General features: G+C 57.5%; 46 protein-coding genes (1 of these 46 cut by a window edge). 17 read left to right on the top strand and 29 right to left on the bottom strand.

All coding sequences use genetic code 11. The features are described 5' to 3' along the window. Positions 1-137: 137 nt before the first annotated feature. From QS713_RS01390 to QS713_RS01430, 9 genes are all read right to left on the bottom strand, one after another. A complete protein-coding gene (locus QS713_RS01390) occupies positions 138-1,271 on the bottom strand; it encodes a zinc-binding dehydrogenase (RefSeq protein ID WP_313271844.1) in 1,134 nt (377 codons plus the stop codon). Positions 1,272-1,436: 165 nt separating this feature from the next. After that, positions 1,437-2,447, bottom strand: coding sequence for a LacI family DNA-binding transcriptional regulator (locus tag QS713_RS01395; RefSeq protein WP_313271846.1), 1,011 nt, complete (start codon positions 2,445-2,447; stop codon positions 1,437-1,439). A 36-nt stretch (positions 2,448-2,483) separates the two neighbouring features. Continuing rightward, the gene (locus tag QS713_RS01400) at positions 2,484-3,509 is read right to left on the bottom strand and encodes a sugar phosphate isomerase/epimerase family protein (protein WP_313271848.1); all 1,026 of its coding nucleotides are present in this window, start codon (positions 3,507-3,509) and stop codon (positions 2,484-2,486) included. 39 nt (positions 3,510-3,548) lie between these two features. After that, positions 3,549-4,730 (bottom strand): Gfo/Idh/MocA family protein, encoded by a 1,182-nt coding sequence (locus QS713_RS01405; protein WP_313271849.1) that lies wholly within the window; start codon positions 4,728-4,730, stop codon positions 3,549-3,551. 378 nt (positions 4,731-5,108) lie between these two features. Beyond that, entirely contained in the window at positions 5,109-5,576 is a 468-nt protein-coding gene (locus tag QS713_RS01410) for a hypothetical protein (protein WP_313271851.1), read from the bottom strand. A gap of 136 nt (positions 5,577-5,712) precedes the next feature. Beyond that, entirely contained in the window at positions 5,713-6,774 is a 1,062-nt protein-coding gene (locus QS713_RS01415) for a LacI family DNA-binding transcriptional regulator (protein WP_313271852.1), read from the bottom strand. Positions 6,775-6,784: 10 nt separating this feature from the next. After that, a complete protein-coding gene (locus tag QS713_RS01420) occupies positions 6,785-7,651 on the bottom strand; it encodes a sugar phosphate isomerase/epimerase family protein (RefSeq protein WP_313273697.1) in 867 nt (288 codons plus the stop codon). A 153-nt stretch (positions 7,652-7,804) separates the two neighbouring features. Continuing rightward, positions 7,805-8,830: a Gfo/Idh/MocA family protein gene (locus tag QS713_RS01425; protein WP_313271854.1), complete on the bottom strand. Its 1,026-nt coding sequence runs from the start codon at positions 8,828-8,830 to the stop codon at positions 7,805-7,807. Between the two features lie 9 nt (positions 8,831-8,839). After that, entirely contained in the window at positions 8,840-9,772 is a 933-nt protein-coding gene (locus QS713_RS01430; protein WP_313271855.1) for a sugar phosphate isomerase/epimerase family protein, read from the bottom strand. A gap of 227 nt (positions 9,773-9,999) precedes the next feature. Between QS713_RS01430 and QS713_RS01435 the strand changes: the two genes are divergently transcribed. After that, positions 10,000-10,803, top strand: coding sequence for a sulfite exporter TauE/SafE family protein (locus QS713_RS01435; protein WP_313271856.1), 804 nt, complete (start codon positions 10,000-10,002; stop codon positions 10,801-10,803). A 91-nt stretch (positions 10,804-10,894) separates the two neighbouring features. On the opposite strand, the gene QS713_RS01440 is transcribed toward QS713_RS01435, so the two are convergent. Then, positions 10,895-12,472 carry an MFS transporter gene (locus QS713_RS01440; RefSeq protein WP_313271857.1) on the bottom strand — a complete coding sequence of 526 codons (1,578 nt, stop codon included), beginning with the start codon at positions 12,470-12,472 and terminating at the stop codon, positions 10,895-10,897. Positions 12,473-13,044: 572 nt separating this feature from the next. Between QS713_RS01440 and QS713_RS01445 the strand changes: the two genes are divergently transcribed. Then, positions 13,045-13,797 (top strand): CDP-alcohol phosphatidyltransferase family protein, encoded by a 753-nt coding sequence (locus QS713_RS01445; protein WP_313271859.1) that lies wholly within the window; start codon positions 13,045-13,047, stop codon positions 13,795-13,797. Here QS713_RS01445 and QS713_RS01450 read toward each other — a convergent pair. Both QS713_RS01450 and QS713_RS01455 read right to left on the bottom strand, forming a co-directional pair. Continuing rightward, positions 13,744-14,649, bottom strand: coding sequence for a hypothetical protein (locus QS713_RS01450; RefSeq protein WP_313271861.1), 906 nt, complete (start codon positions 14,647-14,649; stop codon positions 13,744-13,746). The genes QS713_RS01445 and QS713_RS01450 overlap by 54 nt on opposite strands. A gap of 134 nt (positions 14,650-14,783) precedes the next feature. Further along, positions 14,784-16,280 (bottom strand): CoA-acylating methylmalonate-semialdehyde dehydrogenase, encoded by a 1,497-nt coding sequence (locus QS713_RS01455; protein WP_313271863.1) that lies wholly within the window; start codon positions 16,278-16,280, stop codon positions 14,784-14,786. A gap of 408 nt (positions 16,281-16,688) precedes the next feature. Here QS713_RS01455 and QS713_RS01460 point away from each other — a divergent pair, with 408 nt between their 5' ends. Continuing rightward, on the top strand, positions 16,689-16,910 hold the full coding sequence (locus tag QS713_RS01460; protein ID WP_313271864.1) for a hypothetical protein: 222 nt from the start codon (positions 16,689-16,691) through the stop codon (positions 16,908-16,910). Positions 16,911-17,100: 190 nt separating this feature from the next. Here QS713_RS01460 and iolD read toward each other — a convergent pair whose 3' ends face one another. From iolD to iolC, 4 genes are read right to left on the bottom strand one after another with little or no spacing between them, the layout of a single operon-like run. Continuing rightward, positions 17,101-19,002, bottom strand: coding sequence for a 3D-(3,5/4)-trihydroxycyclohexane-1,2-dione acylhydrolase (decyclizing) (gene iolD, locus QS713_RS01465; protein ID WP_313271866.1), 1,902 nt, complete (start codon positions 19,000-19,002; stop codon positions 17,101-17,103). Between the two features lie 31 nt (positions 19,003-19,033). Then, positions 19,034-19,924 carry a 5-deoxy-glucuronate isomerase gene (gene iolB, locus QS713_RS01470; protein ID WP_313271867.1) on the bottom strand — a complete coding sequence of 297 codons (891 nt, stop codon included), beginning with the start codon at positions 19,922-19,924 and terminating at the stop codon, positions 19,034-19,036. 36 nt (positions 19,925-19,960) lie between these two features. Continuing rightward, positions 19,961-20,824, bottom strand: coding sequence for a Cgl0159 family (beta/alpha)8-fold protein (locus QS713_RS01475; RefSeq protein WP_313271869.1), 864 nt, complete (start codon positions 20,822-20,824; stop codon positions 19,961-19,963). After that, positions 20,824-21,807 (bottom strand): 5-dehydro-2-deoxygluconokinase, encoded by a 984-nt coding sequence (gene iolC / locus QS713_RS01480; RefSeq protein ID WP_313271871.1) that lies wholly within the window; start codon positions 21,805-21,807, stop codon positions 20,824-20,826. Before iolC ends, QS713_RS01475 begins: the two co-directional genes overlap by 1 nt. A 334-nt stretch (positions 21,808-22,141) precedes the next feature. Between iolC and QS713_RS01485 the strand changes: the two genes are divergently transcribed. After that, a complete protein-coding gene (locus QS713_RS01485; RefSeq protein WP_313271872.1) occupies positions 22,142-24,715 on the top strand; it encodes an ExeM/NucH family extracellular endonuclease in 2,574 nt (857 codons plus the stop codon). A gap of 207 nt (positions 24,716-24,922) precedes the next feature. On the opposite strand, the gene QS713_RS01490 is transcribed toward QS713_RS01485, so the two are convergent. Further along, positions 24,923-26,560, bottom strand: a complete 1,638-nt coding sequence (locus QS713_RS01490) for an MFS transporter (protein WP_313271874.1) — start codon at positions 26,558-26,560, stop codon at positions 24,923-24,925. A gap of 9 nt (positions 26,561-26,569) precedes the next feature. Next, positions 26,570-27,766, bottom strand: a complete 1,197-nt coding sequence (locus tag QS713_RS01495; protein WP_313271876.1) for a Gfo/Idh/MocA family protein — start codon at positions 27,764-27,766, stop codon at positions 26,570-26,572. Between the two features lie 332 nt (positions 27,767-28,098). Between QS713_RS01495 and QS713_RS01500 the strand changes: the two genes are divergently transcribed. The 5 genes from QS713_RS01500 to QS713_RS01520 all read left to right on the top strand — a co-directional run bounded on the left by QS713_RS01500 (position 28,099) and on the right by QS713_RS01520 (position 33,255). Next, on the top strand, positions 28,099-28,842 hold the full coding sequence (locus tag QS713_RS01500) for a GntR family transcriptional regulator (protein ID WP_313271878.1): 744 nt from the start codon (positions 28,099-28,101) through the stop codon (positions 28,840-28,842). 141 nt (positions 28,843-28,983) lie between these two features. Next, complete coding sequence (locus tag QS713_RS01505) at positions 28,984-30,066, top strand: transaldolase family protein (RefSeq protein WP_313271879.1); 1,083 nt, start codon at positions 28,984-28,986, stop codon at positions 30,064-30,066. Positions 30,067-30,252: 186 nt separating this feature from the next. Continuing rightward, a complete protein-coding gene (gene iolG, locus QS713_RS01510; RefSeq protein WP_313271881.1) occupies positions 30,253-31,239 on the top strand; it encodes an inositol 2-dehydrogenase in 987 nt (328 codons plus the stop codon). Between the two features lie 65 nt (positions 31,240-31,304). Beyond that, a complete protein-coding gene (locus tag QS713_RS01515) occupies positions 31,305-32,165 on the top strand; it encodes a TIM barrel protein (protein ID WP_102216961.1) in 861 nt (286 codons plus the stop codon). 283 nt (positions 32,166-32,448) lie between these two features. After that, complete coding sequence (locus QS713_RS01520) at positions 32,449-33,255, top strand: hypothetical protein (protein ID WP_313271883.1); 807 nt, start codon at positions 32,449-32,451, stop codon at positions 33,253-33,255. 61 nt (positions 33,256-33,316) lie between these two features. On the opposite strand, the gene phnX is transcribed toward QS713_RS01520, so the two are convergent. The 7 genes from phnX to dnaB form a co-directional block, all read right to left on the bottom strand. Continuing rightward, positions 33,317-34,102, bottom strand: a complete 786-nt coding sequence (phnX, locus tag QS713_RS01525) for a phosphonoacetaldehyde hydrolase (protein ID WP_313271885.1) — start codon at positions 34,100-34,102, stop codon at positions 33,317-33,319. Positions 34,103-34,258: 156 nt separating this feature from the next. Beyond that, complete coding sequence (gene phnW, locus QS713_RS01530; protein ID WP_313271887.1) at positions 34,259-35,422, bottom strand: 2-aminoethylphosphonate--pyruvate transaminase; 1,164 nt, start codon at positions 35,420-35,422, stop codon at positions 34,259-34,261. A gap of 5 nt (positions 35,423-35,427) precedes the next feature. Next, positions 35,428-38,304, bottom strand: a complete 2,877-nt coding sequence (locus QS713_RS01535) for an extracellular solute-binding protein (RefSeq protein ID WP_313271889.1) — start codon at positions 38,302-38,304, stop codon at positions 35,428-35,430. 5 nt (positions 38,305-38,309) lie between these two features. Continuing rightward, positions 38,310-39,278, bottom strand: coding sequence for an ABC transporter ATP-binding protein (locus QS713_RS01540; protein ID WP_313271891.1), 969 nt, complete (start codon positions 39,276-39,278; stop codon positions 38,310-38,312). Between the two features lie 390 nt (positions 39,279-39,668). Continuing rightward, the gene (gene thiD / locus QS713_RS01545) at positions 39,669-40,481 is read right to left on the bottom strand and encodes a bifunctional hydroxymethylpyrimidine kinase/phosphomethylpyrimidine kinase (RefSeq protein ID WP_313271892.1); all 813 of its coding nucleotides are present in this window, start codon (positions 40,479-40,481) and stop codon (positions 39,669-39,671) included. 1 nt (position 40,482) lies between these two features. Beyond that, positions 40,483-40,728 (bottom strand): DUF6767 domain-containing protein, encoded by a 246-nt coding sequence (locus tag QS713_RS01550; RefSeq protein WP_313271893.1) that lies wholly within the window; start codon positions 40,726-40,728, stop codon positions 40,483-40,485. A gap of 28 nt (positions 40,729-40,756) precedes the next feature. Then, positions 40,757-42,094, bottom strand: coding sequence for a replicative DNA helicase (gene dnaB, locus QS713_RS01555; protein ID WP_313271895.1), 1,338 nt, complete (start codon positions 42,092-42,094; stop codon positions 40,757-40,759). A gap of 277 nt (positions 42,095-42,371) precedes the next feature. Between dnaB and QS713_RS01560 the strand changes: the two genes are divergently transcribed. Next, on the top strand, positions 42,372-43,766 hold the full coding sequence (locus QS713_RS01560) for an MATE family efflux transporter (RefSeq protein WP_313271897.1): 1,395 nt from the start codon (positions 42,372-42,374) through the stop codon (positions 43,764-43,766). Here the strand turns inward: QS713_RS01560 and QS713_RS01565 are convergent. Then, positions 43,763-46,369: an alpha-1,6-glucosidase domain-containing protein gene (locus tag QS713_RS01565; protein WP_313271899.1), complete on the bottom strand. Its 2,607-nt coding sequence runs from the start codon at positions 46,367-46,369 to the stop codon at positions 43,763-43,765. The two genes, QS713_RS01560 and QS713_RS01565, sit on opposite strands and share 4 nt — an antisense overlap. 222 nt (positions 46,370-46,591) lie before the next feature. On the opposite strand from QS713_RS01565, the gene rpsF reads away from it, so the two are divergent. Genes rpsF through rplI form a run of 4 tightly spaced genes read left to right on the top strand, consistent with a single transcriptional unit; the run spans position 46,592 to position 48,228 of the window. Next, a complete protein-coding gene (rpsF, locus tag QS713_RS01570) occupies positions 46,592-46,882 on the top strand; it encodes a 30S ribosomal protein S6 (RefSeq protein WP_102216971.1) in 291 nt (96 codons plus the stop codon). Positions 46,883-46,934: 52 nt separating this feature from the next. Further along, the gene (locus QS713_RS01575; protein WP_313271902.1) at positions 46,935-47,483 is read left to right on the top strand and encodes a single-stranded DNA-binding protein; all 549 of its coding nucleotides are present in this window, start codon (positions 46,935-46,937) and stop codon (positions 47,481-47,483) included. A gap of 28 nt (positions 47,484-47,511) precedes the next feature. After that, the gene (gene rpsR / locus QS713_RS01580; protein WP_102216973.1) at positions 47,512-47,751 is read left to right on the top strand and encodes a 30S ribosomal protein S18; all 240 of its coding nucleotides are present in this window, start codon (positions 47,512-47,514) and stop codon (positions 47,749-47,751) included. Positions 47,752-47,772: 21 nt separating this feature from the next. Further along, complete coding sequence (gene rplI, locus QS713_RS01585; protein ID WP_313271904.1) at positions 47,773-48,228, top strand: 50S ribosomal protein L9; 456 nt, start codon at positions 47,773-47,775, stop codon at positions 48,226-48,228. 225 nt (positions 48,229-48,453) lie between these two features. Here rplI and QS713_RS01590 read toward each other — a convergent pair whose 3' ends face one another. The 3 genes from QS713_RS01590 to QS713_RS01600 are packed head-to-tail and all read right to left on the bottom strand — an operon-like array spanning position 48,454 to position 53,883. Beyond that, on the bottom strand, positions 48,454-50,901 hold the full coding sequence (locus tag QS713_RS01590; RefSeq protein WP_313271906.1) for a transglycosylase domain-containing protein: 2,448 nt from the start codon (positions 50,899-50,901) through the stop codon (positions 48,454-48,456). A gap of 3 nt (positions 50,902-50,904) precedes the next feature. Next, complete coding sequence (gnd, locus tag QS713_RS01595) at positions 50,905-52,362, bottom strand: NADP-dependent phosphogluconate dehydrogenase (RefSeq protein WP_313271908.1); 1,458 nt, start codon at positions 52,360-52,362, stop codon at positions 50,905-50,907. A 57-nt stretch (positions 52,363-52,419) separates the two neighbouring features. Next, entirely contained in the window at positions 52,420-53,883 is a 1,464-nt protein-coding gene (locus QS713_RS01600) for a CCA tRNA nucleotidyltransferase (protein ID WP_313271910.1), read from the bottom strand. 99 nt (positions 53,884-53,982) lie between these two features. Here QS713_RS01600 and QS713_RS01605 point away from each other — a divergent pair, with 99 nt between their 5' ends. The 3 genes in view from QS713_RS01605 to murJ are tightly spaced (each overlapping or abutting the next) and all read left to right on the top strand, a layout consistent with a single transcriptional unit that may run on beyond the window. Further along, a complete protein-coding gene (locus QS713_RS01605; protein WP_313271911.1) occupies positions 53,983-54,519 on the top strand; it encodes an NUDIX hydrolase in 537 nt (178 codons plus the stop codon). Next, positions 54,516-56,690 carry a DUF6049 family protein gene (locus QS713_RS01610; protein ID WP_313271913.1) on the top strand — a complete coding sequence of 725 codons (2,175 nt, stop codon included), beginning with the start codon at positions 54,516-54,518 and terminating at the stop codon, positions 56,688-56,690. The genes QS713_RS01605 and QS713_RS01610 overlap by 4 nt, the downstream gene beginning before the upstream one ends. Beyond that, positions 56,690-57,671: the 5' portion of a murein biosynthesis integral membrane protein MurJ gene (gene murJ / locus QS713_RS01615; protein ID WP_313271914.1), read on the top strand. Its footprint extends 698 nt past the window's final position; the window shows 982 of its 1,680 coding nt (coding positions 1-982); it begins with the start codon at positions 56,690-56,692; its stop codon lies off the right edge, out of view. Before QS713_RS01610 ends, murJ begins: the two co-directional genes overlap by 1 nt.

Consider the following 57,671-nt stretch of genomic DNA (forward strand, 5'->3'; position numbering starts at 1 on the left):
AGTAACTCACCTACGCGGGCGAATTAGAGCCCGAGCTGACGGGGGCGAGTTAGAACCCGAGCTGTGGGCGCGCGGTATGTAAGCGCACCTGCTGGCGGCGCATATGTTCAAAGCCCAACCGCCAGTACGTGCCGCTGTTACAACGACATATCCACTACGGCGCGGCCAAGAATCTTGCCTTCACGCAGCTTCTGGTACCCCTCATTCGCCTGTTCTAGCGAGTAGTGAGTGGTGACAATCGACTTGTAATCAATATCTCCCTGCGCCGCCAACTTCACTACCTGCGGCAAATCCTTCCGCGTGCGCGCACCGTAATTACCGACAATGGATTGCGACCGGCGGACCGTACGGTTAATCTCCACATCCGCGGTCTGCACCCCCGCCCCCAAACCAATCGGAACCATCTTTCCGCCATCGCGCAACGAATCTAACGCAGACTTCCAAGTAGCGGGCGCGCCCAGTGCCTCAAACGCAATATCAACGCCCACACCATCGGTAGCAGCGAACACGGCTTCGCGCACATCCTGCTTAGCAGAGTTCACAACGTGAGTGGCACCAAGCTTCTTCGCGGCCTCCAGCTTCTCGTCATCAATATCAATCGCAACGATCTTGTCGGCACCAATCGCCTTACAGATTTGAATAATATTCGACCCCACACCGCCCGTGGCAGCCACCGCAACCGTGTCCCCATAACGCACGTCCCCACCGTTACGCACCGCACCGAACGCGGTCAACGCTGCACACCCAAGGATCGCGCCCGCAACCGGATCCACGTTATCGGCAACCGGTGCCACCGACGTAGATGGAATCACCGCGTACTCGGCTAAACCACCCATCGAATACATCGCGATCTCTTCGCCATCCAGGCTCTGCAGCCGAGTCTTCCCGTCATACAACTTGCCTTTAAGCCGGTTGAGGTCAAAGAAAGTTGAACACAGATCATCCCGGCCCTGCGCACAGAACTCACACTGCCCGCACGGCATCAAGAACGCGCCAGCAACTTTCTGCCCCACTTTAAGGCCCGTGTGTTCATTTCCGGGCCCCAGTTCAACAATCTCGCCCGCCACTTCGTGGCCCAGCACGCACGGCAAAGGAAACTCAATCGAACCAGAGATAACGTGCAGGTCAGAATGGCACATGCCGCACGCTGAGACCTTAATTAGCACTTCTGCGTTCTTGGGGTGCGGAGTTTTGATCTCTTCTACCTCCAAGCCCTTGTCGTAATCGCGAAGCACCGCAGCTTTCATCGTTTCCGGTATTTGTACTGACATAACAACTCCTTTGAAGTTAATGCGTTCAGTTCTTCATTTTGCCACTTGAGGCGAATCCCGCTTTGCCGCAAGTAGATTACAGTCCCAGCATAGCCACAAATAGCAACCATCGCTAGGGCTTTGTACTTACATTTACTAGTTGGGTTTCGGGAGTGACCGCGGTCCTTACTCTCCGCAGCGACGCGGATTTGAGGATTCGCGCGGCATTAACCGCGGTTCCAAAACAATATCACGCTGCGGCGCATCCGGATTATCGAGCCGTTCCATCAGCACCGACACACTCGCTTCCGCTAACCCCTCAAGCTGCTGATCCACAGAAGTGAGCGAAAGTTCCGGCATGTACGCAAGGCGCGTGTTATCAAACCCAGTAACCCCCACGTGGGCGCCCGGCAGCAGACCCCGGTTGTGAATCGCCATCAGCAGTTCCACCGCCAGCAAATCGTTGTGACAAACAATGCCGGTATCTGCCCCGAACTCATCGAGCACTTCGCGGGCCGCGACATCCGCGCGGTCGTCCACAATAATCACCGTGATGTCATCGCGCCGGCCCCGCTGCTCCATCGCTGCGCGGTAACCATAAATGCGCTCATACGTCGTATCGCCCTTAATGTTGCGAAACGGGCCGAGGAACACCACATCGCGATACCCCTGGTCCAACAGGTGCAGCGCGCAGCTGCGGGCACCCTCAAAATCATTCGTATGCACCAAGTCCACGTTCTGCGGCGCCACATTATTCGACACTAAACAAACCGACATCTCATCGGCTGCCCGCTGCAGCACCCCTTGGTCAATCAGCGGGGAAATCAACGCCAAGCCATCGACCCGCAGTTCCACAAACCGGTCAATCGCTTCCTGCTCCCGGTTAGGCTCCGACAAACTCACGTTCACCAACGCGGTTAAACCACGCCGCGCGCACGCACGCGTAAACGCCTCCGCGAACTCACCGTAAAACGAGTTTTCAAAACTGGGCACCAGCAGGCCCAAATTATTCGTCGTTTTAGAAGCCAAAGACTGGGCTGCCGCATTCGGACGGTAGCCCAGCTCTTCGATTGCTTGCAAAACCGCTGTGCGGCGCTGGGGGGAGACCCGTTTGTCCCCACGCACCACCAGCGAAACGAGTTGACGCGAAACCCCCGCGGCTTTCGCCACATCCGCTTGCGTCACCCGTCGAACCATACCCCCTAGTTTAGCGGGTAGCTGGTTACCCGGCCGTCACAGTTTGCGGTTCGCCGCCAAGAGCGTATCCGCCCCGATCTTCAACCCTTCCAGCGGGCCGTAAGCCTTGTCCTCATGCTCAATATTCACATTCATATCCGGGTTGATCGCCACAATTTCACGCAGGAACGCCGCCCACCAGTCCACGTCGTGCTGGGTACCCGCGTGGTTGCGGCCCAACCCGAGCGCTACGAAACGCCACGCCGGATCCTGTGGCCACACCGAACACCACGATGCCGGCCCCGTGGGGTACTTCTGTTCATCCGGCGCGCTTTCGGGAACGTAACCGAACTCGGCGTCGAGCACCCCTTTCACCTGCACTCCCGGTTCAATCGCCGTGTCTTTGGCGTGCACGTGGAAAATGTGTTCGCCCAAATACTTGGTGGCCTGCACAATGTCTAGCCCCTGCCACATCAGATGGGAGGGGTCCATGTTTACACCGACGTTTTTTGCGTCAATATCTTCGGCAAAGTTTAAGAATCCATTGGGGTTGAACACGAGGTTGTGCGGGTGCAGTTCGAGCGCCAGTTTTACACCGGCGTCTTGCGCGCGCTGGTCCATTTCTTTCCAAAACGGGATTGCGACGCTGCGCTGGTATTCTTTGATTTCCATGTACACGTTATCCCAGGGGTTCACCACCCAGTTTGGGTATTTCGCGCTCTCATCGGACCCCGGTAGGCCAGACATGCACACGATTTCTTCTACCCCCATTAGGCCCGCTAGTTTGATTGCTGCCTTGAGGTCGTTCGCATGCTTTTGCCCCGTCCCCTTGTAAGGCGACAGCGGGTTACCGGACGTGTTGAATCCCGCCAGTTTCATCCCTTTTTCTTCGAATACGCCCAGGTATTCTTCGCGGGCAGTCTGGCTAGCGAGCAGGGATTCCACAGGTGCGTGCGGGGAAGGAATAAAACCTCCCACATTCACTTCCGCCCCGTTTAATCCCATTCTCTTGAGGGTATCCAGTGCCTGCCCCAACGTCTGGTTAGATAAGCAAGCGGTGTAAGCTCCAAGCGTTAACGCCATTGTGTTCTCCTCTTTCAAATTATTTGATTTCTACGCTGGTTATATGATTTCTACGCTGGCGCCACCGTCTGCAGCTGAGCGTGCGATTGCCTGCTGGATCCGCATAGACCGGTACCCGTGTGCGAACGACGGCAACTTCGGCAAACCATCATCAATGCCAAGCACCTGTTGGATGAACGCGTGCGCCTGAATGGTGAACTGATCTATTTGCGTAAACCCAACCCCCGCGAATGCCATGGAGGAACCGTCTTTGAAGTACGGGAACTCGGGGTTCACCAGTACGCGCCGCTGACCCCTTAAATGTTCTGGTCCAGATTGGTCATCTACCGTAATCTCCCCTGCGCGCGCCATGTCGAAACCCGCGGTTGCTTGCGTTCCTATTACGTTGAACATGAGGGCGTTGGGGTACCCGAAAGCCACGCGTGAGCATGAGAACGTGCCGCTCACACCGGTTTCAAACTCGGCGGTAAAGGTGGCGACGTCGTCGTTAGTGACCGCACTCATCTTTGCGGGCCCGTCTACTGAAACGCCGCGGCCACCAGCAACCACCCCGTCCATTTGTGGCCGCTCGTTAATTACTGTGGTTAGCCGCGCCCCGGAAACTGAGCGGATTGGCCCCATCACGTATTCCGCAGTGTCGATTAGGTGACTGCCCACATCACCGAGTGCACCCGACCCCATTGGCCCCGTGTACCGCCAGGCAATCGGTGTTTTTGGGTCTGCCCCGTAGTCGCACCAGTACCGGGCGTCGAAGTGATTGATAGTGCCGAAATCCCCGTTTTTAACCATGCGGGCAATCTGTGAGATACCGGGGTTACGCCTGTAGGTGTAACCCAGTCCGGTAACCACGTCTGCTTCCGCTTCTAGCTGCGCCATTGCTTTCGCATCTTCAAGCGTGTCCGTGAGGGGTTTTTCGCACAACACGTGTTTACCAGCCTCTATGAGAGCCTGCGCCATCTGCCGGTGCAGTTTGTTAGCAACCACGATGGAAACGATATCGATACTGGGGTCTTCCACTATGTCTCGCCAGTTATCAGTGGCGTGTTCGAACCCGTAGTCTTTCGCTGCGGACTGTGCGAATGGTTTGTACGCATCGGCAATCGTAGCGAGGCGCACGTGCGGGAAAGGCGCGTGGTAGATCGTAGCTGCTTGCCGCCAAGCATTCGCGTGTGTGCGGCCCGCCATGCCCGCTCCAATCACGGCTACAGAGAGTTGCTGCATCTTTGGTTCCCCCTCAGGTTAATACTCAACATCCTTGTCGTACCCAACGCGCGCAAGCCGGTTCTAAACCCGAAAAAGGCTCTCACTAAAAGCTACTGCGATTCTTTTAACGCGCGTTAAGGTTGCTTCTAGTTAACCACACGCCATTTGTCCTGTCAATAGATTTTTCGTGGAGCATGTGGGTGCTGTGAACAACACGCCTGTGGCCACCTAGCTTTACAGCTGGGTGGCCACAGGTCCTATTTTTGACTACCTCGTCTCTACGTTCTAACTTTTACGCCCTTAAGCGCTGGCTACTCACCACGTCGTCTATTCGCCACGTCGCCTGCTCACTCACGTCACCTACTCACCATGTCGGCTGTTCACCGCGTCGTCTACTCACCACGTCGGCTGTTCACCGCGTCGGCGCAGTAAGTGCCACGCGGACACCCCCGCGCCTACGAGCCCCAGCGTTAACACTGAAGTGATGCTTACGGTTACCCCATGGAAGAATCCAGTAGCGATATCCGGCACCTGCGTGATCATTTTGAATGCCCCCACGTATCCCACCATCACTCCAGCAAGGATTAACACCGCTACAAAAAACAGGAGATTAACGGCCCAACGCGCAGAAAAGGCGGAATTAAAATATCCCACGACTGCGCTGATAACAATCAGCAGCATCGCCACTGCTGCAATCTTGGGAATCACCCACAATGGTGTCCCCTCCACTTCATTCGGATGAGTCCAAAAGTACCAAACCAAAAAACTACCCAAAACTACCTCGACGAGCGGTGCAACCCAGTTCAAGCCCGAAAACACTGGCTCCACCCGCGCACCTCTAAAACGCGAAAACTCTTTGAACATCTTCGTTCCCCCCCCATGTGCGATACAGTTCTGCTAAGCCAATAAAATAAACCGTGCGTGCTAAGTTAATTATGCTGAAATAGCGCCTAAGAAACTAGAGTGCACAACTTCTGTTATTAACCTGTTACGATCTGCTCTACTGCGCTTTTGTGGAAGCACGCACCACTAGTTGGGGTTCCAGTGTGACGTCCCGCCCTGCCTCGTGCGTATCCTCCAACAGTTCAAACACAGCTTCCGCCATCCGCACCGGAGTCTGATCTATCGAGGTTATTCCGCGCTCACCACGATTAGCGTAGAACGTATTGTCGTAAGACAAAACCGCAGCCTCAACCCCCAAACGCAGCCCCAAGGACCGCACTGCTGAAACTGCCTCAACCCCAATCTGGTCGTTATACGCAATAATCCCCGGTCTTTTATTCGCAACAGAACGCTCTGACGGGTGCGCGCCACCGCCTAGCACAGTCGAACTTGCAGTTGCGCGGCCCTCATTCAACGACAAAACCTTCGCCGCATCGAGCACACTACGAACCTCGTCATACGGATTATCCGTAGGACACACGCGGAGTGCGGCGCCACTAGCTTTCGCAGCCTTCACCAGCTCCTCAGACCGGAGCCGCATCGCCCCATCCGTCGCTTCACCCGCCGGACACAACACGACCAGCTCACCAAAGCCCTGCTCCAATAAATGATCGACTGCTAAACGCGCAGCCACACCCTCATCAATATGAACAGCGCTAACCCGAGCACCATAACTACTGGCCCCCACCAAACAAGCCGGCGTATTCCCAACCACATCCGCCAACTGCGCAGCAGAAAGCATGGGCGAAACCGCAATCACCCCACCTACCCGTAAAGAACAAAACGAACGCAACACCTGCTTTTCGCGCTCAACCTGCGAATTCCCAGTGGCAGTAAACGCCACCACACCCCGCCCATCAGCCACCTGCTGAATCGCAGACACCACCGACTCAAAAAACGGGTTACGTAAATTGGGCAGCAAAATCCCCACCATAGAAGATCTGCGGGCCGCCAACATCGCCGCGCCCAAATTACGCGAATAACCCAAGCGGTGCGCAACCTCAAGAATCCGCTGCTTCGTCCCCTGCGCAACATTCGCAGAATCCGACAAAGCCAAAGAGACGAGGCCGCGCGAAACCCCCGCTTCGCGCGCCACGTCCGCCTGCGTAACCTGATTCATACGCCCAAGTCTACGCGGAAAACTCCTTCTCTAACCTCTCGCGCATCCGCACATTCGCCTCATCCGCTTTCTCAATCCAACCAAACATGCAGACCGTGAGGACCCCATCGAACTTCATGTCCCGCAGCGTAGCGAACAACTCGTCCCACGGTACCTCCCCGTCCCCAATTTCGTTGTGCTGATGTACACGCGCATCCACACCCGGCGGGTTAATGATGTAGCGGTTGCCATCGTTAATCTTGTGGTTATAAACATCCGCCACGTGCACCGCTTTTAACTTAGGCCCGGCGTAGCGCAGCATCCGCTCCACATCCCCCGCCCCGTCCGACAGGTGGAACGTGTGCGGGCAGCAATACTCGTAATTCACCCAATCCAAGTTCATGCCCCGCACAATCTCCACCGCCGGGTCGTTCAGTTCCACAAAGTCGTACGGGTGGGCTTCCATGTTCAGTTCAATCCCGTACTTCTCGAACGTCGGCACCAGCTCGAACATCGACTTGTACCACTGGTGCTCACACTGACGCGGCGTATTCGGGTCACCAGAAAACTCCGACGTAATGGTGCGCACATCCAACTGGTCAGCGATCTCTAACAGCCGCTTCCAGTTCCGCACCTGTGCCTGCCGCTCCTGCTCATCCACCGCCGACCAGTTGAACACCGGGTTCAGCGTCCGGATCTTCACTCCCGTGTCCTTAACCGCCTGGTTCAACTCGGCAATATACCTGTCGTCGGCCTTTGGATAGTGGTGCCAAAAGTGAAAATCGCGCCGCGGTGACAGCTCCACATACTCGTATCCCAGCTGCGCTGCCTTATGGATCGTTTCAGGCGCCGACATGTTTAGGTAGTACATGTTTGGATCTAGTGCAATATCAACCATCATGTCCTCTTCGTCCAATAGTTTTGTAGTTCTTTTTGGTGAGGGCGCCACCGTCGGCACCCTCACCAACACCAACCATAATGTTCTTACATATGAGTGTAGCGCATAATTCTAACGCGCGTTAAGCCAGGGACTACCAGCCCGCAATCGGCACTATTTGTACAACTCAGGTTTATCAATCATCTGCACATCCACCAGCGGCCCACCACCGGTTTCCGCCGCCTTAGAAGCGGACTCTAATGCCGCTTCCACCACCACCGTGGCAGCATACCCATCCCACGCGGTGGAACCCGTGTGACGATCCGCTTTGACGGCATTGATCCACTGCCCAACCTCACGGTTAAAAGCAGCGTGAAAACGATCAATATGCGAACTACAGATAGCATTGCGGTTCCCAGCGCGGTCGCGGATAAAAATCTGTTCCTGATCCCCCAGGCGCGCTGTGCCCTTTTCCATCACCAACTCGCATTCAATGGAGTAGCCGAAGTCGATATTCACATTGACTTCATCATCGATGCGCACGCCCGATTCGGTGTACATGACCAACACAATCGGGTCAACCAAGTGCTCATAACGGTTGGAGGTTAACCGCGGCCGATCCACGCGCACCGACGTGATTTCTTCATCCAACAGCCACCGCATCGTGTCGATTTCGTGGATCGCAGTGTCGTCAATCGCGTTGCGCGACGTGTAGTTTTCGGGCACCGACGGGTTCCGGTGTCGGTTGTGAACCAGGGTTGCATACCCGTGCTCCCCGGCTTTAAGCACCTGTTTCATCTGCTGGTACCCGGCGTCAAACCGCCGCATGAACCCAACGGTAACGAGCTTTTTACCCATCTTTTGCTCTGCCGCTAATATCGCTTCACAATCGGCGATCGTGGTGGCGAGCGGCTTTTCGCACAAGACGTATTTGCCAGCCTCAATGCAACGGATTACGTCCGGTTTATGAACCTTCCCGAACGTCGCGATGAGCACCGCGTCCACATCGTCGGACTCAATCAACTCCCTGCCCGAAGTGAACACTCGCGCGCCCAAAGGTTCGGCCACCGTCCGCGCGGCATCCACGTTCAGGTCCGCCACCGCACTGATCCGCCCTCCGGCCAATTCATTTTCTATACGTTCTACGTGTGCGCGGCCCATACCTCCCGCGCCAATCAAACCAATTCTGAGCTCAGCCATGACGCCTCCTTATTTCATTCCCAAACCGCATTCGGCCAAGTAGTTACGCATGTTTATCGCATTGTTCTTGGGGAACGAGGGGTCGCACGGGTAGCAGTCTTGCTCGCAGATACAGTAGATATCGCGGTCCAGTTCCGCGAGCGCCGCTACGAACTCGTGCATTTCTGGAAGGCCTTTGGGCGGGCACACGGACGCGCCTTTGGCAACTGCTTCGCCAAACGGCCAGTCTTTTTCGTGCGCCTCCCGGGTGATGTCTTCGTCGAACGCTTTGATGTGCACGTACGTGATGCGCTCCGGGTAATCTTTGATCAGTTGCACGGGGTCCCCACCGCCGTACACCACGTGCCCGGAATCTAGACAGAAGTTCACATACGTTGGGTCGGTGGCGTCGAAAATTCGGGCGATCTCTTCTGGCGTTTCAATATGCGAGTCCCCATGCGGGTGCAGCACCATCTTCAAGTTGTATTCGTCGAGCAGCATTTGCCCGAGCTTGTTCGCGTTCTCCACATACAGCTTCCACGCGTCGTCAGACAGCACGCGGTCATCGGTCCATTCCCAAGTTTTGTCGTCGCGATACAGGGGTGGGAGGTGCACTATGTATTCTGCTCCTACAGCCGCGTGTGTTTCTGCGATTGCGCGGAACGTTTTTTCGGTTGTGGACCATTGATCTTTCTTGTGTAGCACGCCCCATCCGGTGCCGGCCACTACTTTCATACCGAATTCGTCGCACCATTTTTGTAGTTCTTTCGGATCGGTTGGGAAGTATCCGAATGGCCCGGTTTCGATGATTTCGAACCCGGCTTCAGCCATTTCTTCCCATGCTTGGCGCGGGTCCATTTGTTTTTCGTCTTTGGGGAACCACACGCCCCACTGGTCGGGGCACACGCCAATGGCGAGTTTTGAGAATTTGGGGTCGTCTAGGTTACGTGCTTTCGACGTCATTGCCGAATCCTTCCGTTTTGTTTTGTGTTCTTTTCTTCCTGAGGCGGTGGCCGCTGCACACCCTTCAGATTTGACCTAGCAAATATTGCTCACCAATACGTGGAGGCTCCACCCACTTGTTTTGGCGCGCGCTAATAGCTTATCTTATGCGGTAACGAATTGGAAGAGGTTTCACCATATTGTGTTTACAAATGATCGTCAGTTGTGGTTATAGGTATTATTAGACCATGGCCTCACTCACCGTTTTACAATGGGTTACTCTGATCGCAGCCGCACTTTTTATTGGGCTGTCTAAAACAGCTTTCCCAGGTTCGGCCACCCTGTCGGTGGTGATGTTCGCAGCCGTAATCCCGGCGCGCGCGTCAACCGCCATGATGCTGCTGCTTTTGTTAACTGGTGATCTGATTGCAATTTGGACATACCGGCGGGACGCGGATTGGCATACGCTGCGCAAACTGCTGCCCACCGTGGTGGTTGGGGTGGTGGTCGGCGCCATCTTTTTGAATTTCACTTCTGACCTGGTTATGAAGCGGTCAATCGGCTGGATCGTTCTCGTGTTGACTGCGATAACCCTGTTCAACATGCGGGCTTCGAAACGCGCCGACAAGCCGGGGGTCGGTGATTCAGCGGGGGCCTCAAGGGTAAAAACGGATGCGGAAGTGTCGGATGAACGCACGCAAAACGTGTTTGCCCGCACGTTCTATGGAATGCTCGGCGGGTTCACCACGATGGCGGCGAACGCTGGCGGTCCGGTGATGACGTTGTATTTCTTGTGGTCACGCTTTCCGGTTAAACGCTTTTTAGGTACGACCGCGTGGTTCTTCTTTTTGATTAACGTGGTGAAGTTGCCGTTTTCAATTGGGATTGGCCTGATCACCCCCGCGATTTTACCTGTGGACGCCGCGCTCGCTATTTTTGTGATTATTGGTGCGCTGTTTGGACGCTGGGTAATTCGCTACATTAAACAGTCCGTATTCGACCCCATTGTCATCACCCTGACCGTAATTAGTTCGATCTACCTGGTGCTTTAGGCACTATTATTTGAGGCAGTGAAGGCCCACTGCGGTATTGAAACCGGCTTACGTGGGCCTTCGTTTTCCGCGTGGCACGCGGTGAAGGTTTCTACTTGGAGTAGCGTTTTTCGAACTCGGCCTCCAGTTCCTCGAGCGTGTGGTACTTGGTTTCGGGCAGTATCTTCGTGTAGAAGTACAGGGAAACGCAGTTGATGAGGGCGAAAACGAGGTAGGTTTTTGCCCCTCCGAGGTACGCCATCATGGACGGGAAAATGGCGGTGATGACCGCGTTGGCGAACCAGTTGACGGACACTGCGGTGCCTTGCGAGACGCCCCGTGTGTTGGCGGGGAAGATTTCGGAGACGAGCACCCAGGTGACGGTTCCGGATTGTTTGAAGAACAGGAACGCGGTGATTATGACGAGCACGGCCCAGGGCGCGAACGTGGGAACGGTGCTGGCGATGTTTCCGGCTTCGTCCATGTGTGGTTCGATAACCCAGAAGAAGAGGGCGGCGAGCCCAAATAGGGACAGTACGATCCCGGTTTCTTGGTACATGGCGACGTGCCGGCGGGCGAATCTTGCAACTAGGTAAATGCCGATTGCAGCGCCAATGCAAGAGAAGAAGCCGGTGACCACGTTCAGCATGATCGCGTTTTCGGATGAGAACCCGGCTGCGTGCAGTACTTTCGGCATGTAGTACATTGCGGTGTTGATACCTGTGAGCGGGTCAATTATTGAGATTGCGACGCCGAGGAAGAGTACTTTTCGGGTCCATTGGGTGGCGAATACTTGCCGGAGTGTCATTTGGGGTTGGTTTTCGTATTCGCGGTTGATTTCGATCATTTCGCGTACTTCTAGCCCCAGGTTGTGTTTCTTGGGGTCGCGCACGCGTTTGAGGGAGGCGATGGCTTCGTGGTAGCGGTGTTTTGCGGCGTACCAGCGAGAGGTTTCTGGCATTGTGCGCATGAGGATCCACAGTGCGATCGCGGGGATGGTAGCGAGGATGAGCATGTACCTCCAGGTAGCGCCGTTACCGCCGACGACTACCAGGTCGCTCATGGCTTTTGCGTGGTCCCAGTCTATGGATTCGCCGGTTTCGGTGATTACGTGTGGCCCGTGGTTGATACGGGCGATGATGGCGTTCATGGAGTACGCGAGGAATTGTCCGAACACGATCATGAACTGGTCGATCGCGACGATTGGTCCGCGGACTTCTTTGGGCGCGGTTTCAGCGAGATAGACGGGGACGGTCGCGGATGCACCTCCGACTGCGAACCCGAGGATTATGCGGAAAATGCACAGCATCCAGAAGTTGAGAGACAGTGAGCATCCAAGGGCGCCGAAGAAGAATATGGCGGCAAGCAGCAGGATGTTGTGGCGCCGCCCGTACCGGTCTGAGAGTCGCCCCCCGATTATCGCTCCGAAGCCGGCGCCAACCATGAGCAGGCCACCGACGAGACCTTCCTCCACTGGGTTCAGATGTAGCCCACCTGCGGCGTTTGGCATGTATAGGTACGGGAGGGCTCCGGCGAGCACCCCGGTGTCGTACCCGAAGAGTAGTGATCCTAGAGTAGCTACCGCTGCAATTAGCGGGATTGAACGTTTTTTACCGTTGGGTGGGGTTTTCTTAATGAGGTCATTGAGTTCGCCGTCTGTAAACGAACTCACCTGCTTTTGGTCACTCATGTGTTCTCCTGTGCCTGCTCGGCATCCGTCGTTGGATTCATTATTCTAAGTGGAGCCTTCAGCAAAAGCCGGTTCCGCAACCTCGCACAACCAACCTTCACTTGTCGTTACAAAGATAGACGATGGTTGGCAAAAAAGCAATGTCCACCTTATTCACAATCTTATTTCCACAGCTAGAAGATGGTTTCGGAAAAGACACACCCCTTCAACTTCAGGGCGTATTACCCTTATACCGAAAGCTAGAAAAATAGATTTCGCAGTACGAGAATAAACACCAAATGATGTTACAAATACTTTTGATATGGCTATGTATTGACTCGCCAGTTCAGCTCAACCCATCCATCATCTGGCTAGAATACATAGGCTTCTTAAAGTGTTCTCTAAACCCTTGGGTAAGCAGCCTTCCTCATACTCACACGCCCAATCCACAATCTGATCCACGCCAAGCCACAATACGAACACACCTGGATACGCGCGGCGTACCTGCAGGTTGTTCAAAAAACCACGCAGGCTGTTTAGACTAGGTAAGACGTCTATTTGGGCGTTACCACCAGAGTGTACGGAGTTTTATTTTGAGTGACACCGCCACCAGCCATACGAAAACGTGGCCACTATCCGCATACGTGCGGGCATGGTGCGTACACGCGTTCACCATGTCAGGTCTCCTCTGGGTCTTACTGGCCGCACGCGCGCTAGGCGAAGGACACTACAAAGCCATGTGGGGATGGCTAATCGTCTCCCTAATCGTAGACGCCATCGACGGCCCGTTAGCCCGCAAAGCAAAAGTACAAGAAGTGGTCCCCTGGTTCTCCGGCACCATGATGGACAACGTCGTCGACTACATGACGTGGACCTTCATCCCCGCAGTATTCATGGTCAAAGTAATCCCCCTTGGCCCAACCCCACTAGCGATAATCGCTGCTATATGCGCCCTCGCCTCATCCATGTTCTGCTACGCGAACACCCGCATGAAATCCGCCGACTGGTACTTCGTTGGCTTCCCCGCCGCATGGAACATCGTCGTCCTCATTCTCTGGCTCTTCCACTCCGGCCCCATCGTCAACTGGCTCGTCGTCATCGTCTTCACCATCCTTGCCGTCGTCCCCTGGAAATGGCTCCACCCGTTCCGCGTCAAGAAATACCGCGCCATAAACGCAGTTGCCGCAATCATCTGGGTCACCTCCACCGCCATCATGGTCTGGACCTTCCCCCACATCCCCATGTGGCTCCGCATCCCCTGGTGGATCAGCGGCATCTGGATCCTCGGCGTATCAGCCCTGCGCACGTGGCGCGGCCGACCCGACCGTCCTAACCAGCGCCCGTGAAATCCGCCGATCACCCCACCACTTATAACCCTCAAGCACAAAAGTGCCCGCAATAAGCAGCGCAATAATCCCCCAAATCCACGGCGGATAATGCTCCCCATAAAACCCAAAATAAATATACGGCGCCATAAACGTAGCCACCGTAACCACCATGCCAAGCAAACGAATCCGAAACCGCGGCGCCGTCACCATCGCCAACACCCCCCACGTATACGGAATCGCCGTCCCCAAATCAATCGCCCACAACACCGCCACAGACCCATGGAACTGCGGCACAAACATCACCGGCAACGCCCGCAACGCCGAATAAATAATCACCACCGCATAAGCAATAAACCGCGGATTCGTAACATAACGCGTCAGCAACATCCGCTTCATAATCGGCACCCCAGCCGCAAGCAACTTCTTGTACACCCGCGGGCTAATCAGCAACCCATCCACGTCATGCAGCGCCTGCGTCAAAAACTCCAAATCTGCGCGACCACCCCGATCCACCAGGGCCTCCACCAACTTAATCGGCGCAATCCCAACCGGCACCACCTGCTCGCCCGCAACCTCATGCACACCACCCAACGGTTCCAAAACCCCATCGGGCAAACACGCAGACCACTCCTCCCACACCGGCTGCGTCATCGGCATAAACCACAAACGCTCCCTTTTGCGAATCGAATCGCGCAACGTCGCCACCAAGTACCGACGCGTCTGCGCATCCCCTAGCCCCGCGAACGTAGGCAACTCCCGCAAATGCCTATCCTGCAAATCACTTGGCCGATCCACACCAGCAGCCGAAACCACGCGCTGAGGTGACAGCGCGTACTCCTCCGCAAAAGACAGGTCAAACAGCCAGTTCACCCGTTAAGGCTACCGCATAAACAAGCGGTGGCGCGGCAGCCATACGGCCTCCACGCCACCAAAACACGCGCGAACCCAATACTCACCCACGCGGTGAGCTGCGGTTCACAAATGTTCTACCCTTCCGGCAACTCCTACTCTTCACGCTGGAACGACATCGTCGCCTCGTACATCCCAGCCTCAGACGGCCAACGCGACGTAATCGCCTTCGCCTTCGTGTAGAAATTCACGCCCTCCGGACCATGAATGTGGTGATCCCCAAGCAGCGATTCCTTCCACCCACCAAACGAGTAGTACGCTACCGGCGTTGGGATCGGCACGTTAATCCCCACCATTCCGGCTTCCACCTCGTTTGTGAACCGGCGGGCAACCCCACCGTCATTCGTGAAGATAGCGGCTCCGTTACCGAACTCCGAGGCGTTCACAATCTCAATGGCCTCATCGTAATCCTTCGCCGTAACCACCGTGAGGACCGGGCCGAACACCTCCTGCTTATACAGATCCGTGTCCGTCGGGCAGTTCTCAACAATCGTTGGGCCCAACCAGTGGCCCCCCTCATAACCCTGCGCAACGTAATCACGACCATCCAAAACCACGTCCGCACCAGCCTTCTCAGCACCATCAATCAGGCCAACAATGCGGTCCTTCGCAGCCTTGTCGATCACGGGGCCCATCTCGTTCTCTTCATCTAAACCAGAGCCAACCTTGATCTTCTTCGCCTCATCCGCCACCAGCTGCGTGAGCTTATCTTCAATCCCACCCACAGCAACCACAATCGGCAGCGCCATGCAACGCTCACCTGCCGCACCAAACGCAGCGGCGCTAATGTGCTTAGCCGCGAACTCCAAATCGCAATCCGGCATAACGATCGCGTGGTTATTCGCCCCACCAAGCGCCTGCACGCGCTTACCGTGGGTAACGCCCGTGTCTTGAACAATGTGCGCAACCGGGGTGGAACCCACAAACGAAATCGCGTCAATCCCCGGGTGCTTCAAAATCTCGGTAACGATCTCCCGGTTACCCGGCAGCACGTTGAACAACCCGTCCGGCAACCCCGCTTGCTTGTACAGTTCCGCCGTGAACAAGGACGCCGATGGGGTCGTGGTAGCCGGCTTCAAGATGAATGCGTTCCCTGTTGCCAAAGCCAGCGGGTGCATCCACATCGGCACCATCGCCGGGAAGTTGAACGGGCAAATTCCCGCCACAACTCCCACCGGGTACTGAACAGTATGAATATCTACGCCAGTGGAAATCTGCGACGACATCTGACCCTTGAGCGCATTATTGATTCCGCACGCGAAATCCAGGGTCTCGCGCCCCCGCTGAATCTCCCCAATCGCATCCGTGTACGTCTTCCCATGCTCGGCCACAATCAGCTTCGCCATGTGATCTTGATTCTCAAGCAGCAAGTGACGCATCTTGAACATGATCTCCACGCGCTTGGCAAGCGAGACCTTCGCCCAGTTCTTCTGCGCTTCTTTAGCGACCTTTACCGCGTGGTCCAAATCTGCTTTTGAGGCGAGGTTCAGTTTGCTCTCCACCTTGCCCGTAGCCGGGTTCTCCACATCTACCTGCTCGGCGGGTTCGCCGTCATAGTACTCCCCGTTGATCCAAAGCTTGAGTGTTTCCATTATTAAATCGAACTCCTCGTCGTGTTCGTCGTTGGCACCACGCTGCGGTGGCGCCCTGTGGCTTACGCATATAAGTCTAACGTCCCAAGCCCAGTTTGTCATTACATTTCTTTTAAAGGGGTCTGCGGCGGCCATCCCGCGCCCAACATCCACTACTGGCAACCCTACCGTTAACGATTGCGCGAGTTTTCAGGAACATCTCTTGACATGCGTTTTCCGCTTCACAGTGGGATTTGTGAGCAGATCTACACCAAAAATTGTTGACTATTCAACCCATTTGTTCGTACATTAGAAGTGTCGATGGGTGACGCGAGGTTCTCAGCCATCGCGAATCACCTGGGACAACAGCACAACGTCCGTGCAGGAGCACGGACACGGCTCCTGCACAAAGAAGTAAAGGAGCATTTAATGACATATTCAACCGCACTTGTAGAAGCGCGTCGCGACATCACGGTAGCGTCCATCGCCACCCTGATGCCACTACTGTTCACCCTGCTGCTGGTAGCTTCTTCCGCCATCACCATCGGTGGAATCCTGGCTTCCAGCCCCGTTTTAACCATCGTGGGTGGGCTGATGACCGCCGCAATCGCAATCGGCTTCTCCATTAACCTGATTGCGGAAGTGAAGTAACCCATGCACCGCGACAACGACGACGCGACCACAGATAGTTCAAAATCAACCGCAAACGATTAACCGGAACAGTCACAACAACTGTTCCGGTTATTTTTATGCTCCGCAAAGCCGCAAGAGCCACAGCGCCCAAGAAGCGTGCCACCGCCGCCTGCCTAAATCGCAAGCAGCGGCGCCACCCCTCAAGAAACTACTTCAAATAGTGACGTTGCCGCGCTTTATTCTGCTTGTACTGCTCGTACGCCTGCTGGGTCGATTCAATGCGCGACACCTGCGAAACAGGCACATCCCACCACGAGGAACTCGGCGGATTCGGCCCATACAGGTCCGTCTCAATGTGAATCATGCACGCCCGGTCATATGCCTGCGCCTCGCGGTACGCCTGCCGGAACTCTTCCATCGTGTGCACCTGGTAGACCTTCAGCCCCCAAGACTCCGCGTTCTTCGCAATATCTACCGGCAGCAAATCACCATCTTCATTATGAGGCGCCCCCGCCCCCGCGCGGTAACGCGTGCCGAAACGCTGCGACCCATGGGACTCCGACAGCGCCCCAATGGACGCGAACCCGTGGTTTTGCAATAGAACATAAATGACCTTCAGGTTCTCTTGCACCACCGTCGCCAGCTCCATCGGCAGCATCTGGTAAGTGCCATCACCAACGATCGCAACCACCTCACTGTCTGGATGCGCCATCTTCACACCCATACCAGCGGGAATCTCGTAGCCCATGCAAGAGAATGCGTACTCCACGTGGTACTGCAACGGGGTCTTCGCCTGCCACAGGGCCTGCAGGTCACCGGGCATAGAACCAGCGGCGTTGATGACAATGTCATCTTCACCCATCATCTCGTTCAGCGCCCCAAATACCTCCAGCTGGCTTGGGAGCGGTTGGTGATCCAGGTGGTACAGCTCGCGGGTTTTCGCGAGCCAAGCTTCCCGTTCCGCCGTGACTTCTTGCTCGTAGGCTTCACTCACCCGGTAGTCGCGCAACTGGTCGGTTAGAGCACGCAGAACCTCACGCGCATCCCCAACCACCATCTGGGCGGCGTTCTTAACCGCGTCAAACGGCTTCACGTTCACGTTCACGAACTGCACATCCGGGTTCTTAAACGCCGTGCGCGACGCCGTGGTGAAATCCGAGTAACGCGTACCGATCCCGATTACGAGATCCGCTTTGTCGGCAATGTGGTTACCCGAATCCCCACCGGTTGAACCAACCCCACCAATCGCCGCCGGGTGGTCGAAGTTAATCGCGCCTTTACCCGCCTGCGTATCCCCCACAGGAATTCCGGTGATGCGGGCAAACTCGCGCAGTTCTTCACTTGCCTCTGAGTATTTAACGCCGCCCCCAGCGATCACCATGGGGCGTTTCGCTTTCTTAATGAGGTTCACTGCCCGCTCAATTGCCGCTGGGTCCGCGGGAGTGCGGGGAATGTACCACACGCGTTTCTTGAAGAACTCTACGGGCCAGTCGAACGCCTCCGCCTGCACGTCTTGCGGCAGCGCGATCGTCACCGCCCCGGTGTCCGCCGGATCCACCAGCGTCGCCATCGCGTGCATCAAAGAGGGGATCAGCTGTTCGGGACGGTTGATGCGGTCAAAGAACCGGGAGACGGGGCGGAACGCGTCGTTCACACTCGTGTCCAAGGTCATTTCGTTCTCCACCTGCTGCAGCACCGGGTCGGGCACGCGGGTGGCGAACTGGTCTGAGGGGAACAGGAGCACCGGCACCCGGTTCGTGGTGGCCAGGGCAGCGCCCGTGACCATGTTTAACGACCCCGGGCCAATGGATGCGGTGCACATCATGGCTTGACGCCGGTTCTTCGCCTTCGCGAATGCGGCTGCCGCATGCACTTGCCCCTGTTCGTTGCGCGGCATGTAGTAGGGCATTGCGCCCCCGTCCGCGTCTGGGTCCAACTCGTTTTGCAGCAGTGCTTGCCCCAGGCCAGCCACGTTGCCGTGCCCGAAAATGCCGAACGCACCGGCGATCAAACGGTCTTGTTCACCGTCGCGTTCCACGTGCTGGTTCACCAGGAATCGCACCACGGCTTGCCCAACCGTTAGACGCACGGTCTGCACATCTGGGTTCATGTTTGTTTCTCCTTAATAACGTGGGTAACGACTAGTCGTTCATCGGGGTCATGGGTAAGCGCGGGTCGATTGCTTGATCGCTCCAGCTTTCGCGTACCCAATCGTGGTGCGGGTCGTTGGTCATGAGCCACGTGGAGTCTTCCGCCGGCCCCGCCATCACGTTCAAGTAGTACAGGTCGTAGCCGGGCGCTGCGACGGAGGGACCGTGGTAACCGTAGGGCATTATCACGATGTCACGCGAACGCACTTCGGTGCACACGTCGATTGGTTTACCCGGTGAAGGATAGATGCGTTGCAGCGCGAACCCTTCTTTCCCGTTCTTCCCCCCGTTACCTTCGCGGACCTCGTAGTAGTAGATCTCTTCGAGCACGCGTTCGTTTTCGTTGTGTTCATCGTGTTTGTGCGGCGGGTAGGACGACCAGTTTCCGCCCGGCGTCAGTACCTCGGTGACCAGGAGGTGTGAGGTTTCCAGTTCGTTGCCGAGCGCGTAGTTGTTAACTTGCCGCGAGCAGTTACCCGCGCCGCGTAGCATCGTCACCACTTCTTCTACCGGGCAGTAACGCACCGGGAGGTCTTTGGTGGCTTTCGCTGCCGGCAGGCAGAACCGACCCCCGTTTTTGGAGGTGACGGTGAACTCGGTGCCTCTGGGAATATAAATGTAATCCGTGATGCCTGTAAAGACGGATTCGCGGCCCTTAATTTCGTAGGTCTGACCGTTTACTTCCACGGTGCAGCCCCCTTCGAAGGGAAGCACGAGGAGTTCGGTGTCTCCACTGTTGCGGGTCTGGCTTTGCCCGGCCTCTAGCCCGAGCACTGCGATGGCACTGAATTCCCAGCCGGCCCGCTCGATAGTCAAGTCTGTTTCGAACTGGTCGTGTGCGGTTTCCCCCGCGCGGATTACGTATTTATCGTTATCATTCATGTTTCATGTCCTCACAAAAAATCTCTCAGCGAGTGGTTACAGCAAACTCACGGTTGCATCCACTGCTTCGCTCACCGTTCCCGTCGGTGGGAACAGTAACGACCGCCCAATTACTAAGCCTTTCACGTTCGGGAGCTTCAACGCACCAGCCCAACCTTTCAGTGCTTCATCGGGGTCGTCGGGAACTTCTCCTCCTAGGATAAGCGATGGAAGGGTAGTTGATGCCATTACGCGCTCCATATTGTCCACACATGGAAGTTTCAACCAGGTGTAGGCCGACGTGGTGCCCAGGCCCGCCGCGATCGTAATCGACCGGATCACCGCGTCAGTGCTGAGGTTGTTCACCACAGTGCCGTTTTTCCACTTTGAAATAAACGGTTCCACCATCGCGGTGAGTTTACGCTCGGCCAACTGGTTGATTGCCTGCGCCGTTGACTCCAAGGTGGCAACAGTTGCGGGGTCTTCGAAGTTGATGCGCGACAGGGTTTTCCCCCCGTTCAACCCCGCTTCCTCAATCCCTTTGGGCGTGTAGCAGTTGAACCTGTCGTCCATTTCGAATTTGGAATGCTGCAACCCACCGCGGTTCATGGACCCCCACACCAGTTTGTTATCCAGCGCCCCCATCAGCGTGAGGTCTTCTATCATCTCCGCGGTACCAAGGAATCCGTGCACACCGGGGCGCGAAAGTGCTTCTGCACACCGGTTCAGCAGGTCTTCACGCGACCCCATTGCCATCGGTTTACGCCCCGCACCCAAAGCCCCGCGAGCCGGGTGGTCACACGCGATGATCAGCAGTTTCTGGTCTTTTGGGATCTGCGCTTTGGGGCGTTTCTTGAGGGCCTGCGCAATCTTTTCGGGTTCGTACGCCCGGATGTTTACGATCTGTTCGATAACAGACATTACAGGGCCTCCACTATGGGTTCGGTCTCGGGGTGCTGAGCGATCTTGTCAAACACTTCCTGTTCCGTAGCCATCGCGGTGGAGCACTCTAGGCGTTCCGCCACGATTGCACCAGCGGTTGAGGCGAACTGGATTGCCTTTGGTAGGTCCCAGCCGCTCAGAAGTGCGTGGCACAGCGCACCACCGAAGGAGTCACCGGCCCCAAGCCCGTTCATCGCTTCGATTTTGGTGACGGGCACGGTGATGCGTTCTTCCCGCGTTTTCGCGAGGGTACCTAGGGGCCCTTGCTTCACGATCGCGACTTCCACCCCGCGTTCTAGTAGTGCGTCGGCAGCGCGTTCCGGTTCGGTTTCCCCAACCGCGATGCGGCATTCCTCTTTATTACCAACCGCGACGTTCACTTTTTCTAGCATTCGGGACACTTCGCGGTGTGCTACCTCTTCTGACTCCCAGAACATATCCCGATAGTCCAGGTCAGCGATGGTCCACCCGCTTTTCGCCCGCGCGTCCAGCGCCGTGTGGTGTGCGGAGCGCGAGGGGTCTACCGACAAACCGGTTACCGACAGCCAGAATATTTTGGCGTCTTTAACCACTTCGAGGGGAATGTCTTGGTTCTTCAGCTCGAGGTCGGGTGCGGATGGTTCGCGGTAAAAGTACAGGGGGAAGTGGTCGGGTGGGAAGATCTCGCAGAACGTGACGGGCGTATTATAGTTCTCATTTGTAACTACATATTGGTCGGATACGCCGAGGCGTTTCATTTCTTGCCGCACGTAGTTTCCGAACGGGTCGTCCCCCACTCCGGTGATGATTGCGCTGGAGTGTCCCATGCGCGCTGCAGCGACCGCCACGTTCATTGGGGAGCCGCCGAGGAACTTGCCGAAACTCTCCACTTCTTCCAGGCCAACGCCCACTTGCAGAGGATAAATGTCGACTCCGCTGCGCCCTATGGTCACCACTTCGTACTGTTTGTGTGCCTGAGCCATCTTTGGTTCCTTTCTGCCGTGAGTAGTTGCGCATTCTTTTCCGTTTGCACAAATTTACCTGCGGCCGCGTCTTTGCTCTATTTCAGTATTACGACATTTGAGGCCAAAGTCAAGCATTTGTTATAACAAATCTCGGATCTTGGGTGGTGCAGGTAGCGCGAGTTGACCAGGTAACCGAGTAGTTAAATGCGCGTTACACATCGCGGCCCACTTGGGTTAATCATCGTTCACTTTTTGAACTAATTGCAGGCATTTCTATCGATCGCCTAACCGGGGCGTGCTGGCAGTTATACGCTTTTATCGTTACTGTCCACCACCGACGAAAGTGTCGTTTATGCGTGTGTTGAAACCCATTTCATCCGCCGCTTTAGCGGCTTCCATAGCACTCGTCCTGTCGACTCCACTTACCGGCGTCGCAGTTCCTACCTCCGACCCGACCGGCACGGATTCCACAGCCACCGCGAGCGCTGCCCCGGATCCAACCGGTGAAAACACCGCGGCTCCCACCGGCTCGACAACCTCTGAAGACAGTTCTCAGAGCGCAGACGAGCAGGCGGGGGCCTCAAGCGAAAATGAGGACGCGGGTACCTCGGGCAAGAATGAAGAATCCGCGCCCCAGGGAACAGGTTCCACTGAAGAAACTGGCGAGGAAACCGCTCAAACAACGGGCGAGGAAACCACTCAAGCCACGCCGCGCGCTGCGGACACGGTGGCGATCAGTGACATCCAAGCGAACCCGAAGAACTACAAGAACAAGCAGGTTACAATCCAAGGAATCGTCACGGCGGTGTGGGACGGGCGCGACGGCTTCACCGTGCAAATGCCAACAAGTGAAGTACCTGAGGGGTACGAAAGGTCGCAAGCAGTATTCGTTAAACTTCCCAATCCGTCCAAAACGTTGCACGTGGGCGACGAAGTGAAAGTGGACGGTAAGGTCAGCGACCCAAATGGGGTAACGACCCTAACCACCTCCGCAAAGAGCATTGAAACCCTGGGCAGTGAGAAAACCGGCCTGGTGAAACCCGCGCAAGTGGCCGCACCGAAAACCCCTGCGGAAGCCAACAAAATCCAAAGCATGGTGATTAACCCGCAGGGGCAGTTCCGGCTGACGGACACGTACAAGCTGCCGACCACGGGGCAGATCTCGCTCACCGACGGAGATAAAGCCCCGGCACAACCCACGCAGGTGGGCACCCCAGGTTCGGCGGAAGCAAAGGCGCAAGCGCAGTACAACGAAACGCACCTCATCACGGTTGATGATGGCAGCGACGACCTGTTTGACTCCAACAGTGCTAAAGCCCAGGTTACTCCGCCTAAACACCTGCCGTTCGTGGCAGACGACGCGAAGGCGGGCCCAACCCTGGGGGCTGAAGTAACGTTCAAAAGCCCAGCGGTCATCACCTACACGCGAGGTAAATGGGTGCTCGACCCCACCACATCCATCCCCGCTGCAGACGAGTTCATCAGTTTCTCTGATGTAGCAGAAGCCGAACCCGCGACCGTGGGTGGCAACTTTAAAGTCGCGACATTCAACGTGCTCAACTACTTCACGAGCCTGGGCGTGAACTCCACAGAAAAGGACAAGAATGGCAAACCCCTGTGCGCCCCAGTTATGAACCGGTGGGACCAGTCCGTACCCGTGGCGGGGAACTGGGATTGCCCACTTCGTGGCGCGTGGGACGAATCCGGGTTGAAACGCCAAGAAGACAAGATCGTGGCCGCGATCAACACGCTCGGCAAACAAAACGCCGCGGTTGTGGCGCTGCAAGAGATTGAGAACGACAAAAAGTTTGAAACGAACCCCAACCAGAGCCTCGAGCACCTGGTGAAAGCCCTAAACCAAGCCGACCCGAACCAGAAGTGGAACTACGTGCCGACCCCGAAGAAGGAACCGGCATTCGGTACGGACGACGCGATCCGACAAGCCTTCCTCTACCGCTCCAGTGTTGTTGACCTGGTGGGAGACGCGGAGTATGCGGTTAGCGACCAGCCTCAGGCGGCGACACAAGACCGCGCGCCCCTCACGCAAGTTTTCGAACACAAGGCGTCCGGTAAAAAAGTGCTGGTAGTGAACAACCACTTCAAGAGTAAAGGCAGCCAGCTGAGCGGGGCGGACAACAGCAACCCCGGTAAAACGCAAGGCCCCGCCTACGACGTGGGCAACAATAACGGGGAACGCACGCGGCAAGCGAAAGATCTGCTCGACGTTGTGAATAAGAAAGTGAAGGCGGTTAAACCCGATTTCTCAGTGCTGGTAGGGGATTTCAACTCCTACTCCGGTGAGGACCCAATCCGGGTGCTCAAACAGCAAGGGTTCACAGACCTCATGAACACGGCGGAACACCCCACTAAACGGTCCATGACCGACTGGGCAGAATACACGTACGCGTACGGTGGAATGCTTGGCTCACTGGACCACATCATGGTTTCCAAACCGGGCATGAGCTTCTACAAAGGCCACGACATCTGGACTGCCAACGCGTACGAAAACCAAGCGAGGCAGTACTCAAACTTCATGGCCACCGGCACTAACTACTACAACCCCAACGTGTTCCGAGCCTCGGACCACAACAGCGCCATCGTTGGTTTCGATCTAGAAAAGAGCGCGGACACCGAAACTCCAGGTACGGGGAATCCGGGTTCGGAAAAGCCCAACCAGCCTGGCGCCGGCAACCCAGGTGCGAATAACCCCGACCAGCCTGGGAACAACAACCCCGGCAGTAAGCCTGGCGTGAACCAACCGACCTCGAACCAGGCGGGCAAACCCGGCAGTGGTTCGGTAAACGCGAACCAGTCGAGCGGGCACATCGCCCGAACCGGTAGCACCGCCAGCACGGTTATTTTGTTGAGCGCACTAGCACTCGCCATCGGAGGGGGCGCGTGGCTGCTGAAGCGGCGCATCCGCTAACCGCACTACTGCGTAACCTGCGTGGGGTTCAACAACTCGTTAAACCCCGCGCGTGTGCCGCAAGTGAGTACGTCTGCCACAAGTGAATAAAAGGGTGGTGGTCATGCCTCAAAGGCGTGACCACCACCCCTATTTAGTGCCAGAACTGCTCCTTGCTAGAACAGCTCCTTGCTAGAACAGCTCCCCGCTAGATCTGACCAACCAATGCTACGAGTACCGTTCTTCCATGCGCAGCTCCAGTTCCTCAAGCGAACAACCGGACGTTTCTGGCATGATTTTCAGCAAAATGAACCCGAAAACCAGGTTCATGACCGCGTAAAAACCATACGTCGCAGCCCCACCCCACGCTTCCATCATGTGCGGGAACGTGAAAGTGATGAACGCATTCACCACCCACATGCAGAACACGGCCGCACCATTCGCGATTCCACGCACCCGCGCGGGGAACATCTCGCCCAGCATCGTCCACACAACCGGGCCGTTCCCAGCCTGCACAACCAGCATGAACACACCCATCATCGCCAGGATCACCAACGGTGCCCACAGCGGTGGCACGTCGTGCGAATCCATTGCCGGCTGAATCGTGAAATGGAACAAACTAGCGATCACCGCGAGCGTTACGAACACGCTGAACAAACAGGTAATCAGAATCTGGCGGCGCCTAAACGCCGTGATCATCCACAGGGCACACAGGCAACCAATCACCGACATGACCCCGTTCGCGATCTGCGCGGTAATCGCCGCGGACGTGCCCATCCCCGCGTACTGCAACACTTTCGGGGCGTAGTACATAATCGTGTTCACGCCCGTAGTTTGGTTACAAATCGCTAAGAACACGCCCACAAAAAACAGTTTCCGCATCCAGGGGGTCCGGAAAATATCCGCGAACGTCCCCTTCACTTCCTCCCGTTTTTCCCGCTGCCGCTGCAGGATCTCTTGCATTTCCGTTTCCACAGGCCCGTCCTTGGCCTCGTCCCGAACTTGCTTGAGGGACCCAATCGCCTCGTAATACCGCTGATTAGCCGCATACCAGCGGGGAGACTCTGGCATCAGACGCATCCCGATCCACAGGGCGATCGCGGGCACGGAGCACAGCAGCAGCATGATCCGCCACCCGTTGCCGTTACCACCTGCAACCACCAGGTTAGACACGTAGTCGAACCACGTGGCCGGGTCCAGCGTTCCCCCTTTCGCGGACGCTAAGTGGCTGACATTGTCGAACGACTGCATACCCGGTTCCAGTAACCCACCCGGGTCCTTCTCAATATCAATCTGCGGGCCACCGTAAATCTGCGAAATGATCGCGTTGAACGTGAACGCCATCAACTGGCCCGTCACGATCATCACCTGGTCAACCGCCACGATTCGGCCGCGGATCCGCTTCGGCGCGGTCTCCGCCAAATACACCGGCACGGTAGCGGAAGCACCACCCACGGCGAACCCTAAGATAACGCGTGCCACATACATGACCCACACGTTCGGGGCCGCCGCGGTGCCCAACGCCCCAATCAGGAACACGACCGCCAGCAGAACAATATTGTGCCGCCGTCCCCACCGGTCGGACATGCGCCCACCAATCAGCGCCCCCAGCGCGGCGCCGAGCAGTAAGGTGGCGCCAACCGCGCCCTCCTCATTAGCAGTCAAATGCAAACCACCCGCCGCGTGGGGCATGTACATGAACGGTAACGCACCCGAAATCACGCCCGTGTCGTAACCGAACAGGAACCCACCGAGGGTAGCTACCGCCGCGACGACCCCAACGGACCGGTGTTTACCTGCTGCTGGTGTTTTCGCAACTGCAGCACTGACTTCTTGTTTTGTACTGTCAATATTTATCTTGCTCACTGCCGGCCCCTACTTATCGAACGTGGTGGCGCCTTCAACGCGGGCAACGTCGTGCCACTGTCCATCCGCCGCAGAAGCCACCGTGGCCTCGTCCACTTCCGCAGCCGACCACCCGTCCGCTGCCGAGGGAGCCACCTGCTCGCCGGTCAGCACCGACTCAATGAACTGCTTGGCTTCCACCACTTTCATGTCGTCAAAGCCCATAGAGGTACCCGCCCCGGGTTGGAACCGCAAGAACTCGGGGAAGTCCCCACCGGCCATGGCCCGCACGTACCCCTGTTGGAATCCATTGTCTTTGCCAATACAGACCTGCAGGTCGTTGAGGTGTTCGAAGTTCCAGCGCAGGGACCCATCCGTACCGTAAACCTCAATCACGTATTCTGCCCGCGGCCCAACTGCAACGCGGGAAGATTCAAGCGTGCCCACGACCCCGTTGTCTAAGCGCATCATGATAGCCACGTAGTCTTCGTTCTGCACCGGCCCCATTTCGTCACCGACTTCGTAGCCGCCGTGGCCCACACCCATCTTGGTTGGAATCGGCCGTTCCTTAATGAACGTGTCCGTCAGTGCCGACACGGAGGCGATTCGGCCCACGAGGTATTGCACCAGGTCCGCGCCGTGGCTCATCAGATCGCCCACCACGCCAGCGCCCGCACGCTCCCGCGAATAACGCCACGTCAAAGGCCCTTCTGGGGCGGATGCGTAATCGGCAATCAACCAGCAACGCACGTTCGTTACCCGCCCAATCTTGCCGTCACGGATGAGCTTTCGAGCTAGTTCAATCGCCGGGGTGTGCCGGTAGTTGAACCCAACCGACGTCGCCACCCCCGCTTTGGCCGCGGCCTGGGCGATCTCTTTGGATTGCTGCGCACTCACTCCCATGGGTTTTTCAATCCAAAACGGTTTACCGGCCTGCGCGGCTGCCAGCGCGATTTCGTGGTGTAGATAGTTCGGCGCGCAGATAGAAACCACGTCCACCTGCGGATCCTCAATTACTTCGTGGTAATCCGCAGTAGCCCGCTCGAACCCAAGTACTTCCGTAGCCCACTTTTGGTTCTCTTCTAAAATATCCGCGCACGCCACCAAGCGGATATCGACGTTTAGCTCCGGGAATTTTTCCGCTAACGCGCGGTAAGAACGCGTGTGCAAGCGACCCATCCACCCTAAAGAGATGACACCTACACCCAGTGTTTTCTTTTCCTTCATAGTTTGCTCCCTCGCATGCTATTAGGGCAGTGAGGCGTATTTTAAGCCTACGTTTGCAGCTTCCGCGCCCACGCGGTGGTCTTTCACCGCTTCAACTGCCGACACTCTTGTACTCTAAAAGCAAATGTTTGCACTTGCAAGGCATTTGACCCTACAAATCATTAGCGCGCGCTAATAAAGAAGGCGCAGTAGTAGGCTTTGTCCGTTCCCATAAACCTATTAACCTGACATATTATTGACTAGCGAGATATCGTGCAGCTGTTGCACGACCCCGGCACGTGCAAGGATTTGGACAACGACCTATGAGTAGGCGCAGTAAACAGGTGAAGACTATGAATCAGCCCTTTGAGGTACAGGTGACAATAGATCGCAACGGTGCGAAACCTCTTTACCAGCAAATCGCAGAACCGCTTGAACAAGCAATTGTTAGCGGCACCGTTCCCCCAGGCGAACTGGTGGAAGACGAAATCTCAATGGCGAAACGTCTGGACGTATCACGCCCCACCGCACGGCGGGCGTTGCAAGAGCTGGTGAACCGCGGGCTATTAACCCGCCGCCGCGGCGTAGGTACCCGAGTGACCCCTTCGCAAGTGCATCGCCCGCTGGCCCTGTCATCTTTGAACGCAGACCTCATTAAAGCCGGGTTCACCCCCACCACGAAGGTCCTCAGCTACGAGATTATTGAGGCCAGCGCAGACGAAGCCCAGATGCTCGGGCTCTCTGAAGGCGATGGGGTGCTGAAAATATCACGTTTGCGCAGCGTAGATGGGCAACCTCTGGCGATATTGACGAACCACATGCCGCTGGAGTTAGCGCCCGAATGGTCTCAGCTGCAAGAAACCGGCCTGTACGATTCGTTCGAACAAAAAGGCATCCACATTGCCTCTGCGACGCAGGTGGTGGGGGCGCGCGCCGCCACGGCAGAGGAATCCAAGATTTTGGGCGACGAGCCGAAAGCGGCATTGCTAACTATGGAACGCACCGCTTATACCGCGGAAGGTCGGGTAGTTGAGGTGGGTCGCCACGTGTACCGCCCATCCCTGTACTCATTCCGCTTTACGCTGTTTGCACAGTGACACACCCCGCCTCACACTTTGTTATGACAATCGCTTGACAAGCCGGTGACAACTGTCATTAAATGAGTATGTACACACGAGCGCCAACGGCGGGCAAGGTGGCCTGCCACGCGCCAAGAAAGCAAACGAAGGAGATGCTCGATGGCACAGATCAAGCCCACCCCCGGCCCACTGCGTGATGCGGTTGAAGCCACACCCACGGCCCTGTGGAATGATTCGTCTGATCTGAACGAACTGAAACAATCAATTTCTTACGGCGGTGTGGGCGCCACCTGCAACCCCGTGATTGCTTACACCACGATCTCAAAATACCCAGAGATCTGGACCGATCGGATCCGCAAGATTGCCGAGGACAACCCCACGTGGGGCGAATCCGAGATTGGTTGGCGGGCAGTAAAAGACATGTCAATTGAAGCCGCTAAGCTGCTGGAACCGGCGTTCAAAGAAACGAATGGGCGCGACGGCCGCTTGTCGGTACAGACCGACCCGCGCTTCCACCGGGATGCGAAAAAGCTCGCTGACCAGGCGGAAGAGTTCCACAAGATGGCGGACAACATTGTGGTGAAGATTCCCGCTACCAAGACGGGGTTAGAAGCGATTGAAGACGCCACCTACCGTGGCGTATCCGTTAACGTGACGGTTTCGTTCACCGTTGCGCAGGCGGTTAAAGCCGCGGAAGCGATTGAACGGGGCCTAAAGAAACGCGACGCCGAGGGTCTGGAGACTAAGAACATGGGGCCCGTGGTGACGATCATGGTGGGCCGGCTCGATGACTGGTTGAAGGAATGCGTCAAACGCGAAGGCATCTTTATTGACCCTTCCGCTTTGGAATGGGCTGGTATTGCAGCGTTCAAGCACGCGTACAAGATCTTCCAAGAACGTGGTTTCCGCGCTCGCCTGCTGGCCGCTGCGTTCCGCAACGTATTGCAGTGGAGCGAGTTCCAAGGTGGCGACGTGGTGGTTTCCCCACCGTTTAAGTGGCAGAAACTGATTAACGATTCGGATTACAAGTTTGAGGGTCCGCGCATGGACATTCCGGTCGATGAGTACTACTTGGAGCAGTTGCGCCGCATTCCGGAGTTCACCCGCAGTTATGAGGAAGATGGCATGACGCCGGAAGAGTTTGAGGACTTCGGGGCCACCCGCAAGACCTTGCGCCAGTTCTTGAATGCGGACTCAGATTTGGACGCGCTGGTGCGAGACGTGATTGTTCCCGCGCCTTAAACCCAGCAAACGCGGTTGCCTGAAGCAGCCGGTAATGCGGATGCTAAAGCCAAGTTCCGAGCGCGGTGGGTGGGGTATAGCGCCCCACCTACCGTGCCAAGACCTCATGATCCGGATTCGGATATCACTGAATACTCACCCAAATAACACCTAATATTTACCCCAATAAACTCAAAGGAGAGCTTAATGATTCGCTTTGGAATTATCGGGGCCGGCCGCATCGCGAAGGTGCATGCCCGGTCCACTAGTCAGCACCCGCACGCGCAGCTGGTGGCAATTTCAGATCCGGTTGAGGAGGCCCGCGAAGCCCTTGCGCAAGAGTACGGTGTGAAGGCCGTAGCAGAGGCAGCGGATATTTTTAACGACCCCGAGATAGACGCGGTTATTGTCTGCTCCCCCACGCCTTTGCACATTGAGCACATTGTGGCGGGGGTGAAAGCTGGTAAAGCGGTGTTGTGTGAGAAGCCGATTGCGATGGAAGTGGAGGCTGCGGAAGGTATCCGCGCTCAGCTGGACGGCGAAGATGCGCGCGTGATGCTGGGCTTCAACCGCCGGTTTGACCCGAACTTCGCGAAGGTTCACACCGTTGCACAGGCGGGGGAACTGGGCCCGGTTGAGCAGGTGACCATTATTTCGCGCGACCCCGCGGCACCGTCGAAAGACTACATTAAGGTTTCGGGCGGGATTTTCAAAGACATGACAATCCACGATTTCGACATGGCCCGCTTCTTCCTAGGGGACATTGCAACGGTGTCTGCAACCGGGCAGAACCTAGAAGAGGACCTGAAGGACACCGGTGATTTTGACGCCGCCGTCATTGTACTCACAAGTAAGGACGGGAAGGTGGCGACAATTATTAACAACCGGCACTGCGCCACTGGCTACGATCAGCGGCTTGAGGTGTCTGGCCCAGACGGCGCAGCGTTTGCTGAGAACGTGCGGCCCACCACGGTGCGCGTGTCTAAGCGGGAGCATTCTGACGCGTTGGACCCGTACTTGGATTTCTTCTTAGAACGCTACGAAGCTGCGTACTACAACGAGTTGGATGCGTTTATTGAGGCAGTTAACGGCCAGCGCGACTTCACCCCTGGGATTGAGGATGGAATCGTCGCCCTGAAGATCGCCCAGGCGGCGGACGAGTCCGCGCGCTCGGGCAAGGTTGTCGAACTGTAAACAGCAAGAATTACCCGGTGAGGCCCGTGCGTCCTCACCACCAAAAAATTTGTAAGGAGTTAGAAATGAAGATTGCTGGAGCACCTATTTCTTGGGGCGTATGCGAGGTTCCCGGTTGGGGGTACCAGATGTCCCCAGACCGCGTGCTTACGGAAATGAAAGAAATGGGGTTGACAGCCACGGAGTTTGGCCCTCAGGGATGGTTGCCGCTAGAACCTCAGGCGCGTGCGGAAGTGGTGAATAAGTACGGACTGAAACCGGTGGGTGCGTTTTTCTTGGCTGTAATGCACGACCCGGATTTTGACCCGATTCCCATGGTGAAAAAGGAGTTGGAGGCATTCAAAGTGGCCGGTGGTGAGTATTTGATTCTCGCTGCTGATTCTGGGCAGGAAGGCTACGACAACCGCCCCGTGCTAGATGAAAAGGGGTGGCAGACCCTGTTCACGAACCTTTCGCGCATCACGGATGTGTGTAAGGAAGCGGGGGTGACCGCATGCATTCACCCGCACTGGGGCACGATGGTGCAGAACGTGGACGAGGTAGAGAAAGTGCTGGATAACTCCAAGGTGGGGTTGTGCTTGGACACCGGACACCTCGCGGCCGGTGGTGCGGACGTGGTGGCGCTCGCGCAAAAGTACGCGGACCGCGTGGATATTGTGCACGCAAAAGATGTGCACAAAGAAATGACGGATAAGTTACTGCCCGGTGAGCTCACCTGGTCGCAAGGCGTTAAAGACGGTATGTTCGCTCCGATTGGGGATGGGGATATCGACTTCAAAGCCGTCGTTGAGGCACTTAACAAAGCTGGGTTTGACGGGTACTACGTGCTGGAGCAAGACATCATGATTGATGAGGAGCCCCCGGCAGATGGAGGTCCGAAAAAGAGCGCGGAAAAGTCATTTAAGGCCCTGCAGGCACTGGCGTAACAGCGCGGGCTAAACGGCACGTTAGGAGTGTGTCATAGAACTGCCCTCTGCCCACTGGTTTGAATGGTTTGAACCCCATATTCCAGTGGGTAGAGGGTATCTGCGCGTAAACCCGGGGTTGGGGGATCTGCGCGTAAGCCCCGGGTTGGGATCTGAGCGTAAGCCCCGGGTTGGGATCTGAGCGTAAGCCGGGGGTGCGAGATTCCTTGGGGGCCTAGGGTTAGTGATTCGGGTTGCTGTTAACATCTAAGAAGAAAATGCTCAGTGGATCCAAGGGGAAGTAATGTTACGACATCCGCGTCGGCGTACTACAGGTAAAAATACTGAATCAGTGGGCTCGCTGGCTCGCAGGGCGGTGGCAGTGTCGGCAGTCGCGTTCCTCACCTTGGGTCTGGCAGCGTGCTCTAACAGCACTGCCCCGCAATCTGATGCGCCGTCAACTGCTTCCGCGAGCGCGCCGGCGAGGGCACCGGCGTCCCCACAGCCTCAATACAAGTTGAATGACCTGACCGGGGAGCAGATCGACCAGAAACTTGCGGGCATTTCCGTTGGGGAGTACCCGCTGCACGTCGATCAGGATAGTGCCTCATTAACGGAATCGATTAAGAGCGAAACGGATTCTGGGCAGTCGTACTACTTGCGGGACGTGAGCGTGGACCCGGATAACTGCGCGCCGGACACGGAACGCTGGCTCGATATTGACTTCACAAACACGATCACGCTAGCGGCAGCCGCGGCAACGGAAGACAACTCGATTATCGTGTCCGTGTTCCGTTTCGACAACGGCGGGTTAGACAAGGCCGCTAAGAAGTATGAGGACGTGTCTAAACAGTGCCCCACGAAGACCGTGAACAAGCCGGGTACACCCCCAACTAAAGTTAGTACAAAGGTCACGGACGTTGACTTGCCCGGCACGGAACCTGCCTTCGGGGTAGAAAAAACCGTGGAAGGCACGTTCAGTGGGCAGAACGAGAAAGCGGTGCACGCTGTGGTGGGCAACGCGTTCGTCACCGTCAGTTCCGGTTCGGATAACGCCACCATCGACGGGCTCACGGAAGTGGCCGAACAGGTCCTCAAGAACTTCCAGTAGTTTTTACCGCTCCTACCCGCAGTGGTTCGAAACCTTGGTGATGCGGACAGCTAGTTTGGAGCTACCTTTGGCCCGCCACCAGCCCGGGAAGCTGCGCCATGTTGTCGATGACAGCGTCCGCACCGGCGTCCATAAACACGGAACGCACCTGCTGGCGCGCCGCTTCCTGCCCTTCCGCGCTCAGAGCGTTGAACTCAGTTTCTGACAGCGCCATCGCGGAACTTCCCTCAACTACTCCCACGGTGAACACACCCGCGTTCTTGCCCTCTTGAATGTCCGAAACCGTGTCCCCCACCTTGACTACGCGGCGCACATCCTGGCAGTGAAGTGCTTCCAGGTTCCGGAACACCATGTATGGGTACGGGCGGCCGAAACCGTTTGTAGAATCAGCGGAGAACCAGCAGTCCGGTTCGTATCCAAGCTCAGCGGCTTTCGGCGCCACCACGTGCATCATCTGATCCGTGTACCCCGTGGTGGAACCGATTTTCACCCCCATGTCCCGCAAGCTAGCCACCGCATCTAACACGTGCGGCTTCGGGGCCGCGTACTGCTCTAAAATCGCAAACAGGTTCGGTTCAAATTTCGCGTAAACCGCGTCCACGTCCGCTTCCGTCGCGGCACTCCCGTGCGTTTGCTGCCACGCGTTTGCGATCCCGTCCATTTTCAGCATAGTAGCGACGTGGTCGCGTTTACTCATCCCCATGGGTTCACGCGTTTGCGCTACCGTGGGTTCCACCCCGAACTCTTTGAACGCATCCATAAACGCTTGCACGGGCGCAAAACACCCGTAGTCCACCGTCGTGCCCGCCCAGTCGAACACCACCGCGTCAAACCGTTTACTAGCCATCAAAACTCCCTCACCTTTCTAGTTCCATTTTCTTTCTCGCCTGAGGTTCTTCCCCGCCTGAGGTTCTTGCCCAGCTTCGCTACCCCTCGCCCATTGCTTGAGGCTCTTATCCCACTTCGCTACCCCTCGCCTGCTGCGGCGGGTTGCCGAGCCAGGCTAAGCACTGGCCTGTTCCATGGCGTGGCGCGCGTCCTCAAGCGAATCAAACCCAATCTTTCCCAACAGGCCACGCGCATCCAGGTACTGGGCGAACAGGTCGGTTACTTGGTCAATGTCAGGGGTGTAGATCTCTCCCATGTTCGCCACCCGGAATGTCTCTTCGTTTGTGAGCTTACCTGGGTAAATCGCGTACCCACGTTCTTTAATGAACTCGTACATGTCGGCAAAATCTACCTGCACCCCATCGGGGTAGAAGAACGTGGTGATGAACGGGCCCTGGTGGTCCTCCAAATAAGTGCGGAAACCGAGGGCGCACATGCGGGTGATGAGCCGGTGGTTATTCTGCGCATACCGGGCGGCGCGGGCGGGAATCCCACCTTCTGCTGCTAGCTCCTCAAGCGCCTGCGCGAACGCAAGCACCACGTGCGTTGGGGACGTGTACCGCCACTTCCCACCGGCCTGCTCCAACGTGTGCCACTGATCCCACAGGTCTAACGACAAAGACCGCGCCTGCCCATTCGAAGCTTCCAACGGTTCGCGCCGCGCAATAATAAAACTGAACCCCGGCACTCCCTGAATGCACTTGTTAGCGCTAGAAACTAGGAAGTCAATGTGCCACTGCTGCACTGGGATTTCCATTCCCCCAAACGAACTCATCGCGTCCACAATAAACGTGATGCCCCGCTCAGCCGTTAACTCACCGACCGGCTGGATGTCGTTCAGCAACCCCGATGTGGTTTCCGAATGCACCATGGACACGTGGGTGATGGACGGGTCCGCGTCAAGAATCTGCTCGATCCGTTGCGGGTCCGGCACCTGGTCGTACTCCACGTTATAGCGCACGTAGTTGACGCCCGCGTGGTCACACATCTGCACCTGCCGGTCGCCATACGCCCCGTTCGTGCACAGCAGCACCTTGTCGTCCATCCCCACCACGGACGTCAAAACGCTCTCTACCCCGAACGTGCCCGAACCCTGCATGAGCACCACCGTGTACTCTGCCTGGTCGCAGTGCCCCAACTCCAGCAGCCGCGCGCGAATCCCCTCAGTGATCTGCATGTAGTCTGAATCCCACGTGCAGTGGTCAAACAGCATCTGCTGCTTCACCGAATCCGTAGTGGTGAGCGGACCGGGGGTGAGCAACTTGTAACTCTTATCCATTATTCCTACTTCCTTCCAGCTGCGCGTTTACAAGCGGACGAGAAATCTTGGTGCTTTTGCAGTAAATCCACGGTGAGTGGCTGCGGGAAGAACTTCGACCGCACGGACGCGTTCTTCGCCTTATGTTCACCTTCGTACAGTGGTGTTGGGTAGGTCGACAGAATCTCCTGCCGCCCCTCATCAATCAAAATAGCAGCCACTTTCTGCGCCTTCGGATTCGTGGACTCGCCCTTATCGAGCACCGCCACGGACTCGGTTAACGAGTAGTTACCCTCCACCGGATCCACGTAATCAATCGGGAGGCCCTGGGCTTTATCCGCAACCGCCTGGTGGCGCAACCCAAACCCGATCGCAACCTCACCCGAACGCACCGCCTTGAGCGGACCGGAGCCAGACTGTTCCATGTGCGGGCCAGCGTTACGGGCAATCCCGGTCATCACCTGCTTACCTTCCCCATCTAACCCGTAGGCATCCACAATCGCCTGCACCATCAGCCAACCGGTGGACGAACCCTCCATGTCCGGAACTGCAATCAATCCCTCGTACTTGGGGTCGGCCAAATCTTTCAAACTCTTCGGTGCGGGCACGCCCGCGGCTTTAAGAGCGGGTTTGTTGATGAGCAACGCACCCTCTTGCGCGGTGGCGGGCCGGCGGTACTTCGGAGCCTGCGCAATCCCAGAATCCCCCAGAAGACGCGATTTAATGTCGGTCAGCGGTAAGAACATACTGTTGCGATGCTGCGCAGAATCAATGTAATACGAACTCATCGTAATCACGTCCGCCTCTAACGCTTTGCCTTCCGCGAGGATCTTGCCGCCCAACTCTGAGGTACCAAAGTTTTGCACAATGTACTGGCCCTTCATCCCACGCTTGTCGAGCGCGTTTTGGAAGGCGACCACGGCCTCATCGTCCGCATTCGTGTAAATCACTACCTGCCCGCGTGTAGCGGACGCAGACGAGAGCGCGCCCGTGCCAAACAGGATCAGGAAACTGGTTAGTACTGCGGCGAACACGCCCGTGAGGATATTGCGGGCCTTCCGGTTCCCAGTTGTGGGCAGTGGGAAATTACGCGACCCCGACGCTTCCAACTGCTTCCCGGCAGTAACCCGGCTGTCCCGGCGCACCGTTGTCCGCGTATCCGCCACCTGCGCGGGATTAACGGGAATATTAGACTTCGCCCGCTTCTTTGCTTTAACCGCCCGGCGGTTGCGAGTAGCCAGCGCAATCCCGCCTTTGACCAGCAGGTTCGTAACCAGTATCAGTAGGGACAGGGCAAACACGGAATCGAACTTCGCGATGTGCTGCAGGGCAGAAATCTCAGTGGTCACCACCTGCGTGCGCGCTCCCGTGAGGAACACGACCGCAGAGATCGTGACCATCGCGTTCACAAAATAGTACCCAAATACCTGCAAAATAGTGGGCCAAGCGTTAGGTGTGATGACCCTCAGGATTGTCTTAAACCAACTATCCCCCATCAGACGGGCAGTGGTTTCCCAAGACGCGTTCATCTTAGTGAGCGAATCTTTAATCATCTGGTAGGGCGTGGCGAAATAGTGGACGACGTTCGCGACAATCAGAATCCAAAACGTGTTCTGCAAACTGGTGCCCGAAAACGTGAGGAGGAATGCGATACCGAGCACCATGCCGGGAACGGTGTTCACGATTGCAGAAATGGAATCAACCACTCGGCGGACCCCGCGTGGCAACCGGGAGCGGGACGTGACCAGGCCCGTGGCGTAAGCAAACAAGCAGCCAACAATCGCGGTCATAACTGCCACGTACAACGAGTTCGTGTACACCATGTTCAAACTCGGGTCGGTGAACAGGGCGGTGATGTGGCGCAGCGTGGGGGCGGGGTTGAACGGCCATTCGGACACGAACGGAATAATGATGATCACCAGGAACAAGCTCAGCACCGCGCCCAGCGACAAGATCGATGCGGCGCCGCAGAAGAAGTCGCGCCGCACCCCGCGCGGCAGGTCCACCTGGGAGATTTTCGCATACCGAATGGAGTACCGCTCCAGGATCGTCATGAGGATGATCGAAATGATAGACGGGATCAGCATGAACACGGCGATCACGGCGCCGCGGTGGAAGTTCGGGATTGACCCCAGCATCTGGTTGTACAGCGTCATCGCGAGCACGTCGTATTCACCGCCCACTGACGTGGGAATACCGTAGTCGGTAAACGCCAGGAAGAACGATTGGATGAACGCGACGCACATGGTGCCCACCAGCGGCCGCACCACTGTGTTCAAGAAGGTTTTCAGCGGCCGATCCCCCATGATGTGCGACACGATAATGAACTTCTTGTCTACGAACTGGAAACTGTTGTGGATCAGCAAAAAGCACGTGGGAAGCGTGTACACCACGTAGCCGATCAGCAGCCCGTTAAACCCGTAGATGTTGAACAGTTGGAACCCGAAAATACGGGTGATCAGCCCGTGCTTACCAAATGAGTAGATGATCGCGAACCCGTACGTGATGGTGGGCAGCAGCATGGGGAGTTGCGTAAACAGTTTTATTATTCGCTTGAGGGCGCGCGGAACGTTCGTGGCGTTCACCGTGTACGCGAGTAAGAACGCGATCCCAACCGCGATGCCGGCTCCGAGGGCAGAGACGATCAGGGAGTTTATGACCGACTGGATGAAGTCTGGGCGGTGCAGCACCGCCGCGTAGTTAGACAGCGTTATCTGCCCGGTACCCGTGTTGAACGAGTTCCAAATGACTAGCGCAAGGGGAACAAATAGGAACAGTAGGAACGCCGCACTGACCACTGTCAATAGCGTCCACAGTTCCGGCTGCCGATGCCGGCTTTTACGCGCTGGGGGAGCTTCGTTTTTAGGCATGCGGGAGCGGTTTTTCACTGCGGTAATGGACATGCGTCTTAGCCTTCAACCTTGCCCGACAGTACGGGTTCGCGCCGCGAACCCTGGCTTGCGCCCGGTTCCGTATCTTCCCCCGGAGTCGCTTGCTTGCTCCCTTCCGGGCGTTCAGGCTGGTTCCCTTCCGAGGCCACCGGCTGGTTTTCTCCCGCCAGTTCGCTCCCTGAGGGACGCAACTCCCCCTGGGCCGCGCTGTGCGGTGCGACGGTAGCGTCTGCGGTGGGGAGCCCCTCTTGGAACAGCGAGAAAATGTTGTCCCGCTTAACTTCCAGCTGGCGCAAGATGAACTGGCGGACGAAGTCACTGGCGGGGTGTTCAATGATGTTCTCAGGCGTGTCGTATTGGGCGATTCCACCGTCGTTTAAGATCAGCACCCGGTCGCTCATCGTGCACGCTTCTTCGGGGTCGTGCGTAACCATGATGGTGGTCAGATTGTACTGGTCCACGATCTGACGGATTTTTGTCTTAATGGATTCTTTGATTACCCCATCGAGGGCGGACAGGGGTTCATCTAGCAGCAGCAGCCGAGGTTTCATCACGAGCGTTCGGGCCAGGGCCACGCGCTGCTTTTGCCCACCGGAAAGTTCGTCGATTTTCTTGTTCAAATGATCTTCAAGGCCAAGCAGGCTAATCATGTCTTTAATCTCGTCTTCCGTGCATAGATCGGGGTTGTTCCGCAGACCGTACGTAATGTTTTCGTAGGCCGTGAGGTTGGGGAACAGTGCGTAGTCTTGGAACACGATGTTGAACCCACGTTTTTCCATGGGCGTGTCCGTCAGGTTTTCCCCGTTGTACACAATCTGCCCGCCGGTGAGTTCGGTGATGCCTAGAACTATGTTCAACAAAGTGGTTTTACCGCAGCCTGAGGGGCCTAGAATCGACATGATTTCGCCGCTTCCTAAAGTGAGGCTAATGCCGTCGAGCACGCGGTTGTCGCCGAATGATTTTTTAATCTCGGTCAGTTCAAGCATTCCTGTTTACTTTCTTACGAAACGTGTGGTGTGCTTTCGAAAACAAGAGGTGTGACCAGTTGGGATACAACCTGTTTCAAACAGTTTTTACCTGGCACAAATTTGAGTGTAAACAGAAAATTCGCCGGTCTGTAGAGTATTTTCTAAGCTTTTAGCTCCTGTTTCAGTTTGTTAACCTACGCGTTCCCTCAAGTACTTTTTACGCGTGAGGCACCTTACAGTTCGGCGTTGTAAATACGAAAACAATGCGAAAATGCGGGCTGATAAACCAAAACTCCCCGGACAGGAAACTGGACTCCCAGTTTCCCATCCGAGGAGTGCAGCCTTATGCAAGGCTCATCGGGAACCAACCCGGGCAGTGAAAACCAGTCCAGGTCAGTGCGCACCGCTCTAGCCGCGGTTCACGCCACCACCTTGCCACAGTGCCGGCACAGGCACGTTCGAGCTGATCTGCGCCTCAATCCCGGCGGTCACCAGTTGCTTAGCGCGCCGCACGGCCTCATGCACATCTTCCCCCCGCGCCAAGTACGCGGTAATCGAAGCAGCCATCGTGCAACCAGCACCATTGACGCGTTTATCCCCAACTTTCTTAACGGCGTAACGGGTGATCTTCTGACCGTCCCACAGCAGGTCCACCGCTTCCTCACCGGGTAGTTCCATCCCGCCTTTAGCCAGCACGTAACGCGGCCCCATCTCGCCGATTCGCTGCGCGGCCTGCGCCAACGTTTTCTCGTCCGTCACCTCAATACCCGACAGGGTGGAAGCTTCGAACACGTTCGGAGTCGCCACGGTTGCAAGCGGCAGCAGTTTGTCGCGCAACGCCTGATCCACCTCAGCCCCCGGGCCTTCAAACTGGCCTTTACAAATCAAAACGGGATCAACTACCACGTTCTTCCACTCGCGCTCGCTCAACGCTTTCGAAACCGTGTCAATCGTAGGAACGGTACCCATCATTCCGAGCTTCACGGTGTCAGGTTCGAACGCGTTAATGCACGCTTCCATTTGGTCGGCGATAATGTGCGGTGGAACCGGTTCAAACCGGTGATCCCAATTGTTTTTCGGATCCATCGAAACGATGCACGTGATGGCTCCCATGCCATACACGCCAAGCTGGTGCAGCGTCTTCCAATCCACTTGGATCCCTGCTGCGCCCGTGGCTTCCGACCCTGCGACGATCATTGCGACCGGTGGTTTTTGTGACATCTTAACTCCTCAGCTTCAGCTTCTTCTGCTGCTCATTATAGGCCCGGCGTTTTTCCGCCAGAAGCGCCCTTAGTTCTGGATCTTCCATTACCAGCCGCACCGTCTGACAGTCTTGAGGTCCGGTGACGAACGCTTGGCACAGGGTGCACGGTTCCCCGGGGCGAAGCGGGCAAAGTGGAGCCGGCTTACTGGAGCGGGAACGCCGCTTAGACCCAGTGCCAGTACTGGAGTTTCCCTTAGTAATCATCAATTAATTCATACCACGCAGCCCGTGTTTACCCCATGTCACGAGCCAGGTCTGTGAACCGCGCGTAGTGACCTTGGAAAGCCACTGGAATAGTGCGGGTTTCCCCATTGCGGTGCTTCGCAACAATAATGTCCGCTTCCCCGGGCCGTTCGTCCTCAGAATAATAGTCGGGGCGGTGCAGCAGCATCACTACGTCCGCATCCTGTTCTAGCGAACCGGATTCACGCAGGTCCGCGAGCATGGGTTTCTTATCCGTCCGCTGCTCCGGCCCACGGTTCAGCTGCGCAACCGCCACCACCGGCACTTCCAGTTCTTTCGCTAACAGTTTCAAGGACCTCGAGAACTCCGACACTTCCTGCTGGCGCGACTCCACCAGGCGGCCCGACGTCATCAGTTGCAAGTAGTCGATCACCACGAGTTTCAAGTTGTTCTGCTGCTTAAGGCGCCGGCATTTGCTGCGGATCTCGTTCATCGCCATGTTCGGGGAATCGTCAATAAACAGGGGTTTTTCGGAAATCTCCGCGATGGTTTGGGTGATTTTGCGCCACTCGTCCGCATTCATGTCGCCGCGGCGCATTTTCCCAAACCGCACCTGGGACTCGGCCGCGACCAGGCGCATCCCAATTTCTGCGCGCGACATTTCTAGCGAGAACACAACCGACGCCATGTCGTTGTGGATCGCGGCGGACCGTAAAAAGTTCAGGGCGAGCGTGGACTTACCCATCGCGGGGCGCGCCGCCACAATCACCATCTGCCCCGGTTGCAGGCCCGTGGTGAGCGAATCCAAATCGTGAATCCCAGTGGGCACACCCAGGGAGACGTCTTTGTTCTTCTCAATTTTCTCTAGTTCCGCTAGCAGGGGGTCCGACAGTTCGGCCAGCGCTACGTAGTCCGTGGAGTGGCGGCGTTCTGAAACCGCGAAAATCTCTGACTGGGCGGCGTCAACGATGTCGTCAACATCGCCACCGGCTTCGGCGTAACCAAGCTGGACTATGCGCGTACCAGCTTCCACCAGGGAACGCAGTTGGGAGCGTTCCCGCACAATCCGCGCGTAGTAATCCGCGTTCGCCGGCGTAATTACGGACGCCATGAGGGTGTGCAGGTACTCGCCCCCACCGATGCGTTCCAAGTCTCCGTTGCGTTTCAGTTCTGCCGACAGGGTTAGTGCGTCCACCGGTTCGCCCCGCGAGTACAGTTCAATGATCGCCAGGTGCACGGTTTCGTGAGCGGGCCGGTAGTAATCTTCTGGCACCAGGATTTCCGCGACGTCTGTGATCGCATCCTTGTCCAGCATCATGGACCCTAGGACCGCTTGTTCAGCCTCAATATTTTGAGGGGGGACGCGGTCAAACTCAACAGACGCCAACGCCTACTACCTCCGACCCCGTGGAAAACTTTGTGTGCCAAACCCGTGTGGTTTGCACGCTGAGGATACCCACACGAGGGCGTTAACTCAACCTCAGGCTGTGAATAACCCACGTAAATCTGTGGATAAATAGTGAATTACTGCCCAAACCTGTGGATAAGTTGTGGAAAACGGGTGGATGTTTCGCACGTCACGAAGCGGGCAAACGCCGCGAAACTGCGGTAAGTTGTCCACAGAGTTGTCCACACCCTGTGTAAAAAGATTGGTAGCGAAATTGGTGGATAAAAACGAAACCCCACCCACACAAGATCCCACTTCTAGCCAGTCGTTGAACCGGCAAATAATCACCCTCGCCCTGCCCGCCCTGGGCGCACTAATTGCCGAACCACTTCTAACCACTATTGACTCCGCGATGGTGGGCCACCTGGGAACCGCGCAACTGGCAGGCCTATCCCTCGCTTCCACAGTGCTGATGACCGCGGTGGGGATCTGCGTTTTCTTGGCATACTCCACCACCGCGATCACCTCCCGTGCCCTCGGTGCCGGCAAAGTTGGTGAAGGCATGCAGGCAGGTATCAACGCAATGTGGTTAGCTGCCGTGCTCGGCGCGGCACTAGCAGCCGGGTTCATGATTTTCGCCCGCCCCCTCCTCATATTCTTCGGAGCGGACCCGCAGGTACTCCCACACGCACTGGACTACCTGCATTACTGCGCCCCCGGGTTGGTGGGCATGCTGGTGGTGCTGGCTGCCACGGGAACGCTGCGGGGCGCGCTGGATACAAAAACCCCGCTCTACGTTGCGACCGGTGGGGCGGTGGTGAACGCGATCTTGAACGCGATCCTCATCTACGGACTGAACCTGGGGGTAAAGGGCAGTGCCATCGGCACCGCGTTAACGCAAACCCTGATGGCGGTGGTGCTCAGCGGCGTCGTGGTGGCCTCAGCCCGCCAACACCACGCGCGGTTCGGTTTCAACCTGCAGGCCGTGTGGGAATCCACCGTGGCCGGCTTCCCGCTCCTGCTGCGCTCCCTCACGCTGCGCCTAGCGATCCTCGCAACGGTGTGGACCATCGCCAGTGCCGGCACCGTCGCCCTCGCCGCCCACCAGGTGGTGAACACCGTGTGGAACTTCGCCGCATTCGCCCTAGACGCCCTCGCGATTGCCGCGCAAGCACTGGTTGGACACGCCCTCGGGAAAGAAGACAGCGGCACCGCCAACCCCAACCAAATCCGCATGGTAGTGCGCAAAATCGTCATCTGGGGAATCGCGGCGGGAACGGTGATTGGCGTGGCCCTCATGGTGGGCTCCCCACTGCTGCCCTGGATATTCGGCACCGACCCCGCGATGCGCCGCGCCGCCACCGCGGGCCTGCTGGTGGCGGGCCTGTTCCAGTTCCTCGCCGGATTCGTGTTCATGATGGACGGCATCCTGATCGGTGCTGGCGACAACCGGTATCTCGCGCTCGCGGGCGTAATCAACCTGGTTCCCTACCTGCCATTACTGTGGTTCATTGCCCACCGCTCCAGCCAGGTGGGCGGTTTAGATACCGCGGGGCAAACCTGGGTGGTGGTGTTCGTGTGGGCGGCTTTCGCGGTCGTGTTCACCGGCATGCGCGCTCTTACCACGGGCCTGAGGGTACGTGGCGGCGCGTGGATGCATCTAAAGCACTAGTCGGTGAGCACCACGGCGGTGCGGGCGGGAAGGGTTAATTTGCCCGCCGCCTGGTCCCACTGCACGGTGGCCATGATGGCGTGGTCTGCGCCGTCGCGCTGCACCGGGTTCACACGCAAGCGCGTGCCAGCCAGCTGGGGGTAGGCCACGGTTTGTTGCTGCGCCCACCCGTTGATGCACACGAGCAGGTGGTGTTCGCGCCCGGGGCCACCCTCATTATTAATATGCATCACCACCACCCCGGCGGGGGCGGGCACGAAAGAGACGCGGCGGATAATCTGCTGCGCGTCCCCCAGGGTGAGTGCCCGGTAGCGCGTGCGGACTCGTAAGAACTCGCGGGCAACAGCGAACGACCAGCGCATGTCCGCGGTGGTGGGGCGCAGCCGCGCATCCTCAAGCAGCGGTGCCATCACGCCCCAGTTCTGCGCATTAGACCAGCGCGGCGGCAAGCCAATCCCAAAGTTATGCGTGTGCAACGTCCAATCGATCGCGTTGAAGTAATCCCCCGAATCAAACGAATCGCGGTCCATGGATTTAGACCGCAAAATCTCGGTGCCCGCTGCCCAAAACACCGGTGACTGCCCCCACGTCACCACCGCGAGCGCCAGCATGCAGGCCCGTGCCCGCTCCCGCGTGGAGGTATGGGTCGGCAGTTTATACGCCATCACGTCGTACAGAGTTTCGTCGTCGTGGGCTTCCACGTAGTTCACGCTCTCTGCCGGTTGCGTAGCAAACGCACCCGCCGCCACGGCCGCTGAAACATCGTTTGGCGTTGAGGGCCCCTTCGCGCTCACTCCTGGCGGAGTTGAAGGATCCGGCGCGGACTCGGCCGTGGGGGCCAGCGGGTAATCAAGCAAGTTCCCCACCAGCGCCAGTTTCACTCTGTCGGTAGCGCGCGCCAGGGCCTCATGCTGTTCGTCCCAACCCAGGGTACTGACCCCGTTAGGTGCCGAAAGTAATCCGGACGCGAACCCCTGTCGTGACCGCATGGACGCGTCCACCGGACTTCCCCCGCGCAGCGCGTCGCGCACCCGGTCGTTAAAACAACCGATCCCGGTGCCGTCCAACTGCCCCTGTTTCGCCTGGTAGAATACCGCGTTGTCTTGAACCTCACCGAAATCCCAACCCTCCCCGTAAACGTAGGCGGAGGCCGGTAGCTGCGCCACCACTTTCTCCATGTTCTGGCGCGAATGGAACCCCATCAGGTCGAACCGCAAACCCCCAACCCGGTAGTTGCGGATCCAAAACGCCACGGCTTCCACCATGAGTTTTTCCGCCATCATGTGTTCCGTCGCCACATTCGGACAGCACGTGGTGGTATACGCGTCTCCACGCGCGCACAGGCGATGGTAGTAGCCGGGCACAATCCGATCCAGAATCGAATGCGGATCCTGCCCCGCCGCGTACGTGTGGTTAAACACCTGGTCGACAACCACGTCAAACCCGGCCGCGTTTAGGGCAGCGATCATTTGCCGGCACTGCAGCACGCGCGCACCCCCACGCTGATGCCCCTGCGTCGCGTAAGAGCCTTCGGGAGCTAGGTAGTGCAGCGGGTCGTACCCCCAGTTGTACGCGTCTTTTTTGCGCACCCGCCCAATTTCTTCCTGAGGTTCCAGCGCCGCCCCGCGGGCCCGTTCTATCACGGGGTTGTGTTGCTGATCGGGGTTTTCGGGTACGGTCGCGAAGTCAAATATGGGAAGCAGGTGGATGGTGTTCACCCCGGCTTCACGCAGTTTCGCCAGGTGCTTCATCCCATCGGAGTCAGGGTGGGTGAACGCCCGGTAGGTCCCCCGGTCCGCCAGGGGGACTGACGTGTCGGCGGCGGAGAAGTCGCGCACGTGAAGTTCGTAGATAACGCGTTCACACGGGTTATGGATGGGTTTGGGGGTGGGCCAGTGTTTTGGAAAGAGCGCGGGGTTCTCCATGTCCACCAGCACGCATCGGCGCGAATCCACGGTCAGACCCACGGCGTAGGGGTCGGTAACTTCGTTCACCACCCACCGGCCCACCGCCGGGGAGTAAACGTCCACTATCCACAGGTATTCATCGTCTTCTTCCGCGTTCAGATACGCGTCCCACACCCCGGTCAGGTCGTCGCGCCGCGCCGGAATCGTTTGGGGTTTGCCGCCGTGCCATATTTTGAGGGAAACGTTGCGTGCCGTGGGGGCCCATAGGGCGAACCGCCATCCCATCCCGGCTACGTACGCTCCGAGCCGGGCATGGCGCGCCGGGGCGTACACGTCGTCGAGTACACCCGCGAGTTGGATCCCAGTTTCTCCCCGTTCACCTTCCACCAATAGTTGGCACGTGAGCCACTGGCGCAGCACCTCGTCCGTCACGGACGTGGGTAGGTGCATCACCCGGTAGTCATCGCTTTTAACCAGGCCGCGCCACCCGCGCGTTTCCCCGTGCGACCCACCTGCCTGCCTGGCAAACCCGTCAGTAGGAGCTCGCCCACCTGCGTTTTCGAGGACGACCCGCTGCGTGTACGCATCCCCCGGGTGTGCCCATTCGGGGCCGCTGATCAGCATGTGCACGCCGCCACCAACCCACTTCGGTACCGCCACGTGCTGGCGGTCTAGCCATATTGCCTGCTGGTCCACGTGTCGCCTCCTTGCCCGCGTACTTCCAGCCTAAACGAAACCGCGGGGAGCCGATGAAGAACACACTTCTTCCCCTAGTTTTTACACCGTTTTGCCGGTAAGATTGTTTGTTGGTTCGCATATTCTTACGGGTTTTTCGCGTGAGGCTGTGGGAACCAACCGCATAATCCCTCCTGTCACGGAACGACCGTGACCGATTGAGTCCAAAGGAGGTGGGGAGTAATGCGTGCATACGAACTGATGGTGATCTTCAATCCCACCGTTGACGAACGCACGATCGGCCCCTCGATGGATAAGGTCCTCGCGAAGGTAACTGAAGCGGACGGCACCATCGAGAACGTCGATATTTGGGGTAAGCGTCGGCTGGCGTACGAGATCCAGAACTTCTCTGACGGCATCTACGTGGTCGTGAACATGACCACCACGCCTGACATGGCGAAAGAAGTGGACCGTGTTCTGAACCTCAACGAAACAGTGATGCGCACTAAACTACTGCGCCCCAACGCGAAGTAGCACTGTTCTTAACCACTTTTTGTAACCACTACCAGCACCTTAGGAGTCCACAATGGCCGGAGACACAATCATCACGATTGTCGGTAACTTAACTGCCGACCCGGAGATTCGGTACACCAATTCTGGTGCGCCAGTAGCTAACTTCACGGTAGCTTCCACACCACGCACCTTCGACCGCCAGTCCGGTGGTTGGAAAGACGGCGACACGTTATTTATGCGCTGCTCCGTGTGGCGTGAAACAGCCGAGAACGTAGCGGATTCCCTGTCGAAAGGCATGCGCGTAATTGTGCAGGGGCGGTTGACGCAACGCAGTTTCGAAGCGCGTGACGGCGGCCAGCGGACCGTAGTTGAAATGCAGGTTGACGAAGTTGGGCCGGCGCTGCGGTTTGCGCGCGCACAGGTTACCCGCAACCAGTCGAACTACGGCGGTAGTGGCGGTTACAACCAGGGTGGTATGAACAACTCCGGTGGTCAAAGCTCGTTCGGGGGCGGCTACCAGCAGCAGAACACGGGTAATTACAACGCGGCCCCCGGCGGGTCGTCAGAAGACCCGTGGGCAACTGATGGGGCGCCCGCTTACAACGACGAACCACCTTTCTAAAGTCAACGTATTTTCAAGGAGATCAACTATGGCGAAGCCTAAACTTCGCAAGCCGATCCAGAAGAAGATGACCGTTCCACGGGCACCTAAGATCGGGAAAATCGATTACAAAGACACCGCACTGCTACGCAAGTTCGTGTCGGACCGCGGTAAAATCCGCGCGCGCCGCGTAACCGGTGTGTCTGTGCAAGAGCAGCGTCTGATCGCTAAAGCCGTTAAGAACGCCCGCGAAATGGCTCTGCTTCCCTACTCAAGCTCTGGCCGCTAAACCGAAGGAAGGAGACTCACAATGGCAAAACTCATTTTGACCCACGACGTCCCTAACCTCGGTTTCGCCGGTGATGTCGTTGTTGTTAAAGACGGTTACGCTCGTAACTACCTGGTTCCCCGCAACCTCGCGGCGCGGTGGACACCCGGGCAGCAGCGGGTAATTGACGAACTGAACGAACGTCGCCGCAAGCAGGCTTACGACAGCATCGATGATGCCCGTGAGGCCCGCGACAAGCTTGAGGAAGTTAAGTTCTACGAGGTTGAGAAACGCGCGTCCGCCACGGATGCTCTGTACGGCGCGGTTTCCACCAAAGAGATCGCTCAGTCCATTGAGGCTGCGACTGGGATTAAAGTAGACAACCGTCGCATCGTGGTTGAGAACGCGATCAAGTACGTCGGTGACTACGACGTGCAGGTTAACTTGCACGTGGATGTTCACGCAAAAATCAAGGTCCGCGTAATCGCCGTTAAGTAACCCACGCGTTTTAGCTTTAATGCTGATTTTGCGTGAGTGCTAACTAGATTCTGGTTAAACCCGGATTCTATTAGAGGCCGCCCCGGTTATTTTCTTTCCGAGGCGGCCTTTTTGCTGCGCTCAACCGGTGTGTATAACCAAGGCCCGCAGCTGGCCGGGCGGGGATACGCCTGAAAGCAGACTTTCGGCACAGACCCTCAACCCGGCCCGCCAGTTACTTGCCAGTTACTCGTCTGGTTCCTCAGTTGGGGAGGGCGCTTCCGGTTGCTCTGGTTCCGCGGGCTCGTGGGAAGGTTCTGGGCGGGGCCGCTGAGGTTCTTGCGGCTGCTCTTCCTCTTCTTGCACCTGTTCGGAAGGCTCCTCGCTCGGTTCCTCCTGCTGTGGCTGCGCGGGCGGCGGAGGTGCCTGTTGGAAACTCGACCCAGCCGAAGGGGTAGTGACCCAGTCGAAGTCTTTCACTTCCATCCCGTCCGTGGCCGCAGCCATGTACTTGAGCCACAGGTCTCCCGGGATGGTGGCACCCGTGATTTCACCGTAACCACCAAACGGGGTGATCGACTGCACCGACCCGTTATTCCCCTCCTGATACATGGTTACCACGGTGGCCATTTGCGGAATGAACCCCGCGAACTGAGCGGACTTGTTTTCTTCTGACGAACCGGTTTTACCAGCCACCGGCCGCCCCAAGTTCCGCGCTTTGTCCGCTGACCCCCACTGGGCAGCTGCCTTCAACCCCGGCAGCACTTTCGACATGTCTTCGGCTTTAAACACTTCCTCTTTCGCAGTGGAACCGCGGTAAAGTGTGTTCCCCGCCGTGTCCGTGACCTCGCGGACAATGTGCGGAGTGGTCCGCTGCCCACCCGCAGCAATTGTGGAATACGCGCGGGTTAGGTCAATGTTGTGGGGCGCGGATGAACCCAAAATGTTGCCCAGGTTCTCGTCTAAATCCTGGGTTTTTTCTGGGATCCCAAGTTTGATTGCCGCATCGCGGGTTTTTGCCGCCCCCATGCTCTGGTTCATTTGGATGAACGCGGTGTTGATCGACAGGGCGGTGGCGCGCACCATGTCCACCGTGCCGTAAGACTGGTTCGCGTAGTTATGCACCGTGGTACCATCGGGTAGCGTCAGCGGGGAGTTGCCACTGTAGCGGTCGCGCAACGAACCTCCCTCAGCGGCATAAGCAACCAACCCGAAGGGCTTAAAAGTAGACCCCGCCATCGCAATATCTTGCGTGGCTGCGTTCCGTTGGATCTTCTGGTAGTCCTTACCGCCGTACAGCGCGTAAATCTCCCCGTTTTCTGGGTTAACGGAAGACAGGGCGACGTGCAGGTTTGGGCTCGCCCCTTCCGGCAGCGCATTCACCGCATCGACCGCAGCTTTTTGTTTATTCTGGTCGATCGTGGAGATTATTTTGTAGCCACCCGAATCCACCTGTTCCGCACTGATGCCAGCTTGCGAAGCCAGTTCACTGCGCACCTGCTGCATCAGGTACCCGTTGGTACCTTTCATGGATTCGTTTTTGACGCCTTTGATGGTGTCGGGGAACTTCATTTTTTTGGCGTCGTCACTGGAAATCCACCCGTCTTCCACCATGCGTTTACGCACGCGTTCCCACCGCTGCTGCGCCATATTCATGTTCTGCGCCGGGTCCCACGCGGATGGTGCCGGAATAATTCCCGCGAGCATCGCCGCCTGCGACACGTTCAGTTGTTTCGCGTGGATTCCAAAATAATTCTTTGCGGCCTCTTCAATGCCGTACGAGCCGCGTCCGAAATAGATGGTGTTCAGGTAGTTGTCGAGGATCTCGGCTTTACTTTGCTGCTTATTGATCTTGAGGGCCAAGATCGCCTCTTTAGCTTTCCCCAAGTACCCGGTGGTGGTGTCCAGGTAGTAGCGCTCCACGTATTGTTGTGACAATGTGGAGGCCCCCTGCAGGTCCCCGCCGGTAATGTTATTAACGAACGCGCGGGCGATACCTTTTAGGTCGATCCCGGAGTTGGTAAAGAAGGTGCGATCTTCGGAAGACACCACTGCTTGCCCCACGTAGTCGGGAATCTGGGAGGTGTCGATGATGGTGCGGTTCATTTCTGCGAACGTGCCCATTTCGGTTTTCCCGTCCGCGTAGTAAACCGTGGTTTTTTGCGCGAGCGCGAACTCCCCAGGTTCGGGAACCCGGATCGTGGCGTATGCGATTGCGAATGCCGCCACCCCGGCAATAATCAGCCCCAGGAAGCTGCACAGCAGGCCCACGCCTAACCGTTTAGGCCATTTCCGCTTGGGTTTGCGCCCGTTCTCGCTTGTGGTTTTCCCGTTTTTACCGCTTCTAGCGGTTTGGTTCGCACCTTTGGCACTCGCTTTTTTCCCGCTTGAGGCACCCACCGGTTTCGTACCCGTCTTGCGCTGCGATTCGCTTGCGGCGCCGCGTGGTTTCCACCTTGGTTGCGAACCGCGCCCGGTTTCACTGCGGGCAGCACTCCCAGTGGCTCCCCCGCGTCCACCACTGCTGTGTCGCGTGGTGTCGCGGTTCGACTGGGCGCGGTTAGGGCCGCCGGTGGAATCCGAGTTCCGGCGTGCCTGGTTGGCCGCGTAGTCTTCTTCTGCGCGTTTGTGTTTCAGGTCTTGGCGTTTCGGCAGGCCGGAACGTTTGGGTTTACGACCGTGGGTGTCACTCAAGTTTTATTGCCTTTCTTCAGGGCGCCCCTCCTGGGCCCACAGCGTGTGGTACACACCGGGTTTATCTACCCGCTGGTACGTGTGGGCACCGAAGAAGTCCCGCTGCCCCTGGATTAAACTTGCCGGCAGGCGTTGCGCCCGGATCTGGTCGAAGTAAGCCAGCGTGGAGCAGAACACGGGGGTGGGAATGCCGTGCTGAACGCCGGCGGCGGCGATGCGCCGCCACGCGGGTTCCACATCTTCGATTCGTTCCGCAAAGTAGTCCCCGGCCATCAGCAGGGCCAGGGTAGAGTCGGCTTCGTAAGCGCGCGTGATGTCAGTTAGGAACTGGGCGCGGATAATGCAGCCGCCCCGCCAGATTTGCGCCAACCCGGCCCGGTCAATGTCCCATCCGTATTCCGTGGCGGCGCGGGTAATCTGGTCGAAACCTTGCGAGTACGCCACGATTTTTGATGCCAGCAGGGCTTGGCGCACGTCCTCAATGAACGCGTCTGGGTCCGTGATGTTCCACTCGCTCACCTGGCCTTTGAACCGCGCTTGCGCTAGGGAACGGGATTCTTGTGAGGAAGACGCTCCGCGCGCCATCGTGGCTTCGGCGATCCCGGTTACGGGTACTGCGAGGTCCAGCGCGTTCTGCACCGTCCACTTACCCGTCCCTTTTTGCGACGCCGCATCCACAATCAAGTCAACTAGGGGTTTACCGGTTTCTTCATCTACTTGCCGCAGTACTTGCGCAGTTATTTCAATGAGGTACGAGTTCAGCTCCCCCTCATTCCACCGGTCAAAAATGTCTGCTATCTGCAGAGGGGATAGGTCCAGGCCGGCGCGGAGCAGGTCGTAGGCTTCGGCAATTACCTGCATGTCTGCGTATTCAATCCCGTTGTGCACCATTTTCACGAAGTGGCCAGCGCCGTCCGCACCGATGTGCATGCAGCACGGTTCGCCGTCTACGTGCGCCGAGATTTTTTCGAACATGGGGCCAAGACGCTTGTAGGATTGCGCGGTGCCCCCAGGCATGATCGATGGGCCCCACAGGGCACCTTCCTCACCCCCAGAAACACCTGCGCCAACGAAATGCAGGCCGCGGTCTCGGCACCATTTTTCACGCCGAATCGTGTCTGTGAACAGGGAGTTACCGCAGTCCACAATGATGTCACCCTCGTCCATCAGGTTGGCCATCTGTTCCATCACGGCGTCGGTGGGGGCACCGGCTTTAACCATGATGATTCCCACGCGGGGTGGGCGCAGACTTGCGATAAAGTCTTCCATCGTTGGGGCGGGCACGAACTCGGCTTCACTACCGTGCTTTTGGATGAACCGTTCTGTTCTCGGTTCCGTCCGGTTGCCCACCGCGGTGTCGTAGCCGTTGCGCGCGAGGTTTCGAGCCAGGTTCGATCCCATCACGCCCATTCCCCACACGCCGATGTCGGCTGACGCTGGAGCTGGAGTTTCGATTGTCATACTGCTCCTTAAATAATCGCTTGTCTTAAATAAGGGTAATACGTTTTTACGTAAATGTTACTTATTGTGCGTTTTCCACCATTGCACAAGCTCTTCTTCGGCCCGTTCTTGCCCCAGAGGTCCTTCTTCCATGCGGCGTTTGAGAAGGAACTGGTAGGCCTGTCCCACCTGCGGGCCCGGTTCTAATCCGAGGATGCTCATAATCTGATCTCCATTGAGGTCCGGGCGTACCGCGTCAAGTTTTTCCTGTTTGGCAAGCTGGTCGATCCGCGCCTCTAAGTCGTCGTACGCGGCCCGCAGGTAGTTGGCTTTGCGCCGGTTGCGGGTAGTGCAGTCCGCGCGAGTCAGGCGGTGAAGGCGTTGCAGTAGGTCACCGGCGTCAGCCACGTAGCGACGCACCGCGGAGTCTGTCCACCCCTGCTCACCGTAACCATGGAACCGCAGGTGTAGGCGAACCAGTTTGGTCACGGCTTTGGTGGTGGCTTTGTCGAACTTCAGAGCTCGCATGCGCGCTCGCGTAAGCTTTGCACCCACGACCTCATGATGGTGAAAAGAAACCGTCCCATCGGGTTCAAATTTGCGGGTGTCAGGCTTGCCCACGTCGTGCATGATCGCGGCGAAACGGAGGATGAAGTCGGGGGCGGGAACCGGGCCGGTTTCGTCAGTTTCCATGGACATCGCGTTGTCTAACACCGTGAGGGTGTGCTCAAACACGTCTTTGTGACGGTTGTGTTCGTCGACAGTGTCGCGTAACGCGGAGAACTCCGGGAGCACTTCGTCGCACACCCCGGTGTACACCATTAGTTCTAAACCGCGGCGCGGATACGGGCTGATCATGAGCCGGTGCAATTCCGCTTGGACGCGTTCTGCGGACACGATCTGCAGGCGCGGTGCTTGCGCGGACATTGCGGCCATCACGTCTTCGGACACGTCAATGCCCAGCTGAGCGGTGAACCTGGCAGCCCGCATAATCCGCAGCGGGTCGTCGTCAAAAGACTGCTGGGCGGAAACCGGGGTTTTCAACACGCCTTCCGCCAGGTCTTCTAACCCACCGTGGGGGTCCACGAGCCTCAGTTGCGGCAGCAGCATTGCGCACGCGTTGATGGTGAAGTCGCGGCGCGAAAGGTCACCTTCCAGGTGGTCGCCGTACTGCACGGTGGGTTTGCGTGAGGAACTGTCGTACTCTTCGGTGCGGTAGGTGGTGACTTCAACGGTGAGGCCCGCTTTTTGCCCGCCGATGGTGCCGAATGCTTTCCCCACCGCCCACGTGTTCGCTCCCCATTGGCGCAGTAGTTCTTGCGTGTCGTCGGGGCGGGCGTTGGTGGTGAGGTCGAAGTCGTGGGGGGTTTTCGCTAGGAACGCGTCGCGCACAGGGCCGCCCACGAGGGCGAGTTCGAACCCGGCGTCGGTAAACACGTGTCCGAGTTCCACGATTTGTTTCGGCAGGTGTTTGAATGCCGCGTGAGCGTTCGCCAGTAGCGTGGTTTGTGACCCACAACCCACATAGTTCGTCGTATCCATCCCTATAAGAGTGCCAGAAATGCGGCGGCGACGCTAGAACGTTGCGCGGTAACGTTGGTGAATAGACACTTTTTTGCGCTCGCCTAATAGAGTAGGGGTATGTCTTCACGTAATCGTCGCCACCCGCTGGGGGTACCGCGCCCTCCGCGGAAGCGGCGTTTTCGGGCTCGTAAAACCCCAACGCTGGTGGTGGATGAAACCAGTGCGGGCGGGTTGGTAGTGCGCATTGAGAAGGGTCACCCGTACGTGGCGGTGATTGCGCGGCGCAACCGGGCGGGCAAGATTGAGTGGTGTTTACCTAAGGGGCATTTGGAACCGGGTGAGTCCGCCCCGGTGGCTGCAGTGCGGGAGATCGCCGAGGAAACTGGGATCACGGGCCGGGTAGTGGCGCCGCTGGCGTCTATTGACTACTGGTTTTCTTCTTTTGACAAGCGGATTCACAAGGTGGTGCACCATTATTTATTGGAGTACGAATCGGGTTCGATAACGGTTGAGAACGATCCGGATCATGAGGCGGAGGATGCCGCGTGGGTTCGTTTAGACCGCGTTTCTACCCGGCTGGTGTACCCGAATGAGCGTCGTATCGTTGCGTTGGCGATCGACTTACTTTACCCCCCTGAGGTGGTGCGCCTGTGAGGCGGCGCAGCCGCGGGCATGCGGTTTTTCCGGTTTTGGTGGCCTGCTGGGTACTGACCGCCCTGTTTACCCTGTTGTGGGCCGGGTTAGCAGCCCAGCCCGCGAGCGCCACCACGCGCGTTTCGACGAGTGCGCCCGAGGTGTCGCATGCCGAGCTTCAACCGATAACCAGCGTCCCTCGTGCGTTAACTGACCGACCTCAGGCTGCGCGGGCCCAAGCGAAATCAGCAGGTGCGGATCGCCAGGCGGGGGTAAAAACAGAACCTGCGAAAGCACCGTCGTTGGAGGTTACGGTTGAGTCGATATCCCCTCAGGTGTTAACGGACCAGACGGAAGTTACGGTGACGGCGACTGTGACGGCGCATTCAAAAGGTTTTGAACGCGCGTTAGCGACCTTGAGTGTGCGGGAGGATTCCGCAGCTACCATGGCGGAGCTGACGGATTATTTACGCGGAAAAGGGGGCGGTGGTTTAGCGGTTGGGCAAGAGGAACTGTCTAGCTTGCAGGCGGGGCAGGCGCGGACGGTGACGTTCAAGGTGCCGACGCATTCGCTCCCTATATATGATGCGTTCAACTGGGGGCCGCGCGGGGTGGAGGTGTCCGTGCAGGCCACGCAGGAGAAATCCGCGCAAGATACAGATGCGGATGCGGGTACGCAGGCAAGTTCCAGCGAGGGTGAGGCGGTGCAGGCGGCGGCGCGGTCGGTGATTATTTGGGATTCGCAAATGGACCTGCAGCCAGTTGGGGTGACGGCGCTGGTGCCGGTTGGGACGCAGTTGGATAAGGACCTCAAGCCGCAGTTCCCGGCCGGTACCCTGGTGCCGCGGCTGACCACGGTCCCGGGGGTGGCGGTTGCGGCGGAGTCGCAGTTACTAAATACGGATAAGCAGCTGGTGCAAGACTTGGTTTCAGCGCGACAAACCCCGGTGACGCTACCGGCGCTCGGGGCGAACCTTGCGGATTTGGCGCATACCAAAAACAAGGCGTTCATTAAGTTGGCGAAAACGTCCACCGGGGTGCATAAAGCTGCTGATGAGGCGCAGTTACCGACCGTTGATAACGTCGTGTGGGCGCGGGGTACCGCTTTGGATCGCATTACTGTGCGCGCGTGGGCAGACCGGGTGATAATCACGTCTGACGAGGCGCTCGCACCGGTTTACTACCCCAGTTACACGCCCAGTGCCGTGTTCAGTGTTGACCCCCGCTCGGGCGTCACACTGCAGGGGGATGCGGCGAACGCGGGCACGCGCATCATTGCCACCAAGCAAAGTATTGACAATCTACTTGCCCAGCCGGCGAAAACCCCTGCGGAAGAGTTCAACGTGCGTCAACTGTTGCGCGCCAGCACCGCGATCATCACCCGCGAACTGCCGCACGAACCCCGGTCGATCGCGGTGGCAGCGCCCACGGAGCTCACCGGCAATACCGTGGAGCGGCTGCGGGCCCTCATGAATAATTCGTGGGTGAAACCCACCCCCCTAAACGCGCTTATGAACGCGGACATAACGCAAGCGCGAGTGCGGGAAACGCTGGTGGAACACCGCCCCACCAGTGGGATTAACGCGAGCCAAGCGGAAGCAACCATGTCGGCGCTCGCCAGCACGAACGCGGTTGCGGGCGCGGTGGCGGACACGGATACGCAACCGGCGCAGCTGCGTCAAGATGCCCTACTGGTGGCCCGCAGTGTCAAAACGGCGAAGCAAAGAGAGCAGATTCTAACGGACCTGAAGAAGCGGGCTCAGGCAATCTCAACAGCGCTGGTGGTCGCCCGGTCCGCGCCCATTAACCTGCTGGACTCCAAAACGAGCCTGCCAATAACGGTGAGTAACAAACTGGCGGACACCGCGAACGTAACCGTCACTGCCACCACGTTGGACCCGCGTTTGCGTCTCGGGGGTGCGCAGAAAACACAGGTGGCAGGCCGGACCGCAAAACTGGTGCGGATTCCCACCGAAGGCATTGGTTCCGGTAACGTAAAAGTTCGCGTATCCTTAACGAATCCGCAGGGTAAAGCGTTACACCCACCGCGTGAGATCGTGGTGCGGGTGCGTGCCGGGTGGGAGTCAAAAGGAACATTCGCTATCGGTGCTGCGCTGGCAGTGCTTTTAGTGATAGGTGTTGTGCGTAGTATTCGAGGTGGTAGACGTGCCTCTACCTCCAAGGAGGTTTAATGACCCCAGATAACGAAGAGCTGGTGGGGGATCCGAAGCAGACGTCTATTGCTCGTTCCACGGCGATTATGGCGGCGGGCACAATCGTGTCGCGCCTACTCGGGTTCGTCCGCTGGGGTCTGCTGCTGGTCGCGGTTGGGGGCACGGGTGCTAACGATGCGTTCCAAGTGGCGAATACCCTACCTAACACCGTGTTCAACATGCTGGCTGCGGGGCTTTTGGACGCGATTTTGGTGCCTCAAATTGTGAGGGCGTTCAAAACCCGCGGTGGGTCCGCGTACGTGAACCGGTTGCTCACGTTAGCGGGGTTGATTCTGCTGGGGCTCACCACGCTGATGGTGATCGGGGCGGGTGTGCTGGTGGAGATTTCTGCGGCGCAGATGGATCCGCAGTGGAAGCATTTGGCGATTATTTTTGCGGTCTGGTGCTTGCCACAGATCTTCTTCTACGGCCTGTATTCCCTGTTGGGAGAGACGTTGAACGCGCGCGGCGTGTTCGGCCCGTACATGTGGACACCGGTGGTTAATAACGTGGTCGCCATTGTGGGTCTGCTGGTTTTCATGATGGTGTATGGAACCGGTGGGGACCTGTTGGACGCCGCCACGTGGGATTGGGGTCGCACCGCCCTGTTAGCAGCCCCCACCACGCTGGGGGTAGTGGTGCAGGCGGTTATGCTGATGCCGTTTTTACGTTCCGCGGGCGTGCGGTTGCGGCTTGATTTTCATTTCCGAGGCGCGAACTTGCGTTCGGCGTCCAAGTTGACGGCGTGGGTGTTCGCCACGTTGACGGTGGGTCAGTTGGGGTACTTGTCGACTTCGAATATTGCGGCGGCGGCGAACAGTTGGGGGGTTGCGCACGACACTTTTGCGCCCGCTAACGCCGCAATGTCGTACACGTTTATGGTGTACATGTTGCCGCAGTCGATTATTTCGGTTTCGATTGCGACGGCACTGTTCACGCGCCTGGCGGCGTCTGCGGCGG

This window comes from Gleimia hominis (assembly GCF_032085515.1).
In the GTDB taxonomy this organism is placed as follows: Bacteria; Actinomycetota; Actinomycetes; order Actinomycetales; family Actinomycetaceae; genus Gleimia; species Gleimia hominis.

Coding starts and splice junctions, on each gene's coding strand:
- iolG (WP_313271881.1), top strand. CDS start 30,253: ATGATTCGCTTTGGAATTATCGGGGCCGGCCGCATCGCGAAGGTGCAT.
- QS713_RS01400 (WP_313271848.1), bottom strand. CDS start 3,509: ATGGCGTTAACGCTTGGAGCTTACACCGCTTGCTTATCTAACCAGACG.
- gnd (WP_313271908.1), bottom strand. CDS start 52,362: ATGACAATCGAAACTCCAGCTCCAGCGTCAGCCGACATCGGCGTGTGG.
- phnX (WP_313271885.1), bottom strand. CDS start 34,102: ATGGCTAGTAAACGGTTTGACGCGGTGGTGTTCGACTGGGCGGGCACG.
- QS713_RS01515 (WP_102216961.1), top strand. CDS start 31,305: ATGAAGATTGCTGGAGCACCTATTTCTTGGGGCGTATGCGAGGTTCCC.
- QS713_RS01505 (WP_313271879.1), top strand. CDS start 28,984: ATGGCACAGATCAAGCCCACCCCCGGCCCACTGCGTGATGCGGTTGAA.
- QS713_RS01405 (WP_313271849.1), bottom strand. CDS start 4,730: ATGCAGCAACTCTCTGTAGCCGTGATTGGAGCGGGCATGGCGGGCCGC.
- QS713_RS01540 (WP_313271891.1), bottom strand. CDS start 39,278: ATGCTTGAACTGACCGAGATTAAAAAATCATTCGGCGACAACCGCGTG.
- QS713_RS01410 (WP_313271851.1), bottom strand. CDS start 5,576: ATGTTCAAAGAGTTTTCGCGTTTTAGAGGTGCGCGGGTGGAGCCAGTG.
- QS713_RS01535 (WP_313271889.1), bottom strand. CDS start 38,304: ATGTCCATTACCGCAGTGAAAAACCGCTCCCGCATGCCTAAAAACGAA.
- iolD (WP_313271866.1), bottom strand. CDS start 19,002: ATGAACCCAGATGTGCAGACCGTGCGTCTAACGGTTGGGCAAGCCGTG.
- QS713_RS01460 (WP_313271864.1), top strand. CDS start 16,689: ATGACATATTCAACCGCACTTGTAGAAGCGCGTCGCGACATCACGGTA.
- QS713_RS01550 (WP_313271893.1), bottom strand. CDS start 40,728: ATGATTACTAAGGGAAACTCCAGTACTGGCACTGGGTCTAAGCGGCGT.
- QS713_RS01425 (WP_313271854.1), bottom strand. CDS start 8,830: ATGGCTGAGCTCAGAATTGGTTTGATTGGCGCGGGAGGTATGGGCCGC.
- rplI (WP_313271904.1), top strand. CDS start 47,773: ATGGCAAAACTCATTTTGACCCACGACGTCCCTAACCTCGGTTTCGCC.
- iolC (WP_313271871.1), bottom strand. CDS start 21,807: ATGGCTCAGGCACACAAACAGTACGAAGTGGTGACCATAGGGCGCAGC.
- QS713_RS01440 (WP_313271857.1), bottom strand. CDS start 12,472: ATGAGTGACCAAAAGCAGGTGAGTTCGTTTACAGACGGCGAACTCAAT.
- QS713_RS01420 (WP_313273697.1), bottom strand. CDS start 7,651: ATGGTTGATATTGCACTAGATCCAAACATGTACTACCTAAACATGTCG.
- QS713_RS01485 (WP_313271872.1), top strand. CDS start 22,142: ATGCGTGTGTTGAAACCCATTTCATCCGCCGCTTTAGCGGCTTCCATA.
- QS713_RS01430 (WP_313271855.1), bottom strand. CDS start 9,772: ATGACGTCGAAAGCACGTAACCTAGACGACCCCAAATTCTCAAAACTC.
- QS713_RS01575 (WP_313271902.1), top strand. CDS start 46,935: ATGGCCGGAGACACAATCATCACGATTGTCGGTAACTTAACTGCCGAC.
- rpsR (WP_102216973.1), top strand. CDS start 47,512: ATGGCGAAGCCTAAACTTCGCAAGCCGATCCAGAAGAAGATGACCGTT.
- QS713_RS01475 (WP_313271869.1), bottom strand. CDS start 20,824: ATGTCTGTTATCGAACAGATCGTAAACATCCGGGCGTACGAACCCGAA.
- QS713_RS01455 (WP_313271863.1), bottom strand. CDS start 16,280: ATGGAAACACTCAAGCTTTGGATCAACGGGGAGTACTATGACGGCGAA.
- iolB (WP_313271867.1), bottom strand. CDS start 19,924: ATGAATGATAACGATAAATACGTAATCCGCGCGGGGGAAACCGCACAC.
- QS713_RS01435 (WP_313271856.1), top strand. CDS start 10,000: ATGGCCTCACTCACCGTTTTACAATGGGTTACTCTGATCGCAGCCGCA.
- QS713_RS01390 (WP_313271844.1), bottom strand. CDS start 1,271: ATGTCAGTACAAATACCGGAAACGATGAAAGCTGCGGTGCTTCGCGAT.
- phnW (WP_313271887.1), bottom strand. CDS start 35,422: ATGGATAAGAGTTACAAGTTGCTCACCCCCGGTCCGCTCACCACTACG.
- thiD (WP_313271892.1), bottom strand. CDS start 40,481: ATGTCACAAAAACCACCGGTCGCAATGATCGTCGCAGGGTCGGAAGCC.
- QS713_RS01605 (WP_313271911.1), top strand. CDS start 53,983: ATGTCTTCACGTAATCGTCGCCACCCGCTGGGGGTACCGCGCCCTCCG.
- QS713_RS01415 (WP_313271852.1), bottom strand. CDS start 6,774: ATGAATCAGGTTACGCAGGCGGACGTGGCGCGCGAAGCGGGGGTTTCG.
- QS713_RS01495 (WP_313271876.1), bottom strand. CDS start 27,766: ATGAAGGAAAAGAAAACACTGGGTGTAGGTGTCATCTCTTTAGGGTGG.
- rpsF (WP_102216971.1), top strand. CDS start 46,592: ATGCGTGCATACGAACTGATGGTGATCTTCAATCCCACCGTTGACGAA.
- QS713_RS01520 (WP_313271883.1), top strand. CDS start 32,449: ATGTTACGACATCCGCGTCGGCGTACTACAGGTAAAAATACTGAATCA.
- QS713_RS01395 (WP_313271846.1), bottom strand. CDS start 2,447: ATGGTTCGACGGGTGACGCAAGCGGATGTGGCGAAAGCCGCGGGGGTT.
- QS713_RS01600 (WP_313271910.1), bottom strand. CDS start 53,883: ATGGATACGACGAACTATGTGGGTTGTGGGTCACAAACCACGCTACTG.
- QS713_RS01500 (WP_313271878.1), top strand. CDS start 28,099: ATGAATCAGCCCTTTGAGGTACAGGTGACAATAGATCGCAACGGTGCG.